The sequence below is a fragment of the Polyangium spumosum genome (assembly GCF_009649845.1).
GTDB classification, from domain to species: Bacteria; Myxococcota_A; Polyangia; order Polyangiales; family Polyangiaceae; genus Polyangium; species Polyangium spumosum.
In genome coordinates this window covers 57,348-115,018 of record NZ_WJIE01000022.1, presented here as the reverse complement: position 1 = coordinate 115,018, position 57,671 = coordinate 57,348, and the positions used below count along the sequence as shown (strand labels likewise).

General features: G+C 69.8%; 44 protein-coding genes (2 of these 44 cut by a window edge). 17 read left to right on the top strand and 27 right to left on the bottom strand.

Going from position 1 to position 57,671, the window contains the following annotated elements; translation table 11 throughout:
* Together GF068_RS39480 and GF068_RS39475 are read left to right on the top strand one after the other, a co-directional pair.
* Nucleotides 1–876, top strand: the final stretch of a protein-coding gene (locus GF068_RS39480) for a hypothetical protein (RefSeq protein WP_153824716.1). It extends 2,232 nt beyond the left edge of the window; only the last 876 of its 3,108 coding nucleotides appear in the window; the start codon falls outside the window, past its left edge; the stop codon is at nt 874–876.
* 83 nt (nt 877–959) lie between these two features.
* On the top strand, nt 960–2,093 hold the full coding sequence (locus GF068_RS39475) for a deoxyhypusine synthase family protein (RefSeq protein ID WP_153824715.1): 1,134 nt from the start codon (nt 960–962) through the stop codon (nt 2,091–2,093).
* A gap of 58 nt (nt 2,094–2,151) precedes the next feature.
* Here the strand turns inward: GF068_RS39475 and GF068_RS39470 are convergent, their stop codons facing one another.
* Together GF068_RS39470 and GF068_RS39465 are read right to left on the bottom strand one after the other, a co-directional pair.
* Nucleotides 2,152–2,673, bottom strand: coding sequence for a TrmH family RNA methyltransferase (locus GF068_RS39470; protein ID WP_338046757.1), 522 nt, complete (start codon nt 2,671–2,673; stop codon nt 2,152–2,154).
* 6 nt (nt 2,674–2,679) lie between these two features.
* Nucleotides 2,680–3,498, bottom strand: coding sequence for a C2 domain-containing protein (locus GF068_RS39465; RefSeq protein ID WP_153824714.1), 819 nt, complete (start codon nt 3,496–3,498; stop codon nt 2,680–2,682).
* Nucleotides 3,499–3,686: 188 nt separating this feature from the next.
* Between GF068_RS39465 and GF068_RS39460 the strand changes: the two genes are divergently transcribed.
* From GF068_RS39460 to GF068_RS39450, 3 genes are read left to right on the top strand one after another with little or no spacing between them, the layout of a single operon-like run.
* The gene (locus GF068_RS39460; protein ID WP_153824713.1) at nt 3,687–4,523 is read left to right on the top strand and encodes a class II glutamine amidotransferase; all 837 of its coding nucleotides are present in this window, start codon (nt 3,687–3,689) and stop codon (nt 4,521–4,523) included.
* A 37-nt stretch (nt 4,524–4,560) separates the two neighbouring features.
* The gene (locus GF068_RS39455; protein WP_153824712.1) at nt 4,561–5,193 is read left to right on the top strand and encodes a hypothetical protein; all 633 of its coding nucleotides are present in this window, start codon (nt 4,561–4,563) and stop codon (nt 5,191–5,193) included.
* A 52-nt stretch (nt 5,194–5,245) separates the two neighbouring features.
* Complete coding sequence (locus GF068_RS39450) at nt 5,246–6,163, top strand: patatin-like phospholipase family protein (protein ID WP_153824711.1); 918 nt, start codon at nt 5,246–5,248, stop codon at nt 6,161–6,163.
* A 52-nt stretch (nt 6,164–6,215) separates the two neighbouring features.
* On the opposite strand, the gene GF068_RS39445 is transcribed toward GF068_RS39450, so the two are convergent.
* Genes GF068_RS39445 through GF068_RS39425 form a run of 5 tightly spaced genes read right to left on the bottom strand, consistent with a single transcriptional unit; the run spans nt 6,216 to nt 11,985 of the window.
* On the bottom strand, nt 6,216–6,686 hold the full coding sequence (locus tag GF068_RS39445; RefSeq protein ID WP_153824710.1) for a nuclear transport factor 2 family protein: 471 nt from the start codon (nt 6,684–6,686) through the stop codon (nt 6,216–6,218).
* A gap of 31 nt (nt 6,687–6,717) precedes the next feature.
* The gene (locus GF068_RS39440) at nt 6,718–8,679 is read right to left on the bottom strand and encodes a beta-ketoacyl synthase N-terminal-like domain-containing protein (protein WP_338046756.1); all 1,962 of its coding nucleotides are present in this window, start codon (nt 8,677–8,679) and stop codon (nt 6,718–6,720) included.
* Nucleotides 8,676–9,464, bottom strand: coding sequence for a hypothetical protein (locus GF068_RS39435; RefSeq protein ID WP_153824709.1), 789 nt, complete (start codon nt 9,462–9,464; stop codon nt 8,676–8,678). Before GF068_RS39435 ends, GF068_RS39440 begins: the two co-directional genes overlap by 4 nt.
* Complete coding sequence (locus GF068_RS39430; protein WP_153824708.1) at nt 9,464–11,689, bottom strand: beta-ketoacyl-[acyl-carrier-protein] synthase family protein; 2,226 nt, start codon at nt 11,687–11,689, stop codon at nt 9,464–9,466. The genes GF068_RS39435 and GF068_RS39430 overlap by 1 nt, the downstream gene beginning before the upstream one ends.
* A 29-nt stretch (nt 11,690–11,718) precedes the next feature.
* On the bottom strand, nt 11,719–11,985 hold the full coding sequence (locus GF068_RS39425; RefSeq protein ID WP_153824707.1) for a phosphopantetheine-binding protein: 267 nt from the start codon (nt 11,983–11,985) through the stop codon (nt 11,719–11,721).
* Between the two features lie 89 nt (nt 11,986–12,074).
* On the opposite strand from GF068_RS39425, the gene GF068_RS39420 reads away from it, so the two are divergent.
* Together GF068_RS39420 and GF068_RS46680 are read left to right on the top strand one after the other, a co-directional pair.
* Nucleotides 12,075–12,479 carry an Mpo1-like protein gene (locus GF068_RS39420; RefSeq protein ID WP_153824706.1) on the top strand — a complete coding sequence of 135 codons (405 nt, stop codon included), beginning with the start codon at nt 12,075–12,077 and terminating at the stop codon, nt 12,477–12,479.
* A 133-nt stretch (nt 12,480–12,612) separates the two neighbouring features.
* Nucleotides 12,613–12,735, top strand: a complete 123-nt coding sequence (locus tag GF068_RS46680; protein WP_275939339.1) for a hypothetical protein — start codon at nt 12,613–12,615, stop codon at nt 12,733–12,735.
* Nucleotides 12,736–12,819: 84 nt separating this feature from the next.
* Here GF068_RS46680 and GF068_RS45840 read toward each other — a convergent pair whose 3' ends face one another.
* Nucleotides 12,820–20,436: a proprotein convertase P-domain-containing protein gene (locus GF068_RS45840; RefSeq protein ID WP_240808084.1), complete on the bottom strand. Its 7,617-nt coding sequence runs from the start codon at nt 20,434–20,436 to the stop codon at nt 12,820–12,822.
* Nucleotides 20,437–20,677: 241 nt separating this feature from the next.
* Nucleotides 20,678–21,364, bottom strand: coding sequence for a hypothetical protein (locus GF068_RS39350; RefSeq protein ID WP_153824705.1), 687 nt, complete (start codon nt 21,362–21,364; stop codon nt 20,678–20,680).
* An 87-nt stretch (nt 21,365–21,451) separates the two neighbouring features.
* Between GF068_RS39350 and GF068_RS39345 the strand changes: the two genes are divergently transcribed.
* The 3 genes from GF068_RS39345 (at nt 21,452) to GF068_RS39335 (ending at nt 28,232) form a co-directional block, all read left to right on the top strand.
* Nucleotides 21,452–22,828: a right-handed parallel beta-helix repeat-containing protein gene (locus GF068_RS39345; RefSeq protein ID WP_153824704.1), complete on the top strand. Its 1,377-nt coding sequence runs from the start codon at nt 21,452–21,454 to the stop codon at nt 22,826–22,828.
* Between the two features lie 95 nt (nt 22,829–22,923).
* Nucleotides 22,924–25,284, top strand: coding sequence for a hypothetical protein (locus tag GF068_RS39340; protein ID WP_153824703.1), 2,361 nt, complete (start codon nt 22,924–22,926; stop codon nt 25,282–25,284).
* Nucleotides 25,285–25,478: 194 nt separating this feature from the next.
* The gene (locus GF068_RS39335) at nt 25,479–28,232 is read left to right on the top strand and encodes a beta-propeller fold lactonase family protein (RefSeq protein ID WP_153824702.1); all 2,754 of its coding nucleotides are present in this window, start codon (nt 25,479–25,481) and stop codon (nt 28,230–28,232) included.
* Nucleotides 28,233–28,286: 54 nt separating this feature from the next.
* Here the strand turns inward: GF068_RS39335 and GF068_RS39330 are convergent, their stop codons facing one another.
* The 6 genes from GF068_RS39330 to GF068_RS39305 form a co-directional block, all read right to left on the bottom strand.
* Nucleotides 28,287–29,147, bottom strand: coding sequence for a hypothetical protein (locus tag GF068_RS39330; protein ID WP_153824701.1), 861 nt, complete (start codon nt 29,145–29,147; stop codon nt 28,287–28,289).
* Nucleotides 29,144–30,688 carry a protein kinase domain-containing protein gene (locus GF068_RS39325; protein WP_153824700.1) on the bottom strand — a complete coding sequence of 515 codons (1,545 nt, stop codon included), beginning with the start codon at nt 30,686–30,688 and terminating at the stop codon, nt 29,144–29,146. Before GF068_RS39325 ends, GF068_RS39330 begins: the two co-directional genes overlap by 4 nt.
* Nucleotides 30,689–30,893: 205 nt before the next feature.
* A complete protein-coding gene (locus GF068_RS39320; protein WP_153824699.1) occupies nt 30,894–31,706 on the bottom strand; it encodes a hypothetical protein in 813 nt (270 codons plus the stop codon).
* A 312-nt stretch (nt 31,707–32,018) separates the two neighbouring features.
* On the bottom strand, nt 32,019–32,657 hold the full coding sequence (locus GF068_RS39315; RefSeq protein ID WP_153824698.1) for a hypothetical protein: 639 nt from the start codon (nt 32,655–32,657) through the stop codon (nt 32,019–32,021).
* Nucleotides 32,658–32,818: 161 nt separating this feature from the next.
* Nucleotides 32,819–33,544: a hypothetical protein gene (locus tag GF068_RS44615; RefSeq protein WP_206079653.1), complete on the bottom strand. Its 726-nt coding sequence runs from the start codon at nt 33,542–33,544 to the stop codon at nt 32,819–32,821.
* Between the two features lie 52 nt (nt 33,545–33,596).
* Entirely contained in the window at nt 33,597–35,183 is a 1,587-nt protein-coding gene (locus GF068_RS39305) for a peptidase MATCAP family protein (RefSeq protein ID WP_240808083.1), read from the bottom strand.
* A 95-nt stretch (nt 35,184–35,278) separates the two neighbouring features.
* Here GF068_RS39305 and GF068_RS39300 point away from each other — a divergent pair, with 95 nt between their 5' ends.
* Entirely contained in the window at nt 35,279–36,292 is a 1,014-nt protein-coding gene (locus GF068_RS39300) for an AAA family ATPase (RefSeq protein ID WP_153824697.1), read from the top strand.
* On the opposite strand, the gene sixA is transcribed toward GF068_RS39300, so the two are convergent.
* Entirely contained in the window at nt 36,289–36,840 is a 552-nt protein-coding gene (gene sixA / locus GF068_RS39295; protein WP_153824696.1) for a phosphohistidine phosphatase SixA, read from the bottom strand. The two genes, GF068_RS39300 and sixA, sit on opposite strands and share 4 nt — an antisense overlap.
* A gap of 231 nt (nt 36,841–37,071) precedes the next feature.
* Between sixA and GF068_RS39290 the strand changes: the two genes are divergently transcribed.
* A complete protein-coding gene (locus GF068_RS39290; protein WP_153824695.1) occupies nt 37,072–37,680 on the top strand; it encodes a hypothetical protein in 609 nt (202 codons plus the stop codon).
* Nucleotides 37,681–37,741: 61 nt separating this feature from the next.
* Here the strand turns inward: GF068_RS39290 and GF068_RS39285 are convergent, their stop codons facing one another.
* Together GF068_RS39285 and GF068_RS39280 are read right to left on the bottom strand one after the other, a co-directional pair.
* Nucleotides 37,742–39,145, bottom strand: a complete 1,404-nt coding sequence (locus GF068_RS39285) for a hypothetical protein (RefSeq protein ID WP_153824694.1) — start codon at nt 39,143–39,145, stop codon at nt 37,742–37,744.
* A 453-nt stretch (nt 39,146–39,598) separates the two neighbouring features.
* Entirely contained in the window at nt 39,599–40,435 is an 837-nt protein-coding gene (locus GF068_RS39280; protein ID WP_153824693.1) for an NAD-dependent epimerase/dehydratase family protein, read from the bottom strand.
* A 167-nt stretch (nt 40,436–40,602) separates the two neighbouring features.
* Here GF068_RS39280 and GF068_RS39275 point away from each other — a divergent pair, with 167 nt between their 5' ends.
* Nucleotides 40,603–41,340, top strand: a complete 738-nt coding sequence (locus tag GF068_RS39275) for a helix-turn-helix transcriptional regulator (RefSeq protein WP_338046755.1) — start codon at nt 40,603–40,605, stop codon at nt 41,338–41,340.
* A gap of 207 nt (nt 41,341–41,547) precedes the next feature.
* On the opposite strand, the gene GF068_RS39270 is transcribed toward GF068_RS39275, so the two are convergent.
* The 6 genes from GF068_RS39270 to GF068_RS39245 form a co-directional block, all read right to left on the bottom strand.
* Nucleotides 41,548–42,036, bottom strand: coding sequence for a class I SAM-dependent methyltransferase (locus GF068_RS39270; protein WP_153824692.1), 489 nt, complete (start codon nt 42,034–42,036; stop codon nt 41,548–41,550).
* Nucleotides 42,037–42,118: 82 nt separating this feature from the next.
* The gene (locus GF068_RS43945) at nt 42,119–42,649 is read right to left on the bottom strand and encodes a hypothetical protein (protein WP_170319948.1); all 531 of its coding nucleotides are present in this window, start codon (nt 42,647–42,649) and stop codon (nt 42,119–42,121) included.
* On the bottom strand, nt 42,631–44,772 hold the full coding sequence (locus tag GF068_RS39260; protein WP_170319947.1) for a caspase family protein: 2,142 nt from the start codon (nt 44,770–44,772) through the stop codon (nt 42,631–42,633). The genes GF068_RS43945 and GF068_RS39260 overlap by 19 nt, the downstream gene beginning before the upstream one ends.
* Nucleotides 44,773–44,827: 55 nt before the next feature.
* Complete coding sequence (locus GF068_RS39255) at nt 44,828–45,163, bottom strand: XisI protein (RefSeq protein WP_153824689.1); 336 nt, start codon at nt 45,161–45,163, stop codon at nt 44,828–44,830.
* A 447-nt stretch (nt 45,164–45,610) separates the two neighbouring features.
* Nucleotides 45,611–46,411, bottom strand: a complete 801-nt coding sequence (locus tag GF068_RS39250; RefSeq protein WP_153824688.1) for a hypothetical protein — start codon at nt 46,409–46,411, stop codon at nt 45,611–45,613.
* Between the two features lie 119 nt (nt 46,412–46,530).
* Nucleotides 46,531–47,892 (bottom strand): dicarboxylate/amino acid:cation symporter, encoded by a 1,362-nt coding sequence (locus GF068_RS39245; protein ID WP_153824687.1) that lies wholly within the window; start codon nt 47,890–47,892, stop codon nt 46,531–46,533.
* A gap of 227 nt (nt 47,893–48,119) precedes the next feature.
* Here GF068_RS39245 and GF068_RS39240 point away from each other — a divergent pair, with 227 nt between their 5' ends.
* The gene (locus GF068_RS39240; RefSeq protein WP_338046754.1) at nt 48,120–50,471 is read left to right on the top strand and encodes a TonB family protein; all 2,352 of its coding nucleotides are present in this window, start codon (nt 48,120–48,122) and stop codon (nt 50,469–50,471) included.
* Nucleotides 50,472–50,475: 4 nt separating this feature from the next.
* On the opposite strand, the gene GF068_RS39235 is transcribed toward GF068_RS39240, so the two are convergent.
* Both GF068_RS39235 and GF068_RS39230 read right to left on the bottom strand, forming a co-directional pair.
* Nucleotides 50,476–51,771: a hypothetical protein gene (locus GF068_RS39235; protein WP_153824685.1), complete on the bottom strand. Its 1,296-nt coding sequence runs from the start codon at nt 51,769–51,771 to the stop codon at nt 50,476–50,478.
* Between the two features lie 9 nt (nt 51,772–51,780).
* Nucleotides 51,781–52,716, bottom strand: a complete 936-nt coding sequence (locus GF068_RS39230) for a class I SAM-dependent methyltransferase (protein ID WP_206079652.1) — start codon at nt 52,714–52,716, stop codon at nt 51,781–51,783.
* Between the two features lie 38 nt (nt 52,717–52,754).
* Here GF068_RS39230 and GF068_RS39225 point away from each other — a divergent pair, with 38 nt between their 5' ends.
* The 3 genes from GF068_RS39225 to GF068_RS39215 all read left to right on the top strand — a co-directional run bounded on the left by GF068_RS39225 (nt 52,755) and on the right by GF068_RS39215 (nt 55,674).
* Nucleotides 52,755–53,477, top strand: a complete 723-nt coding sequence (locus GF068_RS39225) for a hypothetical protein (protein ID WP_153824684.1) — start codon at nt 52,755–52,757, stop codon at nt 53,475–53,477.
* A complete protein-coding gene (locus GF068_RS39220) occupies nt 53,474–54,538 on the top strand; it encodes a hypothetical protein (RefSeq protein ID WP_153824683.1) in 1,065 nt (354 codons plus the stop codon). The genes GF068_RS39225 and GF068_RS39220 overlap by 4 nt, the downstream gene beginning before the upstream one ends.
* A gap of 143 nt (nt 54,539–54,681) precedes the next feature.
* The gene (locus GF068_RS39215; RefSeq protein ID WP_153824682.1) at nt 54,682–55,674 is read left to right on the top strand and encodes a hypothetical protein; all 993 of its coding nucleotides are present in this window, start codon (nt 54,682–54,684) and stop codon (nt 55,672–55,674) included.
* A 64-nt stretch (nt 55,675–55,738) separates the two neighbouring features.
* Here GF068_RS39215 and GF068_RS39210 read toward each other — a convergent pair whose 3' ends face one another.
* Nucleotides 55,739–57,671: the 3' portion of a hybrid sensor histidine kinase/response regulator gene (locus tag GF068_RS39210; protein WP_153824681.1), read on the bottom strand. The gene runs 419 nt beyond the window's last position; 1,933 of the gene's 2,352 nt are visible here — the last part of the coding sequence; its start codon lies beyond the right edge, outside the window; the stop codon is at nt 55,739–55,741.

The following is a 57,671-nucleotide window of genomic DNA, read 5'->3' as shown; positions in this document are numbered from 1 at the left end:
GACGCGACCGAGCTCGGCGGCAAGGTGCGCACGTGGAGCGGGCCGCCGCCGAAGGGCACGGCGTGGGGCGCGGAGCTCCGCGCGACCGCGGGCGCGGGGGCGCGGGCGCTCTTCACGGTGCGCGTGGGCGGGAAGAACCTGCTCGTGCGCACGAAGGCGGGCGGCGGCGTGGAGACGGCCACGGTCGGCTACGACCTCTTGCCCTCGAACGAGGTGGTGTTCGGCGCGGACAAGGGCGAGCCGATCGCGTGGCTGCGCGACACGGCGCTCATCGTGTGGGTGACGGGTGACTCACCGCGGATCATCGGGCACGTGGCGGCCACGCGCAGCGCGCGCACGCTCGGCGAGCCGACGAAGGACGGGATCCCGGTCCTTTTGAGCTCGTACGACTGGAGCGCGTTGCGGATCTTCCCGATCCCGCCGCCCGAGAAGAAGGGCGCGCCTCCGCCGCTGCCGCTCGCGCCGACGCTCGACGGCTGGACGGCGGCGCCGAACGTGCGCAACCAGGTCGCGCGCCTCCCTACGTGCGGGGCGAAGCCCAAGGCCGCCTTGCGGTTCCTGGTGACGCGTAGTTATGCGCGTGGCGTGATGGACGGGACGAGCGGCTCGCTCTCCGCGTCGATCTACGACGTGCGCGTCACCGGCAGCGAGGCCTGCACGGCGGGGGTGTCCACGCTTTACGCGCCGGATCGCTCGTCGCGGCCCCCGCCGCCTCCGCCGGTGGTGGCCGGCAAGCCGGCGCCCCCGAAGAAGAAGGGCCCGATCACGTTCGTTCGGGCGGACTTCCTCGGCAAGAAGGCGGAGGGCGGCGAGCGCGGCCTGCCCGCCAAGGACCAGGTCTTCAAGCTCTCCTGCACGCTCGACGAGCGCAAGTAGAGCAAAGTCCGCCCCTCCCCGACTTCCCATCTTCCGGACACGTGGTACGGAAGGGCCCGTCAGCCGCAAAGAAGGTGTTTGTCATGTCCGAAAGGCATCCTCACGGTCAACACGAGCCGCCGCGCGCCGTCCGGGATCTGAGCGACGGCGTCGAGGACCAGCTCGTGCCGCTCACGGCGCTGGATCCCCTGCAGATCAAGAGCTTCGACGATCTCGTCACGGCCATGGGCCGCACCGCGTTCAGCGGCCGCTCGCTCGGCGAGGCCTGCGACGTGCTCACGGAGATGACGCTCGATCCGGAGTGCCTGATCGTCGCGACCTTCTCCGGCGCGATGACGGTCGCGAAGATGGGCCTCGTCATCGTCCGCATGATCGAGGCGGGCATGATCCACGCGATCATCTCGACGGGCGCGCTCATGGCGCACGGGCTCAGCGAGGCCGTGGGGCTCACGCACTACAAGGCGAACCCGAACGTGTCGGACGAGGTGCTCTTCCAGAAGGGCTACAACCGCGTCTACGACACGCTCGAGATGGAGAAGAACCTCAACACCATCGACGAGTTCGTCCGCGCAGAGCTCGACAAGCTCGACCCGAACGTGCCGTGGTCGAGCGAGATGATCTGCCGCCAGCTCGGCAAGGCGCTCGCGGAGATGGGCGACTCGCCGGGCATCCTGCGCAGCGCCTACCTGCACAACGTGCCCGTCTACGTCCCGGCCTTCACGGACAGCGAGATGGGCCTCGACGTCGCGGTCTGGAAGCTGCGCCAGATCCACGCCCAGCACGGGAGCGACCCGAACTTCGATCCGTTCAAGCACGCGGCGCCGCCGGCCTACAACCCGTTCCTCGACCTCCTGAGCTACGCGAAGCTCATCGGCACGAAGAAGAAGCTCGGCATCTTCACGATCGGCGGCGGCGTGCCGCGCAACTGGGCCCAGCAGGTCGGGCCCTTCTACGACATCGTCGGGCACAGGCTCGGCGTGGAGACCGCGCACCCGCGCTTCACGTACGGCGTGCGTATCTGCCCGGAGCCCGTGCACTGGGGCGGCCTGTCGGGCTGCTCGTACTCGGAGGGCGTGAGCTGGGGGAAGTTCGTGCCCCCGAACGAGGGCGGCCGTTACGCCGAGGTCTTCGCGGACGCGACGGTCGCGTGGCCGCTCATCGTGCGCGCGGTGCTGGAGCGGCTGGAGAAGCGGCGCGGCGCGACCGCGGCGAAGTGACGTCGGTCTACGCTTGGGGGCTACGCTCGGACAAGCCGAGCTACGCCCCCAAACCCCCTCAGCGCGGCGTGAGGGATCCGCGTGGATCCTTCCGCCGCGCCCACTCGCACATGACCATGCCCGCGGCGATCGCCACCGGGTACGAGTGGTTGATCCCGTACATCGGGATCGCCAGGATCTGATCACACGCCGAGAGCAACCTGTCGGACAGCCCGTCGTTCTCGCTGCCGAACAGGAACACGAGGCCGTCCGGCATCTCGGCCTCCCAGAGCGTCGTCTTCGCGTGATCCCGCTCGACGCCGACGAGCGGGCGGCCACGCACGGCCTCGAGGAACACCTCTTCGTCGGGGCACTCCACGATCGTCTCGTACTTGGCCATCCCCATCGCGGCCCGCTCGTACCAGGGCTCCGTGCCGACGAGGAAGACCTCGCGCACCAGGAACGAGTGCGCCGTGCGGATGATCGCCCCGATGTTGAAGGGGTTTTTCGCGCGGCAAACGGCGATGGAGAAGGGGTGCCTGAGGGGCGCGAGCTCCTCGCGGATCTCCTCGGTGGAGAGGTGGAACGAAGGGACCTTCACGGGTGATCAGTCGACGCGGCCGAACTCGGCGAACGTCGGGTAGATGGGCCCCTCGCGGAAGGTCACGGTCGCCGTCGAGCCGTCCGCGTGCCGGAGCACGACCGGCAGGCCGCTCATCGGGATCGAGTTGAACGCGCTCCGGACCGCGTTGCTGCTCATGGTCTTCACGGGCTTGCCGTTGATCTGCACGACCTCGTCGCCCGGCTGCGCGCCCGCGCGCTCGGCCGGGCTGCCGCCGATCAAGCGCGTGACGAAGCAGGAGTCCGTCCGCAGCTCGAACCAGAGCCCGAGCCCGAACATCGCGTGCGCGCGCTCGTAGGCGATGAGCACCTCGCCGGCCCCCGGCACGTCGATCCGGATGCGGTCGCCGAGCACGGCGTCCTCGGTCGCGCGGAAGTCCTTCACCCCGATGGGCTTGTCCGTGACGGTGTTCGCGTCCCAGAGCTCCACGCGCATCTTGTCCGCGGGCGAGACCTGGAAGTTGCCGCGCGGCGCGTCGTCCCAGCTCGGCTCGAGCGTCTCGTTCTGCGGGTTCGTGCGCATCACCTCCACGTCGTTGATGTACAGCTTCGCGTAGGGATCCGGCAGCTTGCCGATGGCCTGCTTCCACGTCCTGCCGTCGCGCATCGTGCCTTTGACCGTCCCCGAGACGAGGCGGATCCAGCGCAGATCCTCGGGCGGCGGCGGATCGAGCGCCTGCTCGGCGGTGATCTTGCGGATGCTGGTCCCGATCTCCGGATAGAGGGCGACGCAGCCAGTCGAGAGCGCCGCTGCGGCGAGGGTGCTCGCGAGGGAGAGCGCAAAAACGAGGCTTTTCGTGTTCATCGCGGAAAGGATGTTCGAGGCGGTCACGCGAGACGTCCGGGGCGACCTGTCCGAGGACGAAGCTCCTGTCTATCAGAGATGAGAGCGAAGCTGTGACTTGCCCCGTCGCCTCCGTTTCATCACAAAAAGGGGAGCAGGCTCCGTCCACCGCCCACGTTCTCACCGCGCCGCGGAGAGGGATAAACACCATGGCTCGTCTCGTCGGCTTCGTCGGCAACCGTCCGGACCTCGGGGCACGGGTCCTCGAGCTCGAAGCTCGCAACCTCACGGTGCACAAGCAGGCCGATCGCATCCCGGGCTGGGGTGTCGGCTTCTACCAGGGTGGCGAGATCCTCTTGAAACGTCGCCCCATCGACGATCGTCCCGCGATCAACATCGCCGAGATGACCCAGGCCTTGCGCGCCGACACCCTGATCGCCCACGTCCGGCTCGGGACCGTCGGCGGCTCGCGCACGGAGAACACCCACCCGTTCCGCTACCGGCAGTGGCTCTTCGCGCATACGGGCACGATCGACGCGTTCTCCACGTTGCGCGGCCGCCTGTCCGACTCGCTGCCGCAGTTCTTGCAGCGTGACGTCCGGGGCGAGACCGACAGCGAGCTGCTCTTCCACCTCTTCCTCTCGTTCCTCCACGACGCCGGCGCCCTCGAACGTCAGGACATCCCGCCGGAGACGGCGCGCACGGCGCTGCGGTCGAGCATCGCGCTCGTCGACGGCCTCTCCGCCGAGGAAGGCAAAGGCCCGAGCCGCATGAACCTGCTCGTGGCGGCCCCCGACTACGTGATCGCCATGCACGGGGGCAGCCGCATGTTCTTGCGCGTTTTCCAGGGCGCGGCGGACCTCGAGCGGATCCTCGGCGACGGCGGCCTCGGCCGCATGCGCTTGCCGGACTTCGCCTCGTGCCGCCTGTCGATCCTCGCCTCCGACTTCGACGACGACCGGGGGCCGGCCGGATGGACGGCCGTCCAGGACCGTGCGATCGTCACGCTCACCCGCACGGATGATCCCCTCGTCGAGCCGATCTGACCTTCCAGGCCGCGCGCGCGCCTCCCTCGGGGCGCGCGTGCTCGTGTTCGTGGCCGCGGGCCTCGTGGGCTGCGCAGGCGCGGGCGCGCCCCTGTTCGCCACGACCTCCGAGCTACCCGAGGCCTCGCGCAGGCCGGACGGCGTCGCGGTGGATCCTGCGAGCGCGCCGCCGCGGGCGAGGGACGTGGCGAGCGCCGAGGCGGGCCTCGTCACGTTGCGCACGCCGCTCGGGGCGGAGGCGGTCTTCGCCACGGTCTCCGGGTTCTTCCGGGCGATCGTCGACGAGGACATGGAGGCGCTCGGGCCGCTCTTCACGCGCGACGCGCTCTCGCTCACCACCACCTTCGGCCCGAACAACAGCTCCCCCTCGGCGCCGCTCTTCTGGACGCAACGCATGCGCCGCCTCGACTACACGAAGCTCGCGGGCGAGGTCGTCTTCCGCGAGGCCGAGCTCGAGGTCTTTCGCGCGGAGGACGCGCTCACGTCCTCGCCGCACCCTGCGATCCGCGTCGAGGCGCTCTCGGCGGGCGACGTCGTGGTGCGCGTGCCCATCACGACGAGCCGCGTGGGGGCGGATCGCCTGCTCGGCGACGAGCTCGTGCTCTGGCTTCGCCGGGATGGCGAGCGATACCGCATCTATCGAATCGTCGAAGATTTTCAGATGCCTTGAGAGCCTGGACCTCGGTTTGCCCGACCTCGCTCGGGTGACCACAATGGTCCCCATGACTCGCCTCAAGGTCGCGTTCGTGGCGTCGGGCGGGGCCGTGCGAGGACTGGCCCACCTCGGCGTCCTCAAGGCGTGCGAGGAGCTCGGGATCTTGCCGGAGATCTACGTGGGGACGAGCTCCGGCGCGATCGTCTGCGCGACCTATGGCCAGGACATCCCGCTCGATGTCCTGCTCGACGCGTATCGCCTCCCTTGGCGGCGTCGCCACCGGGGCCCTCGGCTCTTCCCTTCGAGCTTCATCGGCTTGCCGACGCCCGGGGAGCTCCTCGATCCGGGCCACCTCGCCTCGGGGATCTTCTCGGCGGCGCGGCTGGAGAGGTACCTCTCGCGTTTTTTGCCCATCAACGATTTCCGCAAGCTCCCGAACCCCGTCTTCGTGACCGCGGTGGACATCGACACGGGCGAGCGTGTGGTGTTCGGGCCGGGCTACGAGGAGACGACGCCCGTGAGCCAGGCGGTCGCGGCGAGCTGCTGCGTGCCGGGCATCTTCCGCCCGTTCCGCATCGGCGATCGGTACTTCGTGAACGGCGAGGTGGCGCGCACGCTCTCGGCGGACGTGGCGATCGCGGCGGGGGCGGACGTGGTGATCATCTCGAACGTGTACAAGCCGGAGCAGACGCGCGAGGGGCGACGCAGCCTGGCGCGGCGCGGCCCCTTCCCTGTCTTGCGGCAGTCGCTCAGCGTCTTGCTCACGGAGAAGGAACGGCAGGGCGTGGAGCTCTACGGCCGGCTCCACCCGCAGGTCACGTTCCTCGACATCGCGCCGGAGCTCGGGCCCTTCAGCTACCTGAACCGCTTCGCGGTGCGTGGCCTCGTGCTGCGGGGCTACCGGCAAGCGCTCCGCGTGCTGGCGGAGGCGAAGGAGAAGGGCGTGTTCGAGCGGACGAGCAAGCTCTCGAGCCCGCTCAATTAGCTCTTCTCCCCTCTCCCGCGCGCGGGAGAGGGGCTGGGGGTGAGGGACGCTTTCACATCCCCGCGACGATCCGGTAGTCGTTCTGGTACGGCACGAGCTCGAGGCGGTTGTCCTCGACCTTGCGGCGCCACTCCTCGCCCTTCGTGCCGGGGATGCGGTAGCTCGCGCTGTAGGTGTAGTCGACGAAGATCAGGTCGTCTTCGCGCATGATGCGGCGGTAGCGGATCTCGTAGCGGATCGCGCGGGCGTCCTGGAACGCGCCGGCGAGGTAGGCCTTCAAGCCGGCGTAATCGATGTCGTCGCCCGGATCGACGTTGCCGCCGTCCTCGTAATAATCGGGCGAGGCGAAGTTGTAGAGGACGGAGATGTCCTTGTCCTCCACGGCGTGCCGGTACTTCTCGCAGAACGCGATGATCCTGCGGTTCTCGTCCGTGTCCTCCACGTCCGTGTTGGGGATGTACTTCGTCGAGCACCCCGTGAGCGTGCCGAAGGCGAGCGCAAAGGCAGCAAGAGTTCGGATCATCGTGGCTGACGCGCAACTTGCCAGACGACCCCTACCCCCCGCAAGCCGGCCGCCACTTTGTCACGAATTCGAGGACCTTTGCCTGCAAGGCAAGGTGACCGACGGGGCCGGCGTGGTGGTCGGCGCAGATGTCAGGGTCGATCGAAGCGAGCGCATTTTCAGCCGAAACGCCGAGCAGGAGGGCCACGGCGCCCTCGGCGAAGGGGCGCTCCGACGCGGACACGAACGACAAAAGATCACGCGCGGCAGGGCCCGCGTCGTCGACCGCGAGCACGACGACACGATCGGCGTCTCCCATCGCGACGAGCTCGGCGCCGGCGGAGAGCGCCTCGGCGCCGCCACCGAGGCCCGCGCTCACGGCGAAGCTCGGGCCGCGGAGCTGGTAGACGATGGCGCACTCACCCGCGACGGCGTTCGGCGAGGTGGCGGGGAAGAGGCGCGGATCGACGGAGCCGGGGCCACGCGCGCGCCTGCGCGCGTCGAAGCGATCGTTCGTGTCGAGCGTGGCGAGCGCGTGTCCCACGACGATGCCCGCGCCCACGAGGGCCTCGCGCCCCACCACGCGCGCGAGCTCGGCGACGGCGCGCATCCCGAGCCGACAGAGCGGATCGAGCCGCGCGAGGCGATCCCGCGCGACGCCCGTGAGCGCCGCGAGCTCGACCAGATCGACGCTCGTGACGCCCGCGTGCGCCTGCAAGTACACGGGCCGCGCTCGCCTCGGCGCGCGGCCGCTCGGCGTGTTCGTCAGGACGAGCGCCGCGTTCGCGCCGCCAAACGCGGCCGAGAGCTTGAGCGCGGCGCCGAGCGGTCGCGCCTCGGCGCGCTCGAGCAAAGAGACCGCGGCGTCCGGGTCGAGCTCGCCATCCCCCGCGGCGGCGGGCGCGATCCCGCGGCGCAAGGCGTCGGCGGCGGCGAGGGACTCGAGCACGCCGGCCGCGCCGAGGGTGTGGCCGATCTGGGCCTTGAAGGGGTGCACGACGGGGGGGTTCGGGGGCGCAGCTCCGCTCGCCGGAGCGGAGCCCCCGAGCGTGGACGGCGCTGATGACCCCTCGAAGATCCGGCCGATCGCGCGTGCCTCCATCGCGTCGTTGAACGGCGTCGCGGTCGCGTGTGCGCTGACGAGGCCGATCGCCGCGGGCGCGAGGCCGCTGTCGGCGATCGCTCGTTCGCCGGCGCGGGCGAGGCCGTCGCCGGTGCGATCGGGCGCGGTGATGTGCACGGCGTCGGTGGAGGCGCCGAAGCCGGCGACCCGGACGAACACCGCGGCGCCACGCGTGTTCTCCTCGCGGACGAGCGCGACGAGGCCGGCGCCTTCGCCGAGGCTCATGCCGTCGCGGCCGACGCGGAACGGCCTCGGGCGCGACGCGGTCGTCGCGCGCAGGGCCTCGAAGCCCGTGGCCACGAAGCCCGAGAGCGCGTCGTATCCACCGGCGATCACGAGATCACACGCGCCCCGATCGAGCCACCGCAGGCCGAGGCCGATCGCGAGCGTCGACGCGGCGCACGCGGCCACGAGGTGCGCGCGCTTGTGGACGTGCTCCTCCGCGAGGCCCGCGGCGGCGAAGGCCTCGTCGAACGGCGCAAAGTAGGTGGCGCGCCGCGCGAGCGCTTCGTGTTCGTCCCCGCGCGCGGGCTCGCCTCTCGCCCAGGCTTCGCGGGCCGCGAAGAACCGCGTCGCCCCGAGCATGCCGCCGCTCGACGTGCCGACGGCGATCCCGAGGCGTTCGCCACGCCAGGCAGGCCGCGCCTCGTCGAGGCCACGCACGATCTGCCCGAGCGCACACGCGAGCAGCGAGGCCGCGTGGTCCTCGAAGCCCGGCAGCTCGGCGGTCACGCGGGCGGCGAAGGGGCGCGTGAGCCCGCCACGCGCGAGCTCCTCGTCACGCGCGAGGACCACGCGCGCCCGCTCGCCGACGTCGCCGGCGTGGTACGCGCTCGGGCCCACGCCGAGCGCCGAGACGGCGCCCACCGCGATCACGCAGGCGTCACTCACGAAGCGCCTCCTCCCGAAGAGTCGTCCTCCGCGGGCGCATCCGGATCGACGAACGCGCGTGGGTTCGGCGCGCGCCCCGTCTCCTCGCCCTCGCACTTCACCGTGACCGTGAGGCCCGTCGAAGCTTGACGGTACGTCACGACGCCGCAGCCGAGCCGCGAAGCCTCCACGATCTCCTCGTCGATCCTCCGCGCCCGCGTCCCCTCCGTCGACCACGTCGTCCGCCGCGCCGAGACCACCCCCGAGCGCGCCGCGTGAAGCTCGATCACGGCCGCGCCGTCGCGCAGCGTGAACCGATCCCCCGCGGGATCCCGCTCGTGCCAGAGCAACCTGCCCGACGCGGGCCGGAGCAGCCACCAGCGGAGGAACTCCACGGGCAAACCCCGCATCTCGGCGCGGGGCGTCGCCTTGTCGCCGCGCTTCAAGAGATCGATCGCGGGCACGGCGAAGCGGAAGGCTTCGCCCCGCACCCAGAGGTCGAGCGCCGTGGTGCCGCCGGGCCCGAGCAGGATCATGCGCAGCGCGTCCGGCGGCGCGATCGCCACGGCGCCGCGTGCTTCGAGCGTGCGGCCGGTCAAGGGCTCCCGCAACGAGAGCGCGAGCCGCATCGTCCGCGCCCCCTCGCCCTGCGCCACCTGCGAGAGCGCCGCGAGCTTCCGCCGCGCCTCACGCCAGCTCGCGAGCGTGGGCGCCTCGGCCGAGCGCGCGGCAACCGGGGCCTTCGCCGCGCAGGAGGTCGCGCCGAGCATCGTCGCGAAGGCCACGAGCAAGCCCGCGCGGCGCATCACGACGAACCGGGTTCGTCCGAGGATCGATCGGCCGTGAGCAGGAGCGCGTACCCGCGCTCGGGCGCGTGCCCCACGACGAGCGCAGCGTCGAGCTCTCCCTGCGCGATCGCGGCGAGGGCCGCGGCCATGGCGAACCCACCCGCGCCCTCGTGCACGCCCGCGCGTGGCGCGACGGCGTGATGCGGGACGCGCGCCCAGGCCTCGGGCAAACGCAGGCCGGGCGGGAGCTCGTCCTGCCCCGTGATCACCGCGGCCCGCGCGGGCGGCAGCGGCGCCTCGTCGAGCGCATGTGCGCCCTCGCCGCGCCACGACGTCCACCAGGGCAGCCGCGCGATCGGCCGGATCCCGCGCGCCTTCGCGTGATCCTCGGCCTCGAGCAGGATCGCGCTCGCGCCCTCGCTGCGCACGCCGCGTGCTTCGCCCGAGCAGACGGGCCCGAGGCAACGCTCGATCATCGGGCTCGCCTCCTCCACGCTGCCCGCCGCGAGCACCTCTCCTTCGCCCACCGCGATCAGATCCGCCGCCGTCACCGCCGCGCACTCGGCCGTCACCCCGAGGTCGGCCACGGCGAACACCGGCCCGCGCAGCCCGAGGTAGATCGACGCGTGCCCCACGGGCGACGAGGGCACGAGGTTCGGGAAGTCCGCCGGGCTCGCGAACTTCACGCCCTTCTCGTAGATGCGCCGCATGAACGCGGTCGAGCCGTCCACGCTGCCGAACGCCGAGCCCAGGATCGCGCCCACCTCGGCGGCCGTGGAGGCATCCACCGGATCGAGCCCCGCGTCCCCGAGCGCCCGCTGGATCGCCACCGCCGAGAGCCTGCCGGCCCGATCGAGCCTACGCGCGCGGCCCACGTCGAGGTGCTCCGACGCCTGGAAGCTGATCGGCCCCGACGAGGGCGCGGGCCCCGGCGCGAGGTACACGTGGTTCTCCCGCGCCCCGAGCACGCCCAGCGGCCCGATGGTCGCCGCCGAGACCACCACCACGCCTCGCCGCTCCGGCGCGCGTGGGGCGGGAGGTACGTCCGGCGCGGCGAACACGAGCGACGTGTCCGTCCCTCCGAACCCGAACGAATTCGACATCACGGCGCGCACGTCCGCCTTCGTGCGAAGCGTCGCGTGCACGAGCGGGCAGGCCGGATCGACCTCCTCGAGCCCCTTCGTCGGCGGGATCTCGCCCCGCGCGATCGTCATCACCGACACGGCGGCCTCGATCGCGCCCGCCGCCCCCAGCGTGTGCCCGATCTGTCCCTTCACCGACGAGACCACGACGCGCTCGGCCTCCGGCCCGAAACAAGCGCGGATCGCCGCGGCCTCCATCGCGTCGTTCAGCGGCGTCGCCGTCCCGTGCGCGTTGACGTGATCGATCTCGGCGGGCGAGAGCTTCGCCTTCGTCAGCGCGGCCCGCATCACGCGCGCCGCCGTGCGTCCTTCGCGCTCGGGGTTCGTGATGTGGTGCGCCTCGGCGCCCACGCCCCAGCCGGCGAGCTCCGCGAGCGGCCGCGCCACGCCACGCGCGCGCGCCGCCGCCTCGGGCTCCAGCACCAGGAAGGCCGCGCCTTCGCCGAGGTTCAGGCCGGCGCGTCGTTTGTCGAAGGGCCGGCACGGGTTCGGGTCCACGGCCGAGAGCGCGCCGAACCCCGTGTACGTGAGCCGGCAGAGCCCATCGGCGCCGCCCGCGACCACGCAGTTCGACACGCCCGCGCGGATCCACGCCGCCGCGAGCACCATCGCGTTCGCCCCGCTCGAGCAAGCGCTGCACACGCTGCGCACGCGGCGGAACGGCCCCACGGCCGCGCGCACGTGATCGGCCGTCGACGAGAGCGGGTGCGTGAGCATCGCGCGCAGCGGCCTGATCGCGTCCGCGTCCCGCGAGAGCTCCGCGAGCAGATCCTCCGTCTCGTACATCCCCGCGGTCGTGCCGCCGACGACGAGATCGATCGCCTCTCGATCGGGCGCGACGCCGGCCTGCGCGAGCGCCTCGCGCACCGCGAGCACGCTCATCGTGTCCGTGCGCGACCAGGCCTCGGCGTCGCCCTCGGGCGCGACCTCGGCCGCGGCGATCCCGGCGACCTCCGCGGCGAGCCGCGTGCGCATGTCGGGCAGGTGGAAGAGCGTGAGCTCCCCGAAGGCGCGATCGCCCGCGAGTAGCCTGTCCATCGTGACGCCGGCCCCGCGCCCGAGGGGCGAGACGACGCCGATGCCGGTCACCCAGATGCGCATGGCCTACGAGGACGCGGGCGAGACGCCCGTCAGGCCGCGGCCTTCGCGCGCACGATGTGATCGGCGAGCGCGTTGACCGAAGCGAAGATGCTGCGGGCCTCGTCTCCCTCGGGGACACGCACGCCGAACTTCTCCTCCACGGACATGGCGAGCTGCAAGGCGTCGAGCGAGTCGAGCCCGAGCCCCTCGCCGAAGAGCGGCGCCGCGTCGTCGATGTCCGCCGGCTCCTTCCCCTCGAGGTTGAGCTCGGCGACCATGAGTTCCTTGAGTGTTTGCCGCACGTTCGCAGGATCCATGGGAGTTTTGCGTCCAGGTAGCACGAATCCGTGCCGCGTCGAAAGGTGGATCGGGGTGAACTCCTGTACGACGTGGTAGAACACCACGCATGTCGACGAAGGACATCCAGAGCTTCGAGGAATTCTGGCCGTTTTACGTGCGCGAGCACAGCAAGAAGGCGACGCGCACCTTCCACTTCGTGGGGACCACGGCGGCGGGGCTCACGCTGCTCGCGGCGATCGCGCTGCGCCGCCCGGCCCTCGTCCCGGCGGCGCTGGTGGCCGGCTACGGCCCCGCGTGGATCTCGCACTTCTTCATCGAGAAGAACAAACCCGCGAGCTTCAAGTACCCGCTCTGGTCCTTCGCGGCCGACTGGGTGATGTGGAGCAAGATCCTCAAGGGCGAGATGGACGCCGAGGTCGAGCGGGTGACGGCGAGCAACGGGCAGAGCCACGACGAGGAGGCCACGTCGGGTTATGTGCACCATCAGGCGGGCACGAACGGGGTGAACTGACGTCGCGGGCAAGGTCGGCGACCTCGTGGGCGTGGTCGATCGACCTTGCGGGCGTGGTCGGCGACCTCGTGGGCGTGGTCGGCGACCTCGTGGGCATGGTCGATCGACCTCGTGGGCATGGTCGATCGACCTCGTGGACGTGGTCGGCGACCTCGTGGACGTGGTCGGCGACCTCGTGGACGTGGTCCTCGACCTCGTGGACGTGGTCGGCGACCTCGTCGGCATGGTCCATGGACCTCGCGGACGTGCTCGATGACCTCGTGGACAGGGTCCATGGACCTCGCGGGCAAGGTCGTCAACCTCGCGGACAGGGTCCATGGACCTCGCGGACAGGGTCGGCTCAGTTCCCGCACATGGCGATGGTCCAGGACTTCAACACGCCGCCCCAGGGGGTGGTGCTGTCCGTGACCCGCAGCGTCCAGGCGCCCTTCGACGATTGGCCGTGGACGTTCCCGAGGGGACCCTGCGGCTGGTACCGGCCACGGTAGGGGGCGGTGCCCGCCGTGATGGCCGTCGGCGCGGCGGGGTCGAAGATCGTCGACACGTATTCGTCGGCGTCCCCGCCGTTGCCCGAGACCAGCGTCACCGTCGTCGCCGCCGGGGTGATGAGCGAAATGCCGACGTCGCTGAGACGCGTATGGCTGATCGCGTTGACCACGACGACGGCCCGGCTCACCACGTACGAGTCCGCGAGCTGGATGACGCTCTGGGCGCCGGGCGGCCCCGCGGCGTCGGGGATGAGGAGCGGGCCGTCCGTGGACGTCTGGATGAAGGTCACCTGCCCCGGAGGGCACGAGAACTCGAGCTGGCAGGCGGCGGAGCAGCCGTCGCCGCTCGTCGTATTGGCGTCGTCGCACGTCTCGCCGGGCTCGACGTGGCCATTGCCGCAGATCGTCGGGACGCTCGGGTCGACGCAGAGCGCGAGGCTCCATGAATCGAGCGTGCCCGCCGTCCCGTATACGCCGTCGGCGATTCGCAGGCGCCAGACACCCGCCGCGGCCTGGTTGGCGAAGCCCGACGCGTCCGAGATCGTCTGCGCGGGCCTGTAGGTGCCGGTGAACGGCGGCGCGCCCGAGGAGATGTGCTTCGCCGCGTCATCGCTGAAGCTCGTCGCCTTGTAGTTGGAGCCATAGTTGCCCACGCTGAGCAGGCGCTGCACGCCGTACGGCGAATCGAGGTAGACGTCGAGGTGGTTCGTCGCTCCGTGCGTGATGTTGATCGTGGGGATCACCCTGCGCACGATGCCCGCCTTGCCGACGTGGATCGCGCTGAACACGCCCGTCTCGTTGCCGTCCGGGATCGGTGTCGCCGTGTTGTTCGTCACGAGGACCGGCACCTCGCCGGCGCCGCACGAGATGTCGGGCAAACACGAGGCCGAGCAGCCGTCGCCCGAGATCACGTTGTTGTCGTCGCACGACTCGCCCGCGTCGATGTTCCCGTCGCCGCAGCCATTCGTGACCTGACAGGCGTTGGAGCAGGCGTCGTTGTTGACGGTATTCGCGTCGTCGCACTCCTCGCCGGCTTGCAGGACACCATCGCCGCAAAGGCTCGTGGTGTCGACGCAGAGGCCGAGCGTCCAGCCGTTCATCGTGCCGGTGTTGGTCGCGGCGTCGTCGCGAACTTGCAGCGTCCACGTGCCCGCCGCGTTCGTCTGGGAGAAGTCCACGTTCGGATCGACCGAGAGCGAGGCCTCGGGCCGGAACGTCCCGCTGAAGGGCGCCGATCCATAATTGATGGCCCCGGCGGCGGCGTCGTCATCGAAGATCGTCGAGAGGTAATCGTCGTTCACGCTGCCGTTGTCGTCGGAGAGGTTCCGGACCAACCCGGTCGGACCGAGGAGCTGGATGTCGAGGTCGGCGTCGTTCGGGTGCGTGATGCCGGTGATGAGGACGACGGCCTTCTTCACGGCGCCGGCCGTCGCGACGGTCACGGGGAAATTGTTGAACGTGTTGTCGTCGGAGATCGGGCCGGGCGTGTCGCTCGACACGAGGACCGGCGTTTGACCGGCGGCGCAGTCGATCTCGAGCTGGCACGTCGACGAGCAGCCGTCCCCCGAGGCGACGTTGCCGTCGTCGCACAGCTCGCCGGCGTCGAGGTTCCCGTCGCCGCAGCCGTCGTTCAACTGGCACCGGTTGTTGCAGAGGTCGCCGTCGTCGAAATCGTCGTCGTCACACTCCTCGCCGGCGTCGACGACGCCGTTGCCGCAATACGCGGCGGTGTCGAGGCACAGGATCAGGCGCCAGCTATCGAGCGTGCCGACGTCCGCCGGCGTCGCGTCCCGCACCCGGAGGTTCCAGGTGCCAAACGCGTTCTGATCGGTGAAGTCCATCCCGGGGGACTTCGAGAGGGATTGCCCGGGCCGGAACCGCCCATTGAAGGGCGCCGTGGCGCCGAAGAAGTTCTTCGTCGCGTCGTCGTCGAAGATCGTCGACCGGTAGTTCTCCTGCGTCCCGAAGGTGGTATCGGACAGGCTGCGGATCGTGCCGAGGGGTGATACCAGCGCGACCCCCAGGTTCGACACCTTCGTGTGCGTGATGCCTCCGACGATCGCGAGGACCTTCTTCACGGCGCCTTCCGTCGTGACGCTCACGGGGGAGTAGATGTAGGTATTCGTATCGGGGATGGGCAGGACCGTGTCGTCCGCGAGGACGATCGGGGTCAACCCGGGGTCGCAGGCGAACTCGAGCTGGCACGTCGACGAGCACTCGTCGCCCGAGGCGAGGTTGCCGTCGTCGCACAGCTCGCCCGGGTCGACGTTCCCGTCGCCGCAGCCATTCGCGACCTCGCACCGGTTGGAGCAGAAGTCGTCGTCGACGGTATTGCCGTCATCACACTCCTCGCCGGGCCCGGTGCTCCCGTCTCCGCAGGCCACGTCGACGCAGAGCGCGAGCGTCCACCGGTTGAAGGTGCCGGCATAACCAGCCAGGTCGTCCCGCACCTCGAGCGCCCATGTCCCCGTGGCGTTCTGGTGGAGGAAGTCGACCCCCGGCGTCGTCGACAACGATTGCTCCGGCCTGTAACGACCGCTGTAGGGAGGGGTCGCGAAGGAGCTGGTGATGAGCGTGCCGTACGTGTCCCCGAAGAAGGTCGAGATGTAGTTGTCGCCGGTGGCGCCGTTGTCGTCGGAGAGGATACGGACCGTGCCGCTCGGCCCACGGAGCTGGATGTCCAGGTCGGCGGTCTGCGTGTGCACGATGCTCCCGATGACGGCGATCACCTTCGTCACGCTTCCTTCCGCGGCCACGGTCACGGGGAAACTCGCGAAGGTGTTGTTGTCGGGGATCGGCGCCGACGCGCCGTTGGTCACGATGACGGGCGTCTCGCCGTCGCCGCACGTGATCTCGACCTCGCAGGACGGCGAACAAGCGTCCCCCGGCGCGGCGTTGCCGTCGTCGCATTGCTCCCCGGGGTCGATGTTGCCGTCGCCGCACCCGTCGTTCGCCGCGCAGGCGCGGGTGCAGGCGTCGACGTTGCTGGTATTGCCGTCGTCGCACTCCTCGCCGGGCTCCTTGACGCCATTGCCGCAATAAATGGCGGTGTCGAGGCAGAGCCCCAGGGTCCAGCGCTCCATGGTGCCGGTCGTCCCGGACGCGTTGTCCGTCACGCCGAGGTACCAGGAGCCGAGCGCGTTTTGACCGAGGAAATCGGTCCCGGCCGTCTCGGAGAGCGTCTGGGCGGGGCGGAAGCGGCCCGTGAACGGCGCGCCGCCGGCCGTGATGGGCAGCGGGGCCTCGTCGTGGAAGAGGGTCGCGACGTAGTCGTCGCCCAGGCCGCCGAGGTTGCTCGACAACGTGCGGACCGTCGAGAGCGGCGAGCTGAGGGTGAGCCTGAGCTGTCCCACGCTCGCATGGCTGATCCGGCCCACGGAGACCAGGACCTTCTTGACGGCGCCGCCGGTCGGCACGTTGACCCCGAAGGAGGTGCCGCTCGCGTCCGGGATCGCCCCGGACGAGGTGGTGCTGACGAGGACCTTCGTCTCCCCCGGCCCACATTCGAAGCCCTCGACCTGGCACGTCGACGAGCAGCCGTCGCCCGACACTTCATTGTCGTCGTCGCATTGCTCGCCGGCGTCGATGTTCCCGTCCCCGCAGCCGTCGTTCAGGGTGCAGACGCTCGAGCAGCCGTCGTTGTCGGTGACGTTCCCGTCGTCGCACTCCTCGCCGGCCTCCTGGGCCCCGTTGCCGCAATACGTCGTGGTGTCGACGCAGAGCCCCAGCGTCCAGGTGAAGATCGTCGCGCTGCCCCCGTAGATATACTGGTTTCTCACCTGGAGGTTCCAGGTGCCGGCGGCGCCTTGCCCCAGAAAGTCCTTCCCGAGGAGGGACGAGAGCGACTGCTCGGGCCGGAAGTTGCCCGTGAAGGGCGGGATGCCCGCGCCGATCGAGGTGAACGCCGCGTCGTCGAGGCGCGTCGATTTGAAGTGGTCGCCCGTGCCGCCCTGGAGCAGGGACAGGTTGCGGATCGTGCCGAACGGCGATTGTAGCCGGATCTCGAGGTCCTTCGTGTCGCTCTTGGCGATGTAGCCGAGGACGGCGACGGCCTTCTCGACGGTGCCCACCGTCCCGACGTTCAGCGGGATATCGATGAACTGGGTCGTGCCCGCGGGGACGGTCTTCGACGCGGTGGTCTTGACGACGACGGGCGTCTGACCCGCGCCGCAGGGTAACTCCAGGGTGCACGTGGGCGAGCAGCCGTCACCGGCCACGCCGTTGCCGTCGTCGCACTCCTCGCCGGAGTCGTATTCACCGTCGCCGCACGCGAGCTGCCTGCAGGCGTTGTCGCACGTATCGGCGTTGTTGCGGTTTCCGTCGTCGCATTGCTCGCCCGGGTCCACCGTCCCGTTGCCGCAGTAGGTCACGGTGTCGAGGCAGAGCCCCACGGTCCAGCTCTGGAGCGCGCCGTCCGTGCCCCCATCGATGGAGATTTGCAGCTTCCAGGTGCCGAGCGGGTTCTCGTCGCGGAAGTCCGTGCCCGCCGTCATCGACAGGGTCTGCTCCGGCCGGTACGTGCCGTTCAAGGGGGCCGCGGCGCTCGTGATGGGGGTCGCCGCCGCGTCGTCGAAGATCGTCGACATGTACCCGGGCTGGTATCCGCCGTTGTCGCTCGACAGATGTCGCTTCGTGCCGACCGCCGACACGAGGTCGATGCGGAGCAAGGTGGCGAGCGGAGAGGCCGCGTTGCCGATGACGACGATGGCTTTTTTGATGGCGCCCTCGGTGGCCACGTTCATGGGGAACTGGTTCAGCGCGTTCCCTGCCTCGATGTGCGCCGGCGTTCCATTCGTGACGATGACCGGCGTTTGCCCGGCGGCGCAGGTGATCTCGGCCTGGCACGTCGCGGAGCAACCGTCCCCCGACGCGACGTTGCCGTCGTCGCATTGCTCGCCTGCATCCAGGTTTGCGTCGCCGCAGCCGTCGTTCACCGTGCACGTGTTGCTGCATGCGTCGGCGCCGTTCGTGTTCCCGTCGTCGCACTCCTCGCCGGCCTGGATCGTGCCGTCGCCGCAGTAGTTGGTGCTGCGCAGGCAAAGCGCGAGGGTCCAGGTGTTGAAGACGGCGAAATTCACCGACTGGGTGTCGCGGATCTGGAGCGTCCACGTCCCCAGGGCATTCTGATCGGAGAAGTCCGCGCCGCTCTGGGTCGAGAGCGATTGCTCGGGCTTGAAGTGGCCCTGGAACGGCGCGGCGCCGGACGTGACCGCCGTCGCGGCAGCGTCGTCGAAGAACGTCGACGTGTAATCATCACCCGTCCCGCCGTTGTGGCTCGACAGGGTCCGGATCGTGCCGAGGGGCGATTGCAGACGAATGTCGAGCTCCTGGACGTTCGTGTGCGCGAGGCTGCCGAGGACCGCGACCGCCTTCTCCACGCCGCCCGAGACCCCGACGCTGACGGGGAAGCCGTGGTACGTGTTGTCGTCCGGGACCCCGGCGGACATGGCGTTCGTCACGAGGACCTTCGACTGTCCAGCCGCGCACGTGATCTCCACCGTGCACGTCGAGGAACAACCGTCCCCCGAGTTCACGTTGTCGTCGTCGCACTCCTCGCCGAGGTCGAAGTTGCCATCGCCGCAGCCGTCGGTGTGCTGGCAGAGGCGATTGCAGGGGTCGGCGTCGTTCGTATTGCCGTCGTCGCACTCCTCGCCGGCGTCGACGATGCCGTCGCCGCAATACGATACGGGGTTCACGCAGAGCGCGAGGCTCCACGCGTGGAGCGTGCCCGCCTCCGGCGCCGCGTCGTCGGCGAGCGCGAGGTGCCAGGTCCCGAGCGCGTTCAATCGCTGGAAATCGAAGCCTCCTCCGAGGACCGTGAGGGATTGCTCGGGGCGGTACTTGCCCGTGAACGGCGCCGTGATGCTCGCCACGGACGCGTCGGCGTCGTCGTCGAACGTCGTGCGCGTGTAGTTGTCCCCGCTGAGGCCGTTGTCCGTGGAGAGCTCTCGAAGCAGCTGCTGCGGCGACACGAGCGACATGTCGATGTCCGCCACTTGAGCGTGCGTCAACGAATGCACGACGGCGATCGCCTTGGAGACGCCGCCGGTGACGTCGACGTCGACCGAGCTCGAGACCGTGGCCCCCGCGTCGGGAATCGAGAGCGGGCTCTGGTTCAGGACGACGAGCCTCGTCTCTCCGGCCGCGCACGTCAATTCGATGATGCACGCATCGCAGCCATCGCCGCTCACGGCGTTCAGGTCGTCGCACTCCTCCGGCGGGTCGACGACGCCGTTGCCGCACAGGTTGCACGTGCCCGATTGACACATCCCCGGCGAACCATCCTGCATGCAGGCCGCGCCATCCGGCATCGCCGTCCCGCCGCAGGCGCCGGCCGTGCATTGATCCGTCGCCGTGCAGGGGTCACCATCGTCGCACGCCGTGCCGTTCGGCTTGGCCGGCGTCGTGCAGGTCCCCGACATCGGATCGCACACGCCCGCGTCGTGACACGCGTCGGGGGGTGGACACACGATCGGCGCCCCCGGCAGGCAAACGCCCATCATGCACGTGTCGATCGGCGTGCACGCGTCACCATCACTGCAGGGGGTACCGTCGGCGATGTCCTGATGGATCGGCGTCCCGTCGGCGCACATCTCCGCTGTACACGCCGCGCCATCGTCGAGGGGTACATCCGCGTCGTGGGCGATGTCGACGACATGGCCTGCGCCGTCGCAGACGCGCAGGAGGCAATCGTGATCCGTCTGCGCGGCGACCGGCGTATCGGCCGCCGTGAAGCTGACGCCGCACACGCCCGCCACGCACGTCCGCGTGTTGCACTCGTCGTCCGTTCCGGGACAATCCGCGGAGCTCCCGCATCCCGTGCATTGCCCCATGTCGTCACACGCGAGCGACGACATCCCTCCTGGAGGCGTGCAACTGGTCCCGGGCGGGAGGTTCGTGTTCGACGGCGTGCCCATCACGCACGCGTCCACCGTGCACGTGCTCCCGTCGTCGGGCACGTCGGTGTCGTCGTCGTTCGCCTTGGCGCCACCATTGCCGTCGCAGACGATGACCTTGCAATCGCCGACGTTCTGCATCGGGATCGGCGTGTCCGCTGCGGTGAAGAGCATCTCGCAGGCGCCGCCTGCGCAGGCGCGCTGCTGGCACGCGTCGTCCGTGCCCGGACAATCATTGGCCACGAGGCACTCGACGCACAGGCCAATGCTGTTGCAGACGCCGTCGCCATGACACGCCTCACCCGCCGCTTTGGGGTGATGCGCCGTCGTGCCATCCGGGTTGCACACGTCGTCCGTGCAATCGTTCATGTCGTCCACGGGGACACAGGCGCCTCCGCCGGCGCCCCCCACGCCGCCGTCGCCCCCCACGCCGCCGTCGCCCCCCACGCCGCCGTCGCCCCCCACGCCGCCGGTGCCACCGATGCCGCCGGTGCCACCGATGCCGCCGGTGCCGCCGATGCCGCCGGTGCCACCCGGAGGCAAGGGCTCGTCGTCCTCGCATCCGCCGGACATGCTCAGGAAGCCGCATACGAAGAGCGCAAGTACCCAGATCCTCACCGACGTCATATCCGCTCCGTGCGCCTGACCCGTGCCTCGAGGCAGCTCTTTCAAAGTCGGGCGAGCCCGTAGTACACAAGCTCGTTGGAAGAGGGAAGACAAATTTTGCGCACGACAGACAGGCGAGACAGGACGTCGACGACCACGGGCGAGGCCTCACCCGCTGCGACGTTTCTGCGACGGATGAGGCGCGGCCTCAGGGCTGAGCCGGCCAGCCGCGGACGAAGGTCGAGAAAAACGGCAATGCGTGCGCGGAGGGGTGGGGATCGACCATCGTGTCGACGCCGCTCCGCGTGCTCGAGAACTCCCCCTCCCACACGACGGCCCCCGAGGTCGTATCGACGAGCGACACCTTCCCCGTGAGCGTGGATTCGACGGTATTGCCGCCCATGCGCCCCCCGCCGTGGACGGATTGCTCGTACTTCAGGCGCGACAGGACGAAATAACGAGCGTCGAGGGACGCCTTCAGATTGGCGAGGCGGCTCGGGTCCGTGCCGCCCTCCTCGTAGACACGCAGGAACTTGCTCTCTTCTTCGAGCGCCCCCTGCAGGGCCCGATCATGCTCGGCGTTGCTCGCGATCGGGATGTCCTGACGATTCTGCCGGGCCGCGCGGATGAACTGCGCGGCCATCAGGGCGCGCTCCCGGGGGCCCACCTTCTCGGTGTCGAACTTCACGGGCATGATCACGATCCGCCCCGTGACGAGGTCCTTGGAGGTGAACGCCGGATCCACGCGCAGGATCGTCGGCTTCCAGGCGCAGCCCGAGAGCACGCCGAGCCCGAACACGGGCATCGAGGCGATGAACATCATCGAGGCCGCGCGCTTGAGGCGGAACAGCCACCCCGAAGGCGGCGCCGGGCTTGCATCCAACATGTCGTTCACGGAAACCCCCACCCTTTCTTTCGCATGGCATGTAGCCTGCCGAACGACGCTACCCGGTACGACGGCGGGGCGTCAAGAGGACGTGTCATGCGGAAATCAAGCTTCTCGACCCTTGGAATTCTGTTCTTTCTTCATGCGTGCGGCGGCTCCGGGGCAGGGACGAGCCAAGGCAACACGACGACCGAAGGCGCGGGCGCGGGCGGCGGCGGCGCGGCCGGCGGAGGCGGGGCCGGCGGCGAGGCCGGCAGCGGGGGCGCGGGCGGCGGCGGGCCCACGTCCCTCGCGTGTGAACCACTCCCGAAGCCCGCCGGCCCCACGATCGAGGTGGACCCCTCGCAGGCCGGCGAGCTGCCCGGCATCGTCGCGGGCGCCGCGAGCGGCACGACGATCGTGCTCGCGACGGGCACGTATGCCATTCCCACGTCGCTCCCGTTCAAGACGCCCGACGTCACCCTGCGCTCGGCCACGGACAAGGCCGAAGACGTGGTGATCGACGGGGCGTACACGGTCAACGAGACGATCGTGATCACGGCGTCGAACGTCACGATCGCCCACGTGACCGTCACGCGCGCGGTCGATCACCCGATTCACGCCTATCCACCCGGGGCGGGCGTCGACGTGAAAGGGACCTTCCTGTACGGGCTGCGCCTCATCGACGGCGGCGAGCAATTCGTCAAGGTGAACCCCATCGGGGGACAGGAGGGGTATGTCGACGAGGGCCGGATCGAGTGCTCCTCGTTCGAGCTGACCGACGCAGGCCGCCCGCACGTCGAGTCCTGCTGCGGCGGCTGCTACACGGGCGGCATCGACGTCCACGCGGGGTGGAAATGGACGGTCCGGAACAACCGCTTTCAGGGGATCTACTGCGAGAGCGGGCTCGCCGAGCACGCGATCCATTTCTGGAAGGGGTCGCGCGATACGCTGGTCGAGAACAACGTGATCGTCGATTGCGCCCGCGGCATCGGCTTCGGCCTGGGGAACGGGGGAGGCCAGCGAAACTACCCGGACGACCCGCACGGAGACGCCTCGCTCGCCCATTACGACGGCATCATCCGCAACAACGTGGTCTACGGCGACATCGCCGGCTTCGACACGGGAATCGAGATCGCCGAGGCGCGCGAGCCCCGCGTCCACCACAACACGGTCATCCGCGGGCCGGGCGCTTCCGGCTTCTTCAGCGGGATCGATTATCGATTCCCCGTCACGTCGGTCATCCTCCGCAACAACCTGACGAGCCGGATCACGCAGCGAGACGGGGCGAGCGGGCAGGTCGACACGAACCTCGAGGACGTGCCCCTGTCGTTTTTCGTGAACCCCGGCGGCGCGGACTTCCACCTGACGCCCGCCGCGACGCCCGCCATCGACAAGGGGGTCCCGCTCGACGAGGCGGGCCTCGACATCGACGCCGAGCCACACACGCTGGGCGCTGGCCCGGATCTCGGCGCGGACGAGTCGAAGCCCTGACACGCGCCCTCCCCTCCCGCGGTCGCCTCGCTCCAGAGAAAATGCCTTGACAAATGCCTCCCGGATCCCCCGCTCTCCTCCGAGAGGTTTTGCCCATGCCGACCGACCCCATCCCCACCGAAACGCTCTGGCAACGTCTCTCCCAAGGCAAACACACGGCCCTCGTCGGGGCCCCGCCCCCCGAGCCGCCCGCGTCGCTCGGCGCCTGCGTCGTCCGCGTGCGTTGCGATGTCCCCCAGACGACGCTCGGTCCGCTCGCCGACGCGCGCGGCAAGCTCGAGCGCTTGCTCGGCGCGCCCCATCCGCTCTTCGCAGAGGCGCGGGATCGGGTCGTCTCCGGCCTCCGGCGCCGGCTGCTCGGCGAGATGCCCGGTCAGGCCGAAGGCGCGGAGCTCGTCGAGCTCGGCAACCGCTTCGCCGCGGAGATCGGTCGGCCCGCCGTGCTCGTGTTCGAGGCCGTCGAGGCCGCCGACGTCCCCACGCTGGAGGCGCTGCGCGCGCTTGTCCTGCGGACCGGCTGGCTGAAGCTGCCGCTCCTGCTCGCCTTCCGCGCCGAACCCACGGGCCCCGCCGCGGCCCTGCTCGAAGCGCTCGCCACGGCCGAAGGCCACGAGGCGATCGTCCGCCCCGCCGCGCCGCCCGCCGAAGCCACGCCGGCCGCGCCGCCCGCCCCCGCATTCTCGCCGCGCGTGCTGCCGCCGGACGTGCTGCGGGTCCTGCGCGCGGGAGCGACGGTGGGCTCGGGCTTCGAGGTGGGGCTCGTGTCCGCGCTCGTCGGGCAGAGCCCGCTCGACGTGCTCGACGTGTTGCAACGAGCCGCCGACCTCGGAGTGCCAATCGAGGACCAGGGCGAAGGGCGCTTTCACCTGCCCGAGCCGGTGGTCGCGGCGCTGACGAGCTCGACGCTGCCGTCGCTGGCGAACGCGTGGCACCGGATGCTCGCGTCGATGCTGAAGACCGAGGTGGAGGTCGTCACGGAGGCGCCGGCGGAGCCCGCGGTCGCGGAAGCTGCCGCTGCCGCTCCCGAAGCTGCTCCCGAAGCCGCTCCCGAGGCCACTCCCGAGGCCGACGCCGTGCCCGAGCGGCCCGCGCGTACCCCCGGCGCCCCGCCCTACGCGGAGCTCTTCGACAAAGCCGAGGCGCCCGCCCCCGAGGCCAACGCCACGCAAGCCCCGCCCGCGGAAGAAGCCCCGACCGAGGCCACGACCGCGGACGAGCCCGCACCCGCGTTCGCCTGGATCGGGAGCCCGCCGCCACCGCCGGTCGTCTCGATCCGCGCCGCGCCGCCCGAGGCGCCGCCGGCCGTGCCCGATCCCACCCCCGCACCCGCGCCACGCGGCGACGACGCCCGCGCCGCCGGGCACCTCGCCGCCGCCGGCGAGATCGAGGCCAGCGTCGAGCGTTATCGCGCCGCCGCCGAGAAGGCCGCCGCGATGGGCGCCTTCACCCAGGCCCTCGCCCACGGCAGCCGCGCCCTCGCCCTGCTCGAGAACCTCCCGCCCACGCGCGAGCGCCGCGTCCTCCGCGTCCGGCTGCTCGTCGACCTCGCCCGCCTCCAGTGGCAAGCCCCCGGCCCCGACTCCGCCTTCACCCTCCGCCGCGCCCTCTCCGCGCTCGACGCGGCGCGCGTGGCCCTCGGCGAGGGCGGCCCCGCCGAGCTGCGCACCGAGATCGCCGTCCTCATCGCGAGCGTCTGCTACGACCTCGGCGACATGCGCTCGCTCGAGCGCGCCGAGGCCGAGCTCTCCCGCGAGAGCCGCGCCCTGCTCGACGCCGGCGACGCCCTCGGCGCCGCGCGCCTGCTGAACGACCAGGCCGCCGTCTACGTCCGCATGGGCGACCCGGTGCGCGCCGTCCACCTGCTCACCGAGTCGCGCAACGTCTTCGAACAACGCGCGCCGAACGACCCCGTCGCGATCCTCGAGCTCGCCGAGACCGACCACCTGCTCGCGCGGATCCCCCTGCACGTCCCGCCGCGGCCGGGCCGCGAGGTCGACGCGCTCAACATGGGCATCGATCACGCGCTCGCGGCCGAGCGCACCTACAAACGCCTCGGCGCCGCGCGCGAGCTCGGCCGCGTCTGGGAGACGCTTGGCCGCCTGGAGCTGAAGAAGGGCCGCCTCGAGCGCGCCGCCGAGCGCCTCTCCGCCGCGCTCGAGCTCGGCCAGAAGCTCGGCGACGTCGTGGGGCTCGCGCGCTCCGCGGCCGCGATGAGCGAGGTCCTCGCCGCGGGCGGGCGCTTCCGCGACGCCTTCGGCCTGCTCGGCGACTCGATCGCGCTCAACCTGGAGAAGGGCTCGCTCATCGGCATCGCCGAGACCCGCCGCGCCTTCCAGGAGCTCTTGCGCAAAGCCCCGCGCGACCCGGGCACCGAGGAAGCCGCGCGCGCCGTCGCGACACGCCTCGCCCAGGCCGACGCGGTCCTGCCGCGGATCGAGCTGCCCGGCACGAGGTAACTCGTCAATCGTTCGTCCCGTCCCCTCCCGTCCCCTCCCCTCCCCTCGCTCCCGCCTCCCGGCATCGATATCGATGGGGTGCCGGCGGACCGATTTGCGCGGCCTCATCACCCGGAGCACATTGCAGAACGGCGTCGTGCACGCCCTCCGGCGCAGCGCCGGGGTCGGCCGGGCGACGCTCGCAAGGAAAACTGATGACCCGCTCTGAATTGCTGCGCAAAACCCTCGCGATTGCAGGGTTCGTCGTCCCCCTCGCCGCCTCCAGCGTCGCGCACGCCGCCTCGTCATACACACTCTTCGAAAGCGGTCAAGTGCGCCCCCTCGCGCTCTCGGCCGACGGCAAGCACCTCTTCGCGGTCAATACCCCGGATGGCCGTCTGGAGATCTTCCGCGTCAAAAAGAGCGGCCTGTCCCACGTCGGATCCGTGCCCGTGGGGCTCGAGCCCGTCGCCGTCGCGGCGAGGGGCGATGACGAGGTGTGGGTCGTCAATCATCTCTCGGACAGCGTCAGCGTCGTCGACGTGAGCAACCCGGCGCGCGGGCGGGTGGTGCGCACGCTGCTCGTGGGAGACGAGCCTCGTGATATCGTCTTCGGAGGGCCGAACCGCCGGCGCGCGTTCATCACGACGGCCCACCGCGGCCAGAATCGCCCGAACGATCCCCAGCTCACGACGCCCGGCGTCGGCCGCGCCGACGTCTGGGTCTTCGACGCGAATACGCCGGGCGCGCCCCTGGGCGGGACGCCGCTCACCATCGTGACCCTCTTCAGCGACACGCCGCGCGCGCTCGCCGTCTCCCCCGACGGCACGAAGGTGTATGCGGCCGCCTTCCACTCCGGCAACCGCACCACGGTCGTCAGCGATCTCCTCGTGCCCGACGGAGGCGAAGCGGAGGGCGGCGTCCCCGGGCCCAACACGAACTTCGAGGGCCTCCCGCAGCCCGAGGCCAGCATCATCGTCAAGTACAACGGCGCTCACTGGGTCGATCCCATCGGCCGCACCTGGGACGACGACGTGCGCTTCTCGCTGCCCGACGAGGACGTCTTCGTCATCGACGCCATGGCCAACCCGCCGGCACAGAAGGCGGGTTCGTCGGGGTATTACACCGGCGTCGGCACCATCCTGTACAACATGATCGTCAACCCGGTGAACGGGAAGGTCTACGTCACCAACACCGACGCGCAGAACGACAAGCGGTTCGAGGGCCCGGGGATCTTCGCGGGCGAGACGCTGCGCGGGCACCTGCACGAGAGCCGGATCACGGTGCTGGGTCCGGGCGGCGTGGCCCCGCGGCACCTCAACAAGCACATCGATTACGCGAGCTGCTGCGCGCCCCTGCCCAATACGGAGAACGAGCGGAGCCTCGCGCTCCCGCAGGGGATGGCCATCACCAGCAACGGCGCGACGCTCTACGTGGCCGCCCTGGGCTCCGCCAAGATCGGCGTCTTCGATACCGCGGCCCTGGAGAACGACACGTTCTCGCCCTCGGCGGCGGACCATATCCCCGTCTCGGGCGGGGGTCCCACGGGCATCGTGCTCGATCAAGCGCGCGGCCGCCTCTATGCGCTGACCACGTTCGACAACGCGATCTCCGTCATCGACACCGCGGCGCGCGCCGAGGTGGCCCACGTGCCGATGCACAACCCCGAGCCGCCCAGCATCACCCATGGCCGGCGGTTCCTCTACGACGCGAAATTCTCCTCCAGCCACGGGGACTCGTCCTGCGCGAGCTGCCACGTCTTCGGCGATCTCGATAACCTGGCCTGGGACCTCGGCAACCCGGACGCGGTCACCGTGACGAACCCGGGGCCCTTCCTGGTCGAGGATCCCAATAGCCCCGACTATCGCCCGCTGAAGGGCCCCATGACCACGCAAAGCCTGCGCGGCATGGCGAACCACGGCCCGATGCACTGGCGCGGCGACCGCACCGGCGGCAACGACGCCCCGTCCATCCAGCCGGACAGCGGGATCTTCGACGAGGTCGCGGCATTCAAGAAATTCAACCCCGCGTTCGTCGAGCTCCTGGGGCGCCACGCCGAGCTCTCCGAGCCGGACATGGACGCATTCACCGATTTCGTCCTGCGCATCACGTATCCGCCGAATCCGATCCGCAACCTCGACAACTCCCTCACCCCGGACCAGCAAGCAGGGCGAGACTTCTTCGTCGGCCCCCTGTCCGACGTCACGCATAGCTGCGAAGGATGCCACACCCTCGATCCCACCGGAAACCCGGGGAGCGAGGCGCCGGGTTTCTTCGGCACGATGGGCCTGAGCACCTTCGAGGGGACGCCGCAGACGATGAAGGTCCCCCATTTCCGCAACCTCTACCAGAAGGTCGGGATGTTCGGCATGGCCGAGGCGCCGGGGATCGAGCCCGGCGACAACGGGTTCATGGGAGACCAGGTCCGCGGCTTCGGGTATCTGCACGATGGCATGATCGACACGGTCTTCCGATTCATGCATTTCGGCTTCGGGGAGAGCGAGTTCAACCCCGAGGGCTTCCCCGCCGGCCCCACGGGCCAGCTCCTGCGCCGGCAGGTCGAGTCGTTCCTCCTCGCGTTCGACTCCAACATGGCGCCGATCGTCGGGCAGCAGGCGACCTTGACCCGCGCGAGCGACGCGGCCGTCCACGCCCGCATCCATCTGCTGCGCAGCCGCGCCGAGGTCGGAGAGTGTGATCTCGTCGTGAAGGGACACCTGCTCGGCAACGAAGTCGGCTACCTGTACGCTGGTGGTGGTCTCTTCACGGGCAATCGCGCGAGCTCGCCCCCGATCGCGGACGCCACGCTCCGACTCCTGTCCTTCGTGCTCGACGCGCCGCTGACCTATACCTGCACACCACCCGGCTCCGGCGAGCGCCTGGGGCTCGACCGCGACGAGGACGGGTTCCGCGACGGCGACGAACACGACGCTGGGAGCGATCCAGCGGATCCCAGCAGCACGCCTTGAGCGAGCCCGGCCGCCTGGCCGAAATGGCTTGACAAGCGCCGTGTGTTGCGTCGGCTAGAACGACCCGCCCGCCACGACGCCGCCGCCGCCCGGCAAGAACCACGGAGCGACGGCGGCGGCCTTCTTCTCCTCGGCGCCCTTCTTCCCGCCGCTCTGCGTCACCACGAGCACCACGCCCACGGCCGCGGCCACGCCGCCGCCGATCAGCATGATGTCGCCCACGGTCGCGAACGTGTTCGACGTCTCGATGTCGTCTCGCGCCGACGCGCGGCAGATCTGCCGGTTGTCCAGCGTCGTTCCGCACACGGACGTGGCGTCGGGCCTGCGCGTCACGGCCAGGATGTCGAGCACGCCGCCGCCGAGGGCCACGGCGCCGCCCGCGGCCGCGAGGATCACGCCGGGCATGAAGAGCTTGCCGCCCTCGCGCTTCGCGCGCTCCTCGGCCTCGCGTTTGTCCTTCGCGTCCTTCTCGGCCTTCTCCTTCGCCGCTTGCTCGGCCTTCTCCTTCGCGATGCGCTCGTCGAGCTTCTGCAGCCGCGCGTCGAGATCCGCGTGCTCCTCCTGCGGCGCGGCTTCGCGCCAGCGGCCGAGGTACTCGCGCGCCTTCTCGGCGTTGCCGAGCCGCTCGTGCGCGTTCGCGATGCTCTCGAGGATCAGCTCTCGTTGCGAGAGCTCGAAGGACATCTCCCAGACCTCGATGGCCTTCTCGTAGTCGCCCTTCGTGTAGAGATCCTCGCCCTGCTGGAACAGGCGCTTGGCCTCGACGAGCTTCGGGTCGTTCTTGTTCGGCGGCTTCTTCTTGCCGGCCGGGGCCGCGGAGGCGGGCTTCTTCTGGGCCGAGGCCTCGGGGCCCGCGACGAGGAAGGACAAACCGAGGAGCGACGCCGCGACGAGCGGCATGGAGCGACGGATCATTCGAAGGGACTCCGGATCTCCGACCTGCGGCCCGTTTTCGTGGTGGTCGTGGGCGGCGGCGCCGCCGTACGCACGGGCCCCGGGGACGATTGCCGCGCGGATGTCTGCGTCGCCGTGGGCGTCGCCGTGGGCGCCGTCGTCGGCAGAGCGGCGGCCGAGGTCGTGGGCGTGGGCGTCGTCGCGGGCGGCGCCGTCGCGACGATCACCGGCGGCGCCGTCGCGGCGGCGCTCGCGCTTGGGGCGGGCGGCTCGGCGCTCAACGCGCTCGCCTTCTGCGACGACTCGCTCCCGCCTCCGCGCATCACGGCGAACGCGATCACCGCGCCGATCCCGCCCATCGCGAGCGCCGCGACGATCAGGGACACGAGCACGGCCGCGCTCTGCTTCGGCGGGGCCTTGTGCATCCCGGTCGCGGACGTGGCGAACCCGCGCTGGGTCGCGCCGGTCTCGCCCATCGGCGGCGGCACCTGGCTCGGCGTCGCCGCGGGTATCGGCACGCCCGTGTTGCCCGTCGAGATCCGCGCGTAGTTGCCCGTCGCGTACGGCGCCGGCGCGTTGCCCGGGTTTGGTGTTGGCCAGCTCTGGCCCGACGACTTCATCGCGATCGCGCGCAGCGCCTGCGACACCTCGGCCATGCGTTGCGGCCGCTCCTCGGGCCGCTTCGCCATGCAGCGCAGGATCATCGACTCGAGCAGGGCATCCATCGCGACGAAGCGGCTCGGCGGCTCCGGCGCGTCCATCGCGTGGCGCGTGATCACGGCGATCGTCGACTCCCCGATGAACGGCAGCCGCCCCGTGAAGGCGCGGTACATCATCACGCCGAGCGAGTACACGTCCGCGCGGTGATCCACGCCGTCGCTGCGCGCCTGCTCGGGCGCCATGTAGTGCGGCGTGCCGAGGATCATCCCCTCCTCGGTGAGCTCGGACGAACCGCTGTGCAGGACCTTCGCGATCCCGAAATCGAGCAGCTTCACGAAGAGCGGATCGCCGTTCTCCTGCACCAGGAACACGTTGTCCGGCTTCAGATCGCGGTGGACGATCCCGTGCGCGTGCACGAGCTCGAGCGTGTCGGCGATCTGGATGAACACGTGCAGGAGCTGGGCCGGGCCGAGCCTCGACTCGCGCATCGCGCGGGCGAGATCGAAGCCCTCGAGCAGCTCCATGACCACGTAAAACGGGCCACCGTCGAGCTGGCCGAAGTCGGTCGTCTCGATGATGTGCCGGCTCTTCAGCGCGTTCGCCGTCTGCGCCTCGCGGATGAAGCGCGCGAGCACGCCCTCGCTCTGCCCGCTGCGCGGCGGGCGCAGCACCTTCATGGCGAACGCCTTGCCGACGACGACGTGCCGGCAGGCGTAAATCGTGCCCATGCCGCCATGCCCGAGCACGCGCTCGATCCGGTAGCGGCCGTCGACGAGCTGCCCCACGAGCTGCTCGGCCCGCAGCGCCGCCGTCTTGTCGAGGCTGACGAGCTTGATCCCGTCATCCTGACAATGCGAGCGCGCATCGGGGTACTCGCGCGAGCACGCGGGGCAAATCCTCACGGCAGGGATGATGCCACCGGGGCGGACGGGAGCGGAAGGGGAAAGGGAGGAAGGAGAGGCGGAGGCGGAGAGGGCGGCAGGCGCGGAGCGAGGACGGAACGCGGGAGGCCCGAGCGATGGAGCAAAAACGGGCCCGATCGGCCTCCGAGGAGACCAACCGGGCCCGCAAGCTCACTTCACGAAGCCGTCGCGTCGCGCGCGAGGATCACCACCAGTAACGGCCGCGGTGGCCACCGTAGTAGCGGCCGCGGTGGTGGTGACGGTAGTACGGGTAGCCGCCGTAGTACGGATAGCCGTAGTAGCCGCCGCCGTAGTACGGATAGCCGTAGTAGCCGCCGCCGTAGTACCGATGGCGCCGGAAGTGCCGGCCGCGCCAGTAACGGCCGCCGTACCAGGGGTTGCTGGACAGCGCGTCCTGCGACTCGCCCGTCTCGCCCTCGAACAGGTCGTCCTGATCGACGTCCGCCTGGTCGTCGAGCTGCCCCTCGGCGCCGAGGTCCTGGGTCTCTTCGACCTTCTCCTCGCCCGCGCTCTGGTCGATCGCCAGGTTCTGGTCGATCGCCGGCTGCTCGATGTTCTCCTGCATGCCGCCGACCGGGGCCGGGATCCGGGCGCCCTGGTCGATGCCCTGGTCGATGCCCTGCTCGATCCCCTTGCCGAGGCCCTTGCCGAGCTGCTGCTCGAAGCCCTTGCCGAGGCCCTTGCCGAGCTGCTGCTCGAAGCCCTTGCCGAGGCCCTTGCCGAGGTTGCCCTTCCCGAGGATGGGGCTCTCGATTTCACCGGAAATCCCGCCGAACTGGCCGCCCTGGCCGCCCATCATTCCCTTGTCGACCTTCGAAGGCGCCGGGATATCCATCGGGGCCAGGCCCTTGCCCTTGGAGACGCCGCCCTGCTCCACGTTGGCGAGCGCGAAATCGGTCTCCTCGCCCGGATCACTCATCTCCGCCGCGCAACCCGTCATCCAGACGCCCGCGGACGCGGAAAGGATCAACGCAACGACCTTGGACACGTTCTTCATAGGAACCTCCCCCTGTTTCCACTTCGCTGTGGCCTTCCCCTCGCGCAGAGGGTCCGACCACAAGCGAATGTCTTTGGCCCGGGCGGCCGATCGTCGAGCGGGCTCGACGCGAAACATTCGCGGGCGCCCTCGTCGAGAGGCGGGAAATGCGCCCATTTCGCCGGGGCTGCGCGGAGCTCGACGGGAGAGCGTCGAAATCTTCCGGTTCACGAACCAGAAACGGAAAATGAAAGACGGCCCGACCGGCCCCCGAGGAGGCCGATCGGGCCCGTACGCTCAATTCACGACTTCAGTCCGGCGATCGCCGAGGCATCACCAGTAGCAGCCGCCGTAAGCGTAAGGGTACGCGCCCGCGCAACCGCCGTAGCCGTAGATGGCGCCGGGGTAGTAGCCGTAGCCGTAGCCGTAGCCGTACGGGAGGAAGCGATTCCCATAGAAATGCGGTCCGAGGAAGCGGGCCCCGAATGCGCGCCGATACCCTCCCCAGCCGCCGTAGCCGTACCGCCACCAGCTCGAGAGCGCCTCCTGCGACGACGCCGTCTCGCCCTCCTGCCCCGCCGCGTCCTCGGCCTCGGCGAGGTCCTGATCCTCGGTCTCCTGCCCGAGGTCCTGCTCGCCGACGCGCTGCGTCTCTTCGGCCTTCTCCTCGCCGCCGACCTGCCCGCCCAGCGCCGGCTGCTCGACCTGCGTCCCCTGCGCCGGGATCCGCGCGCCCTTGCCGAGCACGCCGCCCGCGACCTGCCCGCCCAGGCCCAGGTCCCCGCCGACCTGGCTATCCTGGCCGATCATTCCCCTCCCCGGAGCGCCCTTCGTGATGCCCTTGGCATGCTCCACGTTGGCGTACGCGCTGTCCGTATCCTCGGCATCCGCCATCTCGGCGGCGCAACCCGTCATCCAGACGCCCGCCGACGCGGACAGAACGAACGCGACGACCTTCGATACGTTTTTCATGGTACTCCCCCTGTCTCTTTTTCGCGTGTGGTCCCTCCCCCGCGATGACCGCGAGGGCCTCGCCCTCACCGCGAGGGTCCGACCACATGCGAATTCATTTGGCCCGGACGGCCCGACGTCGAGGGGGCAGAGGCGCCTGCGCTTCGCGCCTCGAGGGAGGCTCAGAACACCTGATTCGCGAACCGGAAGAGCAGCATTTTCGGCGCGGCGCCCTCGGGGTCGAGCACGATGAGCCCGTCCTCGGCGCCGCTGTTCCGGTGGACCTTGTGCGCGCTCGCCCCGCCCGAGCTGTGGGCATACACGCTGATCTTCGCGCCGAGCGGGATCGCGTCGGCGATCACGTCCGACAACGTGGGCAAATCGAAGGGCGCGAACGCCTCCGCCCCGACGCCGAGATCGGTCGCGTAATCGAGGGAAATCCCGGTATGCCAGCCCTCCGCCCACGCGGGCCCCGGCAGCACGTGCGAGGTCTCGAGGTATCGCACGTCCGGATCCCCGAAGCTCGATTGCACGTTCACCACCATCCGATACACCTTGCCGTCCATGAGGACCTGCACGACCACGTGATCGTCATTCGGCATCGCGCATTGTGTATCGGTCGGCTTCACCACGGCGAGCACCGTTCCATCGACGCGCCCGAATGCGTCCGTGAGCGCGTCGCCGAACGTGTCCGCGCAATCCTTCGCCTTGTCCACGGGCCCGCCGCCGGCCCCGCCTGCGCCGCCGGCCCCGCCGCCGCCGCCTTCGCCCCCGCCGCCGCCGGCGCCGCCCGTGCCCGACGCGCTCGCCCCGGCCGCGCCGCCCGCCTGGCCCCCGTCGCCGCACCCGGCGAGCGCGACACAAACGAGCGCCGCGCCCACCCTCCACACCATCCACCGCGATCCCATACTCGTCCCTTTTTTCTTGACAAGGACCGCGGCCTCGCGGGTGCTCTTCTCGCTAGAGCGCCATCACCTTGCTGTAGTGCTCCGCGATCGCCGTGGCCCCGAGCCGCGAGAAGAAGGACGAGTAACACATCCAGATCGCGAGCCCGTTCATGTCGTCGAAGAGCGGCGGCAGGTAGGGCGGCGGCTTCACGATCCCGTCGGTGACGTGCGCGTAGAGCACCGGCACGTCCTCGTGCGCCACCTTCCCCACGAACAAGAACGGGATCAGCGCGGCCTTGTCCTGCTGGATCGCCGCGCGCATGAACGCGTAGTTCAGGACGATCCCCTTGCAATAACAGGCGTCCTTCGTGAAGGGCCCGCCGCCGTCGAGCAGCCCCCCGCGGAAGACGCGGCGCGCGTTCTGGAAGCACTCGTCTTCCTCGTAGCCCTCGGTCCGGTACCACTCGAACACGTCGAGGAAGCTCGCCCCGTCCTCGGCCTTGTCGACCGCGAGGATTCGATCGTTCAGCTTCTTCGCGCGCCGCGGCGACGATCGGAACGTGAAGATCTCGACCAGCGCCGCGAGCCCCTCCTGCACCGCCGTCGTGCGCGGCGGGCCCTTGCCGAGCCAGCGCGCCACGGGCTGCGCCTGCCCGTTCAGGTTCGTCGCCACGTGCACCCAGCCCTCGTGCGCCTCGAGGATGTCGATGTCCCGCGTCGAGAACGTCGCCCCGCTCCGGATCTTCACGTAATCGCTGCCCGCCGCCGCGTCCGCGAGGATCGCGTCGTCCACCTGCACGCGGATCGCCGCGCTCCCGAAGAACCGGTCGAAGCGCGCGTTCAGCTCCATCGCCGCCATCTCGGCCGTGATCTCGCGCCGATCCGGCGGACCGAGCCTCTCGCCCCCGATCGCCGTGAGCACGTCGTAGAGCACGATCCCCATGTCCCGCACGCTCGTCTGGCCGTCCGGCAGCTTGTCCTTCGGCGAGCCGTAGAGCACCCGCGAGAGCTTGTAGAAATCCCGCTTCCCGCGCCCCTTCAGCATCCGCACGACGTCGCGGTACTCCGCCGCCGTCTGCCGCAGGATCTGCCCGAGCCTGTCGTTTTTCCCGAGCTCGCGCTCCGCGTCGCGCAGGATCTCCTCGATCTCGGCGATCTTCACGTCCGGGTCGAAGCCGAGGTCCGGGTCGTACGTGACCTTCGGCAGCTCCCGCTGCTTGCCCCGGAGGAACTGCTCCTCCACCGACGACTCCCAGCGCAGCGCCTGCAGGATCCGGATCGGCCGCTGCGCCTCGAGCACGCGTTGCGAGAGCTTCGCCAGGATCTCCTTGTACGAGCGCCACGGCCCGGCCGCGGGTGGCGGCGGCACCGACGGGATCGGCTCGTCGCGCAGGCTGAGCGACTCGAGCGGCGCCGTCGCCGCGTGCTCGGCGGCCTGCGCCTTCGCCGCGCCATTGCCGTTCCCGTTGCGTTTCCCCGGGCTCGACGCCCGCTCCGGCGGCCGCTCCCGCTCCCGCTCCCGCTCTTTCGGGGCCTCCTCGGCCGCGTCCCTGGCCTCCCGTCCCTCCTCGGCCTCCGCGGGGACGGGCGGCGGCGGCGGGACGGCGAACGCGGTGACCTCCCGCGGCTCTTTTTCGCGAGGCTCCTGCTTCGGCGGCATCGAGGTGACTATCACACAGCTCGGCCCGGACGGATCATGGGAAGTTCCGGATCTCTTGCTCGGACATCACGGCCGCGGTACGAGCCTCGCCCCCCATGTCCACCGAAGAGACGCCCGACACCGGCGATGCCGACCTCTCCGACGCCGAGCTGCTCGAAAAGACCGAGGCCGCCGCCAAGCGCCTCCGGACCGCCGTGGCCCAGGCCGTCGTTGGCCAGGACGCGGTCGTCGAGTCGATGCTCGTCACCCTGGCGGCGCGGGGCCATGCCCTGCTCGTCGGCGTCCCGGGCCTCGCCAAGACCCTGCTCGTGGCCTCCCTCGCGCGGGCCCTCGACCTCTCGTTTGGCCGGGTCCAGTTCACGCCGGACCTCTTGCCTGCCGACATCACGGGCACCGACGTCCTGCACGAGCAACACGGCAGCCGCACGCTCCGGTTCATGCCCGGCCCGATCTTCCACAACCTGATCCTCGCCGACGAGATCAACCGCACGCCCCCGAAGACGCAGGCGGCGCTGCTCGAGGCGATGCAGGAGCGCAAGGTCACGGTCGGCGCGGCGACGCACCCGCTGCCGGATCCGTTCCAGGTCTTCGCCACGAGAAACCCCATCGAGCAGGAGGGCACCTACCCCCTGCCCGAGGCGCAGCTCGACCGCTTCCTCCTGGAGATCCACGTCGATTACCCGAGCGAGGAAGAGGAGCGCGAGGTCGCCAAGCGCACGACGAGCGGCAAGGCCCCGCAGATCGAGCCGGTCCTGCGCGCCGCCGACGTGCGCGCGATCGGCAAGCTCGTGCCGCGAATCCCGGTCACGGACGAGGCTGTCTCCCTGGCCGTCTCGCTCTGCCGCGCCACGCGCCCCACGGCGGGCAAGGTCGCGCGCGAGGTCAAGGAGTACGTACGTTACGGCGCCGGCCCGCGCGGCAGCCAGGCCCTCGTGCTCGCGGCCAAGGCGCGCGCCGCCTTGCGCGGCGAGGCGGCCGCCGACGTCGACGACGTGCGCGCGATGCTCGTGCCCGCGCTCCGCCACCGCATCGTCCTCTCGTACCGCGCCGAGGCGGACGGCGTGCGCGACGTCGACGTGCTCGAAGCCGCCGCCCGGAGCCTGCGTTAAGCCGAAGGCTGCGGCGCCACGTCCTCCAGCGAGCTCACGTCGAGCGAACGCACGACGGCCATCCCCTTCGGCTGGAGCAAGAACCGGAAGCTCGCCTCGCGCCGCCCGTCCTCGCCTTCGGGGGCGGGCGCGAAGCGGATCGCTGCGACCCCGCTCTTCTTGATCCCCGGCCACGACACCTCGCCGAGCAGGCTCCGCGCGAGCATCGACAGCCCTGGCTCGTGCCCCACGAGCGCGAGGGGCCCGCGGCCTTTGTGGGCCTCGAGCAGGCGGATCAGATCCGAGAGATCCCCGCTCGGCGCGAGCTCCGGCCGCACGAGGATCTCCTCTTCCAGCCCGATCTCGGCGGCGAGGATCTCTGCCGTTTGCACCGAGCGCACCAGGCTCGAGGTCCAGATCGCCGTCGGCCTGCGCGACCCGCGTTCGTCGAGCCAGCGCGCGACCTTTCGGGTCACCTTGCGGCCCTTCGCCGTCAGCCACCTGCCCGCGTCGCCCAGCCCGGGCGCGTTCTCCACGGCCTCGCCGTGTCGGAATAAAAGGAGATCCATGGCATGTGATCTCTACCCCGCCCCGGAGGTCCCTGCACCTTCGCAGTTGACCGAGGGGCCTTCGGGAAACGCCGTCAGGCTCTCCGGCGGGACGCGCGGGATCATGTCCAGAGCGACGCGGTGGATCGAGAACCTCGTGAAAGGAACGTGCTTTCCGGGAAAACGCGCTATTCTCCCTCTCCGCGGCGCCTCGCCGCGGGTCACGAAGCCGCTCGCTGCCGGGAGGAGACGATGTTGCAGAGCTCGTCCGAGGGAAGGGTCGCGAAGTGTTCTGGAGCTGCCGCGTGGGGGGCGCTCGTCGCCGGGGCCCTGTTTGCCCTCGGATGCGGGGGCGGGCCGCACTACGTCCCCGCCGCGGCGCCGCTGCCCCCCGATCCGGCCGAGGTCGTGGCCCCGGATCCCGCGGCCATCTACATCATCGTGCAGCCGGCCGAAGGTGAAGCTGCGCCCGAGATCGTCACGCGGGATGACGGCTGGGTCCCGCGCACGTTCCCCGCGGACAACCCCTTCCAGCGCTCGCGCACCTGGGTCGGCGATTACGACTGCACGCAGGGCAACACGGGCCTCGCGCTCCGCATCGTCGACGTCCGCGGCCGCGTCGTGCGCGCCGTCTTCGACTTCCGCCACGCCCCCACGGGCGCGGCCGGCTCGTACCTGATCTCCGGCACCTACGAGCCCGAGACCCGCCGCGTGCGTTTCGACCCGAGCCGCTGGATCGAGCGGCCCGAGGACTACATCATGGTCCCGATGGAGGGCGAGATCGCGAGCGACGGCTCGCTCTTCGCCGGCAGGATCCCCTTCCCCGGCTGCGGCGCGTTCCACCTCAAGCCGACGCGATAAAAAGGGAGCGCGTCGGGCCCACCCTGCCCGAAGCGAGCCCGACGCGCTCCGGATGTAGCCTCTACTTCCGCAAGAGCGCGACGAACGCGTCCGGCCCCTTGGCGCTCGTCAGGTCGCCGGAGCCCAGGTTCATCGTCCCCTCGAACATGCCGGTCAGCGCGATGTGCCCGTCCGGCGTGATCGCCATATCGCCGATCCGCTCGTGCTCCTTGCCCCCGAGCCGCTCGGCGCGCTCGATGCGCCCTTGCGTGTTCATCCAGGCCACGAACAGGTCTTCCTCGCCCTCGCTCGTGAGCTTCTTGCCTCCGAGATCGATCGAGCCCTGGAAATGCCCGCTCAGCACGAGGCCGCCGCCCTTCAGCGGCGCCGTGTAGACCTGGCCGAGCCGCTCCACCGGATAAACGTCCGCCCGCAGGACCTTGCCCGCGCTGTCGATCTGCACGACCCCGAGCCCCTCGCCCGTGCTGCCCTGCGCCGTGAGGTTCGAGCCGAGGAAATCGATCGACCCTGCCACGCTGCCCACGAGGTACGTCGCGCTCTCGCCTGCTTGCATGGCGAAGCCGAAGAACCCGGTCTTGTTCGGCGCGCCCTTCGCCCAGAGCACCTTGCCCGAGGTGTCGAGGGCGACGACCATTTCGCCGTCGGCCTGGCCCGTGTCCGGCAGCGCGCCCTTCCCGAGATCCGGCGCCCCCTCATAATAACCCGAGAGCACGACCTGGCCCTTCGTGTCGATCACGAGCGAGCCGTCCGACTCGGTCCCTGGCCCGCCGAGCGATTTCGCCCAGAGGACCTTGCCCGTCTTGTCGATACGCGCGACGAACACGTCCGAGTTTCCGGCGCTCGTCAACGTGTGCCCGCCGATGTTGATCGACCCGTCGAACGAGCCGGACCAGTACACGCTGCCGTCCTCGGCGAGCGCGATCTCGCCGCCATTTTGCATCATCGCGTCGCCGACGCGCAGCGCATAGCGGAACTCCCCGTTCGGGCCGAGCGCCGCCACGAATGCGTCGCCGCCGCCGAGGTCCGCGAGTGGTCCGCCGCCGAAATCGAGGTTCCCGTCGGCGAGGCCCGAGATCACCACGCCGCCCTGCGCGTCGACGACCATTCCGACGGGCACGTGACGACCGGAATCGCCGAACCTGCGAGCGCGCTTGATTTTCCCGTCCTGCCCGAGCCACGCCACGAAGATATCGCTCTTCGTCGCGGCCTTGAGCGTCCCCGCGTCGCCGAAGTTCACCGAGCCTTCCATCGTGCCGACCAGGACGAGCTCGCCTGTCTTGGACGCGCCGATATGCCACCCCGCCTGCCGGCCGTCGGCGCCGAGCGCGTGCGCCCAGATCGCAAGACCCGAGGCGGAAGGCCCCGTCGAGGTCTCGACCCGGGTTTCATCGTTCTTGCTACAAGCCCCGAGACCGAGCAGAAGCCCCACGCCGAGCGCCAAGCCCGCCATCCGTCGTCGTTGCATGCATCCTCCCTATTTCAGGCGTCGAACGCGCACGCTGCACGCGTTCGGTACCTCACGAAAGTAACCCAGACTACAACGGTCGAGGGGGAGGAGCACGCGGGAACGGTGACCGAATGGTGGGAATGACCGGGGCGTTTTCGCGGGAGCGGGAGCGGGGTGCGGGTGCGGGAGCGGCAAGAGGGTTCTGGTTGTGTCCCGCTGTTGAGGAAGGGGGTAGGTCGAGTGCCGGATGGGCCATGGGCCTTGCCAGGTGTGGCGGCGGCCATGGCGGAGCCCGAAGTGCGCGGGCACGATGCGGTGGCGAAATGTCGCGCTCATACCGGATGCAATTCGCGAAGGATTCGCCCGTGCAGGGCTCCCGGCGCGTGGACCGCCAATGCGTGAGCGTGTGCCCCTCGGGCAACCCTCGCTGCCCTTCCCGAAAGCGCACCGGCGCGAGGGGCGGCTACCAAACTATGCAATCCCCCTCGCCACGGCATCCCCGAGCCGCGGCACCTCGGGTGAGAAGCCGAGATCTTCGCGGATCCGCTTTCCATCCATGACGGCCTCGAAGGCCCTCGCACGCTCGGGGGTGGAGCCGTCCGGGGGAGGCTCGCCAACCGTTGCGAACAGCGTGGCGAGATGGGGAGACTCGTCGTCCACCAGGTTGTACACGCGATGGGAAGGGGATGGCGCGTCGAGCAAACGCGCGACGGCCTGGGCCACGTCGAGATGATGTGCAATCGACATCCGTTGCGTGGGTGGGAACGTTCGCATGAACGGCACCACGTCGGCGATGTGCGGATCTCCGTCGCCGTAGACGAACGGCAATCGAAGGACGCGCACGTCGAGGCCTTCGAGCGCGAGCAGGAAGCGCTCGGCGGCGAGCTTGCTCTTGGGATAACTCTCGATCGGGTAGCAGGAGTCGTCTTCGTGCGAGAGGCGTCCACGAACCGCGCTGGGCCCGTAGACGAGTCCGGTGCTCGTGAAGACGAAGCGCTTCACCGAGGCTTCGCGGGCCGCGTGGGCGAGGTGCTGCGTGCCGAGGTCGTTGACCGCGTGCGCCTGCTCCGGCGTCGCGCCACGAAAGAAGGCTGCACAATGCACGACCGCGTCGACCCCGCGCACCGCTGCGGAGAGGGAGCTCGGCTCGAGCAGATCGCCCAGAGCGAGCTCGATGTGGGCTTCGCGCAGGTCTTTTGCGCGCGCTTCGTCGCGAACGAGGGCACGCACGTGATGGCCGCGCTGAGCGAGCCGTTTGGAGAGGCGACTTCCGACCTTACCGGTGGCACCGGTGACGAGGATCTTCATGCCCCGAACTGTAGTCACCGCGTGGTTGGGCCGATTGGAAGAAACGGACAAGCACCTCGCCGAGCTTGCGTGCGCCTCGTGCGCGTAGCATGAGATAACTCGTGCACTCACCCATCGTTCAAGAGCCTCGTGTCGCGCGGGCGTCGCTCCCGTCGAGCGGGTCCCCGGTGGCCGAGCTCTCGGTCCTCGAGTGCGACCGAGACGGGCAGCGCGTCGCGCTCCCCTATGCCGAGCTTCAGATCGTCGCGCGCTTCGGGGTGTCGGCTCGTGGCGGTTTGGATGCGCACGCGATGGGCGTGGGGCAGAGCGCGCGTCGCAAGATGCTTCGGCGCGGGCAGCGCAGCGTGATGGCGCGCCTTCGGCTGGGCGCGAGCGAGCGCGTGCTCGGCGTGTCGGCTCCGGAATTGACCGGACGAATCGTCGCCCTCGAAGACCTCTGGGGCAAAGCCGACACCGAGGACCTCTACGAGCGCCTCGCCGGGGCACGAGACACGGTCGCCGCGGCCGCCATTCTGGAGAGTGCCATCGTCGCGCGGTCCGCACCCGCCCAGGCGGTCCGCGCCCACACCTCGCTCGCCCTGGAAGCCGCGAAGCGCCTCGCCACGCGAAGTGCGAGCAGCGTGAGCGCCGTCGCCGACGAGCTCGGGGTGAGCGAGCGTCACCTTCGCCGCCTCTTTCAGGAGACACTCGGTGTCGGGCCCAAGGCTTACGCCAAGCTCACGCGCTTTCACCGCGCCCTGCGCGCCGCGCGGGAGAGCCGCCCGGCCGGTTGGGCCGGCATTGCCGCCGGAGCCGGCTATTATGATCAAGCGCATCTGATTGCCGAGTTTCGCTCCATTGCAGGAGTGACCCCGCGCGAGCTACTCGGCGAGCTGCGCACCTCGGGGTCCATCGGCCGAGTGTGACGCGCGAGGTTCGTCGCGCGCCCCAGCGCGGGAATCTGGCGATGATGGGAGCCGGAAACGGGAGCGGGAGCGGGAAGCGGCAAGCGAAAGCGTCACATTCCGCTGCGACATTCGGCGACGAATTCGCGCGTGTCGTAGCCGTGCAGTGCGCGTTCGGGCCCGCGAGTCTCTCCGTGCGCGACGATGTGGTGATCGTCGCGAAGTGGATCAGCGAGCGCCCGTGAAGATCGCGGTGCACTCCGGAACGCGCGCCCAAGCACGCTCGCGGATCTGGGCCACGAGCGCTGGACCGAAGAATTCGCCGCAAATGCGCGCCGCGGCCTCGACGTCGGGGAACACGTAGTCGGTGCGCACCCAGCGGCGCGAAAGCCCATGCGCGTGCTCCAGATGCGCGAAGTACTCGTCCATGCCCGGATGGACCCGTGGCGTCTCGTGGCCGGTGCCAAGCGTCTCGATGACCATGAGCGCACCGCCGGGACGCACCACGCGGCGCATCTCCGACAGCGCCGCGTCCACTTCCTCGCGCCAGCCCTCCGGCATCCAGTGACGAAAATGCCCGAACACCCATCCGGCCATCGCGACATCGACGCTCGCGTCGGGCAACGGCAACGAGCGCGCGTCCGCGTGGTGGATGCTGAACGGCACGCCCTTCTCCTGGTACACGCGCGCCTGCGCATCGCTCACTCGGTCGCTCATCGGCGCGACCTTATCGCAAGGGCGCGCGAACAGCTACGCGGACAGGGCCCCGTTTCGATTTCACCTTCGGGCGCGAGCGCGATCAGCCGGGCGGAAGCAAAGCGAGCAAGGCCCTCGCGCCGACCTTCTTGTCGACGACGAGCACGCTCCGGACCATCTTCGTGCTGCCGAGGAGCGCTTCGCCCAGCGCTTCCCCCGGGATGTCGAGGCGGCACGCGAGGAGGCGCTGCGGGTAACGGGAGAGGAGCGCGTCGCAATCTCGATAGAATCGCTCGCTGCCATCGTTCGCCAGGAAGAGGAGCCGCGACACGCGGGCGTTCTGCGGGCTGCCGGGGGTCTTCTCGTTCAGCGCGTCGAGGCCCTTCTGCTCGCTGGCCAGCTTCTCCCGCCGCCTGGCGTGACAACCCTGGTCCCGGCGATCACCGGCGGCCGCCCGAGCACGCAGGCACGCTCGGATCCCCCGGACGAGAGCGCCTTTGAACGCGTCCCGGGAGCGGGCGGGTGCGGGCGCGGGTGCGGGCGCGGGTGCGGGCGCGGGTGCGGGTGCGATATCTGTCTGTGTACGTTTTCGCGACCAGAGGGTCTGGGCGACGATCACGTGCCTTCGAGCCATCTCTTCACGGCCAGCGTGGGCACGCCGAGCTCCTGCGTGACGGCGCGAGCATCGAGGGCCGCCCGTCCGTTTGCACGCTCCGCGGCGAGCTCCCGAAGGGTCGTGGTCAACCAGCCCTCCTCGCTGGGTTCTTCCTGAGGCACGGGCCAGCTCGAGAGGGGCGAATCGACGAGGCGCTCCACGCAGGCGTGTTCGAGCGCGCTTTCGGGCGCGATGATCTCCGGGACACGGTGGCTCGCTTCGACGAAGGCAAGGAGTCCGGCGCGGAGCATTGGAGGATCGGAATAGGGCCCACCTGGGAGCTCGCCTCCGCGCAGGAGGGCTGCACGCAATCGCAGAGCTTGGACGTCGGGACAGGGGCCGATCAGGGATTCGAGGTGCCCCGCAATGGCCTCGATGCGGTCGGGATCCGGCCTCTCGCTGTGTGCAACCAGGTGTGCGGCGAGGAGGCCGCTCATCGGCTCGTCGAACGATTCCCCATTCATGATCTCGACGCACCGCGGAGAACGCTCCAGATCGGAGTGTTCGTCGCGCGACGAAAGCAGGTGGAAACCCGTGAGGACGTCACGAACGATCCTCGACATCGACGATGCGATCCCAGCAAGCGGCCACAGGAAGACGCGCATCGTCTCGAAATGAGGGGCATCGAGTTGGTCGTGCAATACAATTAGTGTCGACCACCCCGCATACAAATGGATGGCAACCTCGCGTTGCTCGGCGCCCGTGCAGCGCAGGGTATAGGATCCCGGCTTCATCCGCGCCGAAAAGATGGAGTCATACCGGTCCGCGTTGCGCCACTCGGCATGGCCGTCGAGTGGGATCGTTTTGCCACCTCCGCGGACCGACCATTCCTCGCCGACGTCCTGCTGCGGCGATGGGCTCATGATCGCATCCGAGGACGGAATGACGACGATGCGAAGCCGACTCGAAGCGTCGGCCCCATCAATGTCCAAATCCCAGGTGTGGGCATAACATGCCGCTACGGCGCTAATGACAGCCCCCGCAGGTATTGCTGGCCTCTGACTGAAGTCCAGCTCCGGTGAAGGGCGCGGGCAAGCCGGGAGTGTGAAGACGAATTGGGGACCGTAAAATGCGAACCATGTGATGGGCCGGTCCGCTCTATAATCGATATATTGGTGCTTGCTGCTCGCGACCTCGGCGATTTTATAGATTCCAGGCGACAGCTCGAGCTCCCAGGGGCCGCTGCTCGCGTCGCCCCTGCGGATCTCGTCACAGCCAGGACCATAAAGAACCATCTGCTCCTTGTTCCAGCCACAGAACGAGATCCGCAGTATCGCCGGGTGCGTCGAGCTACCGAACCGCGCCTCGGACGCGAGCCCGTCCAGCACCTCCGCGCGCTGGAACAAACCTCGCTCACGCGCCCGCATCTCGGTCGAAGCTTCGAGGTATCGCTTGAGCGAGGCAGCGGACACCATGCGCCCCTGTCCGAGCGCAGCGCCGCGGAGTCCTTCGACGAGCGCCTCTGTGAAGACCCCGCGCACCTCGCCAGCGGTGCGGGCCACCTCGTTGGCCGGACGCTGGAACTCCGTCGCATACGCCAGAAACACCCGGGGCGCGTGCGTCCGCTCGACGGGCCTGTCGAAATCGATCTTCGGCGGCCTCCCCACCGCACGCACCGCCCACACCCGACAGCAATCCAGAAAAAACGCGACCTCGTCGAACGCCCCGGAGCGGATGATGACATCGAGCCACGCATCCGAGCTGAGGGACGAGCGGCGCCGGAGCTCGGACCAATCGGCGAGGCACAACGCGAGATCGTGCGGTCTGTCGCCCGTGCACCCGTGCCCGCTGAAATAAAAGTAGAAGCGGCGTCCGCCCTCTCGTCGGGCCTGCTCGATCACCGCCTCGAGCGCGTCGTCGATTTCATCCCCGAGCGGGGAGAGCGGATCCGGGGTCGAGAGGATGGTGCGCACGTTCCTCGCCGACAATCCACCTCCACCAGGATCGAGGAGCCACCCCGCGAATGCCTGTGCGTCGGCGATGGCCCCGCGGAGCGAGCGGAGCTTGGGGTAGTCGTTCACGCCGACGACGAGCGCATGATCCTGCTCCGGCCCCAGCGACGAGGCGACCGCCGCGGGCCCGTCGCCCTCGTCTGCCAGCATCTCCCGTCGCTCTGACGTCATTCCCGCCGCGCGCGTCCTGGCCCGCCCTCACCGCTCACGCAGCGAGGACGTCGGAGTACGGATACGCGCCCTCCGAAGAGAAGGCGAGCATGATTCGCTCGGCCGGGATGCCCGCGCGCACCAGCGCCGGCGCCATTCCGCGCTCCGTCCCGTCCGCCTGAACCCAGATCTTGTCGCCGATCCGATCGATATAAACGAGACAGCCATGCACCCGGCGCCCATTCTCGCTCCCGACGATCATGAGCAGGTAATGGTCCGACTCCCGATCGAACACCGTCACCGTATCCACGTTACCGTGGGCATAGGGGATGGCAGCATATTCGGAGAGCACCTTCTCGATCACTTCGCGGTCGGTGGCTCGGGTGTCCATCGTTCGATGACCTCCGTCTCGGTGTTGATCGTGCAGTTGGTCTCGGGCCGGCATCTCGCGGCGAACGTACCACGATTGGGAGGGACCCGAAAGCGGCAGCAACCCGCTCGCATACTTGTCCGAGCCGTCCGGCGCGGAGCGAGAACGGCAGCGGGTGCGGGTGAGGGAATTCCAACCCAAAACCGACCCCCACCCCCCCTCCCGAGACCTCCCGCAGGTCATCGGCGCAACATCCATCCCAGCACCCCCACCTCCCCGAGGTCCTCCCCTGACGATGGATGTAGGCGAATTTACCTACCGGAGGTCCCTCGCTGGGGGTTGATGCAGGCAAAAATACCTCGTGGAGGTCTCCAGGAGGGGGTCGATGTAGACAAAAATACCTCGGGGAGGTCTCCACGAGGGGGTCGATGTCGGCGTGACCACCGACGCGAGGACTCCGCCTCGGGGTCAGGTGCGCGCGCTCGTTTCGGCGTCCGACGAGAGCAGCTCCTCGCCCGTCTCCGGGTTCACGTCCGGGACCGAGCGGCGCGCCTTGAGATATTGCCCAATGGCATCATTCTGCCGGAGGATCGGGCCCATCAGCGCCTCCCGGCCCGCGCGATCCGCGTCGCTCTCCGACGGATACTTGCCGAGGATCATCGCCAGGGCCTGGAGCATGAGGTTCTGCCCCTTCGCGCGCTCCTCCTTCACCGTCTCGTACTTCAAGCCGTCGGCGGCGGGCGTCTCGAGGAGCTTCCGATATTCGGTCGCGAGCTCGGTGATATGCGTGATCATGCGGGTCAACCCGAACTCGGCCACCACGGGCGCCCATTTCGGTTGCTTGACCTCGTCCAGGATCCGGTCCACCTCGGCCGCCTGGTCCGGATACTTGGCGTTGGTCACGGCCGCCGCGCCGAGCGGGAAGAGGATCTGGAGCAGGGACGCGCCAGAAGCGGCGAGCGGGTCATCCGCCTTGGAGACGCGCACCTGCCGATCGATGGTGTCACGAAAAGACGTCATCGTCCCGTCGAGCGTGATATCGAGCTCGCGCAGCCCCGGGATGACCGGCGAACCCTGCGCCCGGCCATTCCACCTGGCCTCGATGACGAGCGCCTCTCGATCCTGCGCGACGCAAACGTCCGCGTGCGTCACGAGCCCGAGGAAACCCGCCGTGACCGCCTCCGCCCGCACCTGCCGCATGGAGAGCACGCGACGGCCCGGCGTGAACACATAAATGCCTGGAAATAGCGCCTGAAGGCTGACGTTCATGAACCGATCCTTTCCCAACCCCCGAAAGCCGCGGCGTAGGTTCGCCGACACGCGACCGGACTGTCAAGGGAAGAGCAACGCGGACGCGCGGCCGATCGGCCGAGCCTGCGCCTCCGCCCTCACGGGGCCCCGCTCACCTGGACGTCGCCCCGCGAAGAAGCCGGCGGCACGTCGACATCGAGGCCCTGCGCCTCGTCGGGCTCGTTGCGGAAGACCTTCTCCCAGCGCGCGATCACGACCGACGCCAGGCCATTGCCGATCACGTTGATCATGGTCCGCCCCATATCCATCACCTCGTCGACGGCGAGCAGCATCGCGATACCCGCCTCGCCCGGGAGGCCGAAGCTCGCGCACGTCCCCGCAATGATGACCAGCGTGGCCCTGGGCACGCCCGCGACGCCCTTCGACGTCAACATGAACGTGAGCACCATGGCGATCTGCTGGCCGAGCGAGAGCTCGATCTTCGCCGCCTGGGCGATGGTGAGGCTCGCCAGCACCAGATAAAGCGTCGAGCCGTCGAGGTTGAACGAATACCCCGTCGGGATGACGAAGCTCGCCACCCGGCGAGGCACGCCGAAAGCAACCATGTCCTCGAGGAGGCGCGGCAACGCAGCCTCGCTCGAGGCCGTCGAGAACGCCGTGACCGCGGGCTCCCGGATCGCCCGGATGAATTCGATGACCTTGATCCCGCAGATCACCATCACGGGGACGAAGACCAGAAGGAAAAGCACGGCCAGCGCGAGATAGAGGCTCCCCACCAGGGCCGCGTATTGCTTGAGGAGGTGAATGACGGCAGGCCAGCTCTTGATCGTCTTGCCGTCGACCACGTGGCCCGCGGCCATGTGGCTGACGTTATAGGCCATCGCCCCGAAGACGCCGATCGGGGTCAAGCGCATGACCATGTCGGTATACTTGAACATGGCCTGCGCGACGGTATCGAAGAAGATCAGGAGCGGCTTGCCCCTCTCGCCGATACGCGTGAGCGAGATGCCGAAGAGGCTCGCGAAGACGACGACCGGCAAGATGTCGCCCTTGGCCGCGTGCTCGATGAGGTTCGACGGGAACAGGTGGAGGGCGATGTCCCAGCCGCTCTGCGCCTGCGCGGGCGTGACGGACGACTGGGCGCCGATGTCGAGCGGGAGGTGCTCGCCGGGCCGGAGGAGGTTCGCGATGGCGAGCCCGATGATGAGCGCGAAGGTCGTGACGATCTCGAAGTAGAGCAGCGCCTTGCCGCCCATCCGCCCGACCGCCTTCAGATCACCGGTCTGCGCGATGCCGACGATGATCGTCGAGAGGAGCAGGGGCACGATGAGCCCCTTGATGAGCAGGATGAACGACTTCGAGCAGAACCGGAAGAAGTTGTAAGCCCAAGGGTGCGCGTCCTGCGGGAAGAAGCCCCCGATCACGACCCCGAGGCCGAGCCCCACGAATACCCAGAATGTCTCGCGGCGGTACCATGGCTTGCGTTGAGCCGTCGGCATACGTCTTCCCTCGCCCCCGTTTCCTGATCCCGGGCGCACGCTACCACAAAGGCCTCAGTACAGCGAGAGGTTCGTAAGGCCCCCAGGAGAGGGCATGCGCCTCCATGATCCATGGTATGGTTGGTCCTCAAACCATGCTTTACCCGGGATCGCGACCTCGCCGAGAGCAAAAAAGCGTCCATTCCCGTGCCCTTGCCATCGGAGCGACGGCCATCGCCCTGTGCCTCGTGACGGCCTCATCCCACGCACAGCCCGCGAGCGAGCCGCCGCCCGAGATGACCATGCCCGCGCCGCGCGGGCCCACGATTCCCCCTTATCCCGAGGGCGCGACGGGCGACGCGGACGTCATGCTCGCCATTCTGGTGCGCTCCGACGGCAAGGTCACCGAGGCCCGGGTGATCGAGGGGCCCGAGCCCTTCGCCAGCGCCGCGGCCGCCGCGGCCTCGTCGTGGGAGTTCGAGCCGGCCCGCCGCAATGGAAAACCCATCAGCGCCCGCATTCGTTTCCTCGTCACGTTCCGCGCGCCCGCCCCCGCCCCCGAGGAGCCCCCGCCCGTCGATCCGCCCCCCACCCCGCCACCCCCCACGCCCGCCCCCGCGGTGCCTCCTGCCAAACCCCCGGAGCCCGAGCCCATCGAGGTGCGCGTCCAGGGCGAACACCAGGCGCCCACGACGCGGACGATGTCGCGCGTGGAGGTCCGCCAGCTCCCCGGCGCCTTCGGCGACCCCTTCCGCGCCATCGAGGCCATGCCCGGCGTCACGCCCATCGCCTCCGGCGTCCCCTATTTCTTCGTGCGCGGCGCGCCGCCGGGCAACATTGGTTATTTCCTCGACGGCATCCGCGTCCCGCTCCTCTTCCACGTCGCGGCGGGCCCGAGCGTCATTCACCCCGGGCTCGTCGATCGCGTCGACCTCTACCCCGGCGGTTACCCCTCGCGTTTCGGCCGGTTCACCGGCGGCATCGTCACGGGCACCGTCCGCGAGCCCGAAAAACGATTCCACGGCGAGGGCAACATCCGCCTCTTCGACGCGGGCGCCATGGTCGAGGCGCCGTTCGCGAACGGCCGCGGCGCCGCGCTCGTCGCCGGCCGGTATGCGTATCCGGAGCTCGCCCTGAAGGTGTTCTCCCCGGGCGTCGAGCTCGGCTACTGGGATTACCAGGCGCGGCTGCATTACGACCTCACGCCCTCGGACCGCATCGGCGTGTTCGCCTTCGGCTCGCACGACTACCTCGCGACGATCGACGAGGACGACGGCGAGAAGGAGACCGTCGTCGCCGGCCAGTTCCACCGCGTGGATTTTCGTTACGATCGCAGGCTCGGCGAGCACGGCAAATTGCGCCACGCGATCACGCTCGGCTACGACGAGAGCCAGGCCCGCGGCGGCGAGAACGCCGGCAAGACGTGGGTGCTCGGCTCGCGCACCGAGCTCACCTTGCGCCCTTCGGACAAACTCACCGTGCGCGCGGGCGCCGACGCCTGGGTCGAGCGCTTCGAGATCGACATCGAGGAGAACGACGACGACGCGCCGAGCCCGAACGACCTCGCGCTGATGCGTCAGCTCACGAGCCGCGACGACTTCACCGCCGCGATATGGGCCGACGCCGTGATCCGCCCCCATCCCGCGCTGGAGATCATCCCCGGCCTGCGCTCCGACATCTTCACGTCCGACGGCGTCGCCCAGGCGACCTTCGATCCGCGCCTGTCGAGCCGCCTCGAGCTCGGCAAGCGCCTCACGCTCCTCAGCGCGTTTGGCGTGACGCACCAGCCCCCGAGCTTCCTCGGCGCGGCCCCGGGCCTGCAGATCGGCGGCCTGCGGGGCGGCGTGCAGACGGGGCTCCTGTCGAGCGCGGGCGTCGAGATGAGCTTGCCCTTCGATTTCACCGCCACGGTGACGGGTTTTCGGGGCGCATTCTTCAACCTGAGTGATCCGATCGGCAATCGCCCGCCCGGGACCGAGCTCGGTTATGCCCGGCAGGCGGAGCTCCGGGGGATCGGCAGCACGTACGGCATGGAGGTCTGGCTCCGCCGCAGCCTGACGAAGCGCCTCGGGGGGTTTCTCTCGTATACCCTCTCGCGCTCGCTGCGCCACATCGGGAACCAGACGTTCGAGTCGGCCTACGACCGGAGGCACGTCCTGAACCTCGCGGCCTCCTACGACCTCGGCAGGAACTGGAGGATCGGCGGACGCGTCGTCTTTTACACGGGATCACCCATGATCCTCGATTACCGCGTCCGCCGCCGCGACCTCGGCCTGCCGGACGACCCCGACGACGGCCCGGATCTCCCGGACACGCCCGAGGAGCACGCCCAGCGCGAGCAGATCCAGAAATTGCTCGCCGCCTACGTGCAGAGCCTGAACCTGCCCGACCGCCTGCCGAATTTTTTCCGCCTCGACGTGCGCCTGGAGAAACGCTGGGTCTTCCCGAACGGGCGCTGGCTCTCGTTCACCGTGGAGGTGCTGAACGCGACCGCCGGCAAGGAGGTGACGCAATACGAATGCACGTTCCAGGATGGATGCGCGCCCGAGGAGATCGGGCCGCTCGTGATCCCGAGCATCGGCGTCGAGGGGGGATTTTAGGGTATCAGGGCCCGAGGACGAGGTATCGGACGCCGATGTCGCTCGTCGCGTGGAACTCGTAGAGCGCGACGTGAATGCGGCCCGCCCCGTCGCGCTCGAACGTGGCGCCGATCGGGGAGAAGCCCTCCGCCACGACGGCCTGCGAGAGCCCGAAGCTCGGATCCCGCGAGGCCACGACGAGCTGCCCCGCGGAGGGCGCGTCGAACTTCGAGCGTGCATAAAAGAGCCGCACGGAGGCCGCCCCGTCGGTGACGATCCCGAGCGGGATCACCGTGGTCCCCGGCTCGACGGGCTCGATGGGCCACTGCGTCCAATGATGCTCCCCCGTGCGCGTCGCGTACGAGAGCTCGAGCTCGGGGCCCGGGATTTCGGGTGGAACCGGAGTCAGATGAAGGACGTGCGGTCTCCCCTCGGGGTTCACCTCGTCGGCCGCGGTCACCGCCAGCGCGGGGCGCTGCAGGTCCGCGAGCAAGCTGCCCTCGAGGGGCAGGAGAATCTCGTCCGGGAGCGGCGGCGCGTGCCAGTGGAGCGCCCACGCGCCGCTCTTGGCCTCCCACGCCACCATGTGCGGCACGCCCTCGGGCGAGACCGCGACCGCGAACGGCGAGGGTGTCCCGCCGAGCGCCTCGACGTTCCAGGACGAACCATACCTCCCGAAGAGGAGCTCGTCGCCGGGTCCACGAAAGCCGGCGAAGAGCTCGCCGTGTTTGCCGAGCGCGAATCCCCGCGCGAGGTGCGTGCCGGCCGCCGGGACATCCGCGACGAGGACCCACCCCTCCGCCGTGAACGACCAGAGCGAAGCCCCGAACGCCCCATCATTGACGAGCGCGACCGGCAAACCCGCGCCGACCGACACGAGCCCGGCCGTGGCCATGGCAAAAGGTGTCGGGCTCACCTGCCAGTCGCCCGGGGCCTTGCGTGCCGCGTAAAACCCATTGTACTGTCCATTCTCGGCCGACGAGAAGAGGATTTGCGGCTGGCAGGACGCGCCGAGCGAGAGCGCCGGCGCGTCGTTCCGGAACGCGGGCGGGACGGGGAGCAGCTCGTCGTGGAGGACCTGGCAAGGCGTCGCACCCGGGCCGCAGAGCGGCGACGGTGGCCCCTCCGGCCCCTCGGCCGGCACACACGGCGCCGAGGGACCTGCGCCGAATCCGCCGGCGCCGGACGATCCGCCGCCAATGCCTCCGTCACCGCCGCTCCCGCTGCTCGCCGCGGTCGAGGTGCTGCCGCCGGTATCGACCACGGAGCCGCAGCCCGCGAGGCCGGAGACGAATACAAACAAGGCAAGGTGGGTCTTCATCGGCCGATCTCAGCGCCGCTCCAGGATCACGAGGCGCTCCCATTCGAATATGCCCTCGTACTCGCTCGACCAGTACCGCCGGGACCATTCGTCCGCGCCCTCGTCGCTGGAGACGAAGAGCCCCGCCTCCCGGCCGAGCGCGGCGACCTCCTCGGGCGTGACGAACCCACGAATGGGCTCGCCGATCACACGCGCCAAGACCCGCCCGCCCGCGAGCAGCGCCCGCTCGAGCCATGGCTCCCGCGGAGGCACGTACGTGAGCGCGATCCGGCTGCCCGGCGCGCTCGCCGCGCCCACGGCAGAGAGCGTGCCGGCGATGGCCGCGCGCGTCAGATACACCGTGACGCCCTCCCATATCCAGAACGAGGGCTCGTCCGCGGAAAAACCTTCCCGCGCGAGCGAGGCGCCGAGCTCGTCACGCTCGAAATCGACGGACACGAGCCGCACCTCGCGCGCCCTGGGCTCGATCCGCGCGCCTCGCAGGCGCGCTCGTTTGTCGCGCTGCGTGCTCGGGTGATCCACCTCGAACACGGCCGCGCCCGCGAGCTCGTCCATCCGATACGCCCGGCCGTCGAGGCCCGCGCCGAGCACCACGAGCTGCCGCACGCCCCTCGAAAGGGCGTCGCGGAGCGCGTCGTCGATCGCCCGCGTCCGAAGCGCGACGTGGTACGTCATGCCGAGCGACGCGAGCCCGAGCGCGTGATGTACGCGCTCGGCCGAACGCTCGGAGGAGGCGCGAGAGGCGAGGCGCGCCGCGAACGAGAGGGGCCGCGGGAGGATCGCGCCCGCGATGGGATCACGCGCCACGCCGACAGGCTCCGGCAGCTCGGTGTAGAGCGCCCGGATCGTGGCCACGCCCATGGATGTGATGCTGGGACGACCGTCGTGCACGTACCTGAGATACCACGAACACGAGGCTTGCGCGCGGGCGTCGCGCGGGTGCATGATGGGCTCGATCGAAGGGCGAGCGTAAAGGCACCCCGATGGACGTCGTCCTGTCGAAATCGCGGCTCCGGCCCCTCCTTTTCGTGCCCCTCGGCCTCGTCGTGCTCGCGGGCGTGCTCGTGGAGGTGCTCCGGCCGGTCTATGGGCTCCCGAGCCGCTCCGGGTTCGTGCCATTTTTCTCGATGAGCTACGAGGGCAACGTGCCGACGTTCTACACGTCGGCGCTCCTCGGGTTCACCTCGCTCCTGCTCATGATCGCCGCCGCGGCCGCGCGGCGAGCGGGCGAGCGTTTCGCCGCGCACTGGTGGGTGCTCGCCGCGGGTTTCGCCTACATCGCCGTGGATGAGGTGTTCCAGTTTCACGAAATGGCCGGCACCTTCTTCCAGCTCTCGGGCGTCCTCTATTTCAGCTGGGTGATCCCGGCCGCGATCGTGGTGCTCGTCGTGGGCCTCTCGTACGTGCCGTTCCTGCGCCACCTGCCGCGGCGGACGAGCCTCCGGTTCCTCGTCGCGGGCGCCATTTACGTGGGCGGCGCGGTGGGGATGGAGCTGCCGCTCGGGTACTGGACCGAGCAGCATGGCTCGCACAACCTCGGCTACGGCCTCATCGACGCGGTCGAAGAGTCGCTGGAGATGCTCGGGATCAACCTGTTTTTGCTCTGGCTCGTGGACCACCTCGCGGAGAAGGGCGTCACGTTGCGCTTCGCCGCGGCCCCCGAAGCGCCCGCCGAGCCCGCAGCCGAGGCCGCGGACGCGCCATGACCACGCAGAGCGCGACGATCAGCCCCGAGGGCGTCACCAGGGCTCGATCCGCCTACATCGCGGGGCCCGTCTACGATTGGGTGTTTTTCCTGCTCCCGCCGATCGCCTCGGTGCTCGTCGGCGCGCTCGTCTCGGGCACCTGGATCGCGGACGATCGATTCTGGCTCGCCGGCAAGCGCGTCACCTGGAGCGCGCTCCTGCTCGGCGTCGTGGTGAACGCCCACCTCGTCGCGGTGTTCGTCCGCAGCCACCTCAACCCGGACGTCTTCCCGCGCCACCGCTTCCGCTTCCTCGTCGTCCCGATCGCCGCGTTCGCCGCGATGATGACCTCGATGTGGGCCGTGGTGATCACCACGGTGCTCGTCACCTTCTGGGATGTTTATCACTCGGCGCTGCAGACCTTCGGCCTCGGGCGCATTTACGAGCGCAACCAGGGCAATGACCCCACGGCCCTCCGCGGCCTCGATCTCGGCCTGAACCTCCTCCTGTACGCGGGCCCCATCGTCTCTGGCGCCACGATGCTCACGCATTTCCAGAGGTTCGAGCTCTTCGAGGACGTCGGCGCCCTCTTCCTCACGGAGATCCCCGTCGTGATGGCGACCCACCAGCGGAGCGTCGCCCTGGCCGTGATCCTCGGGGGAGGCCTCTTCCTCGCCTATTACGTGCTCGCCTACGTCCGCCTCGCGCGGCGCGGCCACGCCGTGAGCTTTCCGAAGGTGTTTTTGCTCGTCACGACGGGCATTTGCTCGATCTGGGCCTGGGGCTGGAACCCCTTCGGGCAGGCCTTCCTCATCATGAACCTCTTCCACGCGGTGCAGTATTTCGGCCTCGTCTGGTGGTCGGAGCGGCGCGTGCTCGTCGAGCGGCTCGGGCTCCGGCGATCCCGCGCCGGCGCGCCGATCGCGGCCGCCGTGTTCGTCAGCGTGACCCTCGCCTACGGGGCGCTCGCCGAAATCACGTCCGACGAGAGCCGCGCCATGTGGAGCCTCGTCCAGACCGTGGCCCTCATGCATTTTTTCTACGACGGCTTCGTCTGGTCCGTCCGCAAACGACAAATCTGATGTCCCGGCACGGGGAGCCGGCCACTGACCATTCCAGTGACCAGGCGTGATTGTCACCCCGCGCAGTCTGCCGAGTCGAAAATGGCAAGGATCCGGCGTCGTGGATATCGCGCGGCGGCGGGAATCTGGGTAGGATGTCCGGGATGCGACTCGAAAAGCTCCTGCACTCCACGTTCGTCGCGCTCACCCTCGCCGCCGTGGCGGCGCTGCCCGCGTGCTCGAAGAAGGAAGACAAGATCGAGGCCGAGGTGACGGCCGAGAACATCGCGGCCGACGACGCGATCACGGAGCAACACGAGGCGGCGACCGTGACCTGGGCCGTCGCGCCCGAAGGCAAGGTGAAGGCCCGCTTCAAGACGCCGGACGGCCAGCCGCTCGACGACAAGGTGACCGGCACCGTCAGCGTCAGGCCCGCGCGCAAGGGCGCCGAGCCCGTGAGCGCGAAGCTCGTCTTCGACGCGAAGGCCGGCGTCCACACGGCCGACATCCCCAAGCTCGAGGATGAGCTCACCGAGGTCAGCTACGACGTCCAGGTCGAGGGCAAACCCCTGAAGAGCACGCTGTTCGTGCCCAGGGGTGGCACGCACGAGCTCGTCGCGACCGCGAAGCTCAACGCCGAGGTGAAGATCCCCGAGGGCAAGAAGGGCCCGAACGGCGGCGTGCTCCAGGTCGCGGGCGACGATCTCCTGGAGATCGCGGCCGACGCGAAGACCGGCGAGACACGCGTCTACGTGCTCGACGACGAACTCAAGCCGATCCCCGTCGGCAAGCGCAAGGTGAAGGTCGCGGTCGTGGCGAGCGCGCCGGAGTACGTCGAGCTCGCCCCGGAGCCGAAGGGCCTCTTCTTCACCGGCAAACTCGTGGTGAAGACGAACCCGCACAAGCTCACGGTCGTGCTCCACCCGGAGGACGCGTCGCCGCCCGTCACCGTGCTCTGCGGCTGGCACCCCGGCCACGTCGTCGTCGTGGGCCCGAGCGCGCCCGTGGTGGGCCTGTTCGTCGTGGCGAACTGGGCCCCGGTCGTCGTCGTCCCCACCCCCGGCGTCATCGTCGTCGGCAAGGGCAAGGGCAAGGGCAAATGGAAGTGGAAGCACAGGGGCAGGGGCCCCAAGGGCGGCGTTCACATCCACTTCTGAGACGCTCGACGCGGGCGTCGTCCCGATCGCCCTCCCCTCACCCCTCCCTCCCCTTCCCCCACCCTCAAGAAAACACCTCGCGCAAGAGCGCGTCGGTCGCGACGGGCTTGACGTAGTGCCGGGAAAAACCCGCGTCGAAGGCGCGGCGCTTGTCGTGCTCCTGGCCGTAACCGGTCACCGCGACGAGCGTGAGGTCGTCCCCGTGGGCCGCGCGTAACTCGAGCGCGAGCTCGTAACCGTCCATCACCGGCAAGCCGATGTCGAGGATGCCGATCTCGGGCCGGAACACCTCGGCGACGGCGAGCGCCTGCGGGCCGTCGTGCGCGAGCTCGACCTCGTGGCCATGGCTCGTGAGCACCTCGGCGAGCATCTGCGCCGCGTCCAGGTTGTCGTCCACGACGAGCACGCGCCGCGCCTCGCCGAGCCGCGGCGAGACGAGCGGCGGCAGCTCCGGCGAAGACGCGCGGCGAGGCGAGAGCGCAGGCAGGCGCACCTCGAACTCGCTGCCCTTCCCGGGGCCCTCGCTGCGCGCGTTCACCACGCCCCCGTGCAGCTTGACCAGGCTCCGGACGAGACCGAGCCCGAGCCCGAGCCCGCCGCCCGCGCGATCGGCGCCGCGCGCGCCCTGCACGAAGAGGTCGAAGATCACCGGCAACATCTCGGGCGTGATGCCGCAGCCGTCGTCGCGCACGGAGAGCACGACCTCGGCCCCCTCGCGCCGCGCCGCGACCGCGATGTGCCCGCCCGCGTCCGTGTACCGGGCCGCGTTCGTGAGCAGGTTCGCGAGGACCTGCGCCATGCGGGTCTCGTCCACGTCGACGACGAGCCCCTCGGCCGGCACGTCCACGCGGAGCTCGTGCCGCTTCTGCTCGAAGAGCGGGCTCGCGATCTCGATGGCGCGCGAGAAGACGCGGGCGATCTCCAGGGGCCGCGTGCTGAGCTGGATCTTGCCACGCGTGATGCGAGAGACGTCGAGCAGGTCGTCGACGAGCGAGATGAGGTGCTGGACCTGCCGCTCGATGACCTCGCGCTCGCGCTCGATGCCGCTCGCGCCGCCCTTGAGGCGCATCAGGTAGAGCGCCGTGAGGATCGGCGAGAGCGGGTTCCGGAGCTCGTGCCCGAGCAGCGCGAGGAACTCGTCCTTGCGCCGATCGGCGTCACGCGCGACCTCGTAGGCGCGGCGCAGCTCGGACTCGGCCTGCTTGCGCTCGCGGATGTCCATGCAGATGGACAGGCACTGCACGCTGCCGTCCTCGTGCGCATGCATGAGCGCCCGATCGAGCGCGACCGCGCTCGTCTGCACGAGCTCCTCGACGATCGAAGCGCCCTCCTCGTCCGGCGCGTCCTCGGCGCTCCAGCCGAAGATGAGCACGCCGAGCGCGCAACCCCGCGCGACCAGCGGGGAGCAGAGCACCGAGCCCGGCAAGGCCGCGCTGCCCCAGGCCGCGGGCGAGAACCGCGCCTCGATCGCGGCCCTCGACGGCAGCCACAGGCGCTCGCCCGTGCGGAAGGCGACCGTGAGCGGGATGTCCACGTCGAGCGGGAACGCCGGCCGCTCGCTCGCGAACGGCGCCTCGCCCTCGTGTGCGAGCGAGACGAGGCTCTGCCCGTCCCGCGAGGGGATCACCAGCATGGCGCGATCCGCCGCGAGGGCCGCGCGCGCGTCGCCCACGACCACGCGCGCGACGTCGAGCGGCGTGCGGGCGGCGGCGAGCGCGGCCGTCGTGCGGTGCAGGTGATCGAGCCGCCGCGCGAGCAGCGTGAGGTCGGCGCGAGCCTTCCGCTCGGCGCCTTCGAGGCGGGCTCGATCGAGGGCGAGCGCGCACTGGCGGCCGAGCGTCACGGCGAGCGCGCGGTCCTCCTCGGAGAAGCGCACGTTGCTCGTGAAGCTGAAGCCCAGCCCGCCGAGGACCCGATCCCCCACGATCAAGGGGACCGCGATGCGCGGGCCTCGCGGGCCGATCGTGGCCCGCCTGGCGGCGTCCGGACAGATGGCC

Bases quoted from the DNA above. Each gene is read 5' to 3' on its own strand.
- GF068_RS39475 (WP_153824715.1), top strand. From the start codon at position 960: ATGTCCGAAAGGCATCCTCACGGTCAACACGAGCCGCCGCGCGCCGTC.
- GF068_RS39465 (WP_153824714.1), bottom strand. From the start codon at position 3,498: ATGAACACGAAAAGCCTCGTTTTTGCGCTCTCCCTCGCGAGCACCCTC.
- GF068_RS39460 (WP_153824713.1), top strand. From the start codon at position 3,687: ATGGCTCGTCTCGTCGGCTTCGTCGGCAACCGTCCGGACCTCGGGGCA.
- GF068_RS39450 (WP_153824711.1), top strand. From the start codon at position 5,246: ATGACTCGCCTCAAGGTCGCGTTCGTGGCGTCGGGCGGGGCCGTGCGA.
- GF068_RS39445 (WP_153824710.1), bottom strand. From the start codon at position 6,686: ATGATCCGAACTCTTGCTGCCTTTGCGCTCGCCTTCGGCACGCTCACG.
- GF068_RS39435 (WP_153824709.1), bottom strand. From the start codon at position 9,464: ATGCGCCGCGCGGGCTTGCTCGTGGCCTTCGCGACGATGCTCGGCGCG.
- GF068_RS39430 (WP_153824708.1), bottom strand. From the start codon at position 11,689: ATGCGCATCTGGGTGACCGGCATCGGCGTCGTCTCGCCCCTCGGGCGC.
- GF068_RS39425 (WP_153824707.1), bottom strand. From the start codon at position 11,985: ATGGATCCTGCGAACGTGCGGCAAACACTCAAGGAACTCATGGTCGCC.
- GF068_RS39420 (WP_153824706.1), top strand. From the start codon at position 12,075: ATGTCGACGAAGGACATCCAGAGCTTCGAGGAATTCTGGCCGTTTTAC.
- GF068_RS45840 (WP_240808084.1), bottom strand. From the start codon at position 20,436: ATGTCCGGCGGATGCGAGGACGACGAGCCCTTGCCTCCGGGTGGCACC.
- GF068_RS39345 (WP_153824704.1), top strand. From the start codon at position 21,452: ATGCGGAAATCAAGCTTCTCGACCCTTGGAATTCTGTTCTTTCTTCAT.
- GF068_RS39340 (WP_153824703.1), top strand. From the start codon at position 22,924: ATGCCGACCGACCCCATCCCCACCGAAACGCTCTGGCAACGTCTCTCC.
- GF068_RS39335 (WP_153824702.1), top strand. From the start codon at position 25,479: ATGACCCGCTCTGAATTGCTGCGCAAAACCCTCGCGATTGCAGGGTTC.
- GF068_RS39330 (WP_153824701.1), bottom strand. From the start codon at position 29,147: ATGATCCGTCGCTCCATGCCGCTCGTCGCGGCGTCGCTCCTCGGTTTG.
- GF068_RS39320 (WP_153824699.1), bottom strand. From the start codon at position 31,706: ATGAAGAACGTGTCCAAGGTCGTTGCGTTGATCCTTTCCGCGTCCGCG.
- GF068_RS39315 (WP_153824698.1), bottom strand. From the start codon at position 32,657: ATGAAAAACGTATCGAAGGTCGTCGCGTTCGTTCTGTCCGCGTCGGCG.
- GF068_RS44615 (WP_206079653.1), bottom strand. From the start codon at position 33,544: ATGGGATCGCGGTGGATGGTGTGGAGGGTGGGCGCGGCGCTCGTTTGT.
- GF068_RS39305 (WP_240808083.1), bottom strand. From the start codon at position 35,183: ATGCCGCCGAAGCAGGAGCCTCGCGAAAAAGAGCCGCGGGAGGTCACC.
- GF068_RS39300 (WP_153824697.1), top strand. From the start codon at position 35,279: ATGTCCACCGAAGAGACGCCCGACACCGGCGATGCCGACCTCTCCGAC.
- sixA (WP_153824696.1), bottom strand. From the start codon at position 36,840: ATGGATCTCCTTTTATTCCGACACGGCGAGGCCGTGGAGAACGCGCCC.
- GF068_RS39290 (WP_153824695.1), top strand. From the start codon at position 37,072: ATGTTGCAGAGCTCGTCCGAGGGAAGGGTCGCGAAGTGTTCTGGAGCT.
- GF068_RS39285 (WP_153824694.1), bottom strand. From the start codon at position 39,145: ATGCAACGACGACGGATGGCGGGCTTGGCGCTCGGCGTGGGGCTTCTG.
- GF068_RS39280 (WP_153824693.1), bottom strand. From the start codon at position 40,435: ATGAAGATCCTCGTCACCGGTGCCACCGGTAAGGTCGGAAGTCGCCTC.
- GF068_RS39270 (WP_153824692.1), bottom strand. From the start codon at position 42,036: ATGAGCGACCGAGTGAGCGATGCGCAGGCGCGCGTGTACCAGGAGAAG.
- GF068_RS43945 (WP_170319948.1), bottom strand. From the start codon at position 42,649: ATGGCTCGAAGGCACGTGATCGTCGCCCAGACCCTCTGGTCGCGAAAA.
- GF068_RS39260 (WP_170319947.1), bottom strand. From the start codon at position 44,772: ATGCTGGCAGACGAGGGCGACGGGCCCGCGGCGGTCGCCTCGTCGCTG.
- GF068_RS39255 (WP_153824689.1), bottom strand. From the start codon at position 45,163: ATGGACACCCGAGCCACCGACCGCGAAGTGATCGAGAAGGTGCTCTCC.
- GF068_RS39250 (WP_153824688.1), bottom strand. From the start codon at position 46,411: ATGAACGTCAGCCTTCAGGCGCTATTTCCAGGCATTTATGTGTTCACG.
- GF068_RS39245 (WP_153824687.1), bottom strand. From the start codon at position 47,892: ATGCCGACGGCTCAACGCAAGCCATGGTACCGCCGCGAGACATTCTGG.
- GF068_RS39235 (WP_153824685.1), bottom strand. From the start codon at position 51,771: ATGAAGACCCACCTTGCCTTGTTTGTATTCGTCTCCGGCCTCGCGGGC.
- GF068_RS39230 (WP_206079652.1), bottom strand. From the start codon at position 52,716: ATGCACCCGCGCGACGCCCGCGCGCAAGCCTCGTGTTCGTGGTATCTC.
- GF068_RS39225 (WP_153824684.1), top strand. From the start codon at position 52,755: ATGGACGTCGTCCTGTCGAAATCGCGGCTCCGGCCCCTCCTTTTCGTG.
- GF068_RS39220 (WP_153824683.1), top strand. From the start codon at position 53,474: ATGACCACGCAGAGCGCGACGATCAGCCCCGAGGGCGTCACCAGGGCT.
- GF068_RS39215 (WP_153824682.1), top strand. From the start codon at position 54,682: ATGCGACTCGAAAAGCTCCTGCACTCCACGTTCGTCGCGCTCACCCTC.